Source organism: Curtobacterium sp. MCSS17_005 (assembly GCF_003234225.2).
Lineage (GTDB): Bacteria > Actinomycetota > Actinomycetes > Actinomycetales > Microbacteriaceae > Curtobacterium > Curtobacterium flaccumfaciens.
In genome coordinates this window covers 1-57671 of sequence record NZ_CP126258.1, presented here as the reverse complement: position 1 = coordinate 57671, position 57671 = coordinate 1, and the positions used below count along the sequence as shown (strand labels likewise).

The following is a 57671-nucleotide window of genomic DNA, read 5'->3' as shown; positions in this document are numbered from 1 at the left end:
GCACGACGGCTTCGTCGTCCGGCGCACCCTCGATCGCCTCGCCGGTCAGCTGCACGCCGCCGGCACCCTCGACGAGTTCCCACCCCTCGGGCAGGACGGCAGCCGCACCGACGCCGAGCATCCCGCCCGACCCGAGCAGCGCCCGGACGTCCTCCCAGTCCTGCGCGGTGGGCTGCGCGGGGATCCCCGTCCACACCGACACGTCGGTCTTGTAGCGGACGACGTCGCCGCGCCGCTCGGCGAACCGCGCGTGGTGGCTGTTCAGCGCGGCCATCGCGGGCGCGTCGAGCACCCGCGTCGGGGTCCCGTCGTCGGCGATCGTCAGGTCGAGCGTCCGGAACGCCTCGCCGCGGGCATCACCGCCACGGAACCCGAGGTCCTCGATCCGCCGACGATCGCCGTCCGCCCACCCGACGGTGTCCGCGACGACCCCGGAGGCGTAGTGGTTCGTTGCACGGTGGACGACCAGCTCGACGTCCGCTGCCGAGGCCACGAGGACCTCTCCGGGTCGGGGCAGCGCGGTCGAGGTCGGCGCAGTCATCGTCATCCCACCATTCTCCGCCCGCGGCGAGCGCCGCCGACGCATCGTTGCACCCGGTGACGCCGTGCCGCGGCTCGCACGGTGCGAGGGGGCCCACGGCCCGTGCGAGGTTCCGTACTCGGTGCGGGGGCACGTGCACCGCACGGAGTACGGAACCTCGCACCAGACCGAGCGCCCGCCCCGCCCCGCCTCACCCCACCCGCGACGCCACGAACTCCACCATCCGCCGCACGAGCAGCGCCTGCGACGCCGCCCGCCGGTACTCGTGCCCCTCACCCTCGAGCTCCAGGTACTCCACGTCGTGCGCCCGCTCCCGCAGCGCCGCGACGACCTGGTGCGCCTCACCGATCGGCACGTTCGTGTCGAGCTCACCGTGCACGACGAGCAACGGCGCCGTGACGTCGTCGATCGCCCGCATCGGTGACAGGGCCGCGAGCAGCGCTTCGTCCTCGACGGGGTGCCCGTACTTCGTCGCGGCAGCGGCCGCGATCCACGGTTCGGTGTCCCGGTAGAAGGTCGCGAAGTCGCTCATCCCGCACACCGCGACCCCGGCCGCGAACACGTCGGGCGTGAACGCCAACGACGCGAGCGTCGCGTACCCGCCGTACGAGCGCCCCTCGACGGCGACGCGGGAGCGATCGGCGTACCCGTTGGTCACCAGGAACCGCGCGCAGTCGACGACGTCGGCGAGCGCGTTCCACCGCAGCGCCAGGTCGTCGGCGTGCACGAACTCGTGGCCGTACCCGGAGGACCCGCGGATGTTCGGCGCGAACACGGTCACCCCGGCGGCGGCGAGCGCCTGGTGCTGCGGCGAGAACGTGGGTCGTTCCTGCGACTCCGGTCCGCCGTGCAGGTGGACGAGCGCTGCGCGGCCGGGAGGCACGGCACCAGCACCAGGGTCGGCGTCCGCCCCCGACGCGGTCGGCTCCACGGCCCGGTACAGCCACCCGGTCAGCTCCAGTCCGTCGCGGGCGGCGAACCGCTCGAGCGTCGGCTCGACCAGCTGCACGTCCGGCAGCACCGGCACGTCGGTGACCCGGCTCCAGGTCAGCGCGTTCGTGTCGAGCCGCCACAGTTCGCGCGGCCGGGTCGGTCCCTCGACGGCGAGCAGCACGCTCCGGCCGTCACGGCTGAGCACGGGATCGGTGACGACGTACCCGGGCAGGTCCGGCACGGGGGTGCGCGAGGCGTCGTGCGTGTTGATGAGGTCGAGTTCGCTGCGACCGTCGACGTTCCAGACGAGCAGCAGGGTGCGGCCGGCGTCGTCGGCGTCCAGGTACTCGAGCTCGGCGTCGTCCCGCTCGACGATCCGCCGGGGTGTGCCGCGCCAGCCGTGCGGGCCGACCGGCTGCGCGACGAGTCCGCGGCGGGGCAGTCCGGCCTCGGTGGCGACGTAGGCGACGAGCGGACTGGTCTCGCTCGCGGGCGAGGGTCGCAGGAACGCGATCTCGGCGGACCCGTCCGGGTCGTCGGCGAACAGGGCGTGGCTCTCGTCGGTCAGCCGGTCGACCACGACGACCAACTCGTGGCCGCGCTGGCCGTCCCGGAGCACGACGAGCCGTTCCTCCACCGACAGGTCGAGGACGTGGATGAGTTCCCCCACGGCCAGGTCGTCGCGGTCACCGGACACCGGGTCGACCAGGTACGCACGGGCCGGCTGCTCGGGCTCGGTCGAGGGCAGCGTGATGACGACCCGGTGGCCGCTCCGGCTCCACGGTCCGAGTTCGGCGTGCTGGTACCGCGAGCCGGCGATCTGCGCGGCGTCGGAGCCGTCCGGCCGCACCACCCAGACCTGTTGCTTCACGCCGCCGTCGGTCGCGATGGCGACGGCGAGCCACTCCCCGTCGGACGACCACGACACCCGGATCACGGGGTCGTCGGAGAGCGCGATCCGCACCGGTTCCGGCAGCTCGCCGTCGACGACGACGTCCTGCACGAAGACCTCGGGGGTGCCGTGCCGGTCGCTCACGAACGCCACGCGCCGGGCGTTCCGGGTCATGGTCGGTCCCCACGACCCCCAGGCGGCGGTGAGCCGCGCACCCAGGTCGGCTGCGGCCCTGGTGGTGACCGACGGCTCGACGGTGGCCGACGACGCGACGCCCTGCGCGCCTCCAGTCCGGACGGAACCCACGGTCACCGCACCCCCTGCTGCTGCAGCCACATCTCGATCAGGCCGAGCTGCCAGAGCGCGTTCGCGCCGATCGCGGTCCTGGTGCTGTTCGGGTCCTGCAGCATCCGCTCGACGGTGGCGGGGTCGAAGAGCCCGCGCTCCCGCGCCTCGGGTGCGTGCAGCGCGTCGCGGACGCGCTCCAGGTACGGGCCCTCGAGCTGCCGGATCGCGGGGACCGGGAACGAGCCCTTGCTGCGGTCGATGACGGCGTCGGGCACGATCCCGCGCGAGGCGCGCTTCATCACGCCCTTGCCGCCGTCGGTGAGCTTCATCGACGGCGGGATCGCGGCGGCGAGCTCGACGAACTCGTGGTCCAGGAACGGCACGCGGGCCTCGAGCCCCCACGCCATCGTCATGTTGTCGACCCGCTTCACCGGGTCGTCGACGAGCATGATCGTGGTGTCGCTGCGGAGCGCAGCATCCACGCTCGTCTCCGCGCCCGGCCGTGCGAACTGACGGTCCACGAAGGCCGACGGGGTGTCGTCGTCGCTCTTCCAACGCTCCCCGAGCAGGTCCTGCAGCGCCGGCCAGCGACGGTCCATGAACACGGAGCGGTAGGCCTCGGCGGCCTGGTCGCGCGGCACGTCGGCGAGCGGCGGGTACCAGTCGTACCCGGCGAGCACCTCGTCGGCGCCCTGGCCGGACTGCACCACCTTGACGTGCTGCGAGACCTCCTGCGACAGCAGGTAGAAGGCGACGCAGTCGTGGCTGACCATCGGCTCGCTCATCGCGGCGACCGCACCGTCGATGCCGTCGAGCAGGCGCGACGAGGGGATGTGGATGCGGTGGTGGTCGGTGCCGAAGTGCTTCGCGACCTGGTCGGAGTACTCGAACTCGTCGCCGGACTCACCGCCCGCTGCCTCGAACCCGATGCTGAACGTGGCGAGGTCCTGCTGCCCGGCCTCGGCGAGCAGCCCGACCACGAGCGAGGAGTCGATCCCGCCGGAGAGCAGCACCCCGACCGGGACGTCGGCCACCATCCGGCGCTCGACGGCGGTGCGGAGCGAGCCGATGAACGCCTGCTCCCAGTCCCGCTCGGACCAGTCGGACTTGGCTGGGTCGCGCTCGAAGCGGGGCTCCCAGTAGACGGTGTCGTGTGTGGTGCCGTCCGGGTCGATCACCCGGACGGTCGCGGGCGGGAGCTTGCCGACGCCGGCCAGGATCGTGCGGGGTGCGGGGACGATCGAGTGGAAGCTCATGTACGAGGCGAAGGCGACGGGGTCGATGGACGTGTCGACGTCCGACCCCCCGTCTGTCCCGCCGTCTCCGGCCAGGATCGCCGGCAGGGAGCTCGCGAACCGGAGGCCGCCCGGGACGGGTGCGACGTAGAGCGGCTTGATGCCGAGCCGGTCCCGCGCCAGCACCAGCCGGCCGCTGCCGTGCTCCCAGATGGCGATGGCGAACATCCCGATCAGGTGGTCGACGAACGCGGTGCCCCACTCGGCGTACGCCAGGGCGATGACCTCGGTGTCCGACGTCGACGCGAACCGGTGCCCCTTGCCGTGCAGCTCGTCGCGGAGCTGCCGGTAGTTGTAGACCATCCCGTTGTAGGCGATCGTCAGCCCGGCCTCGGCCAGCACCATCGGCTGCGCGCCCGCGGTGGACAGGTCGACGATGGACAGCCGTCGGTGCCCGAGCGCGACCGGGCCGCGAGCCCACAGGCCGTCGCCGTCCGGGCCGCGGTGCGTCATGCAGCCGGTCATCCGGGCGACCGCCCCGACGTCCGGCGCTCGGCCGTCGAACCGGATCTCGCCCGCGAGTCCACACATCAGCGCTCTCCCTCGGTGTCCGCCACATCGGAGTCCGTGTCCGCCGGGGCGGGGTCGGTGTCCGCCGGGGCGTTCCCGACGATCCACGTGTCCTTCGCGCCGCCGCCCTGCGATGAGTTGACGACCATGCTGCCCTCGGGCGCGACGCGCGTCAGGGCGACGTCGGCCAGGTGCACGTCGTCCGGTCCCGTCCCCGTCGCGTACACGAAGGCCCGCAGGTCCACGTGCCGCGGGTCGAGTCCGGCCGGTCCGATCGTCGGGTGCGAGGACAGCTGCACCACCTCCTGCCCCACCCACCCGGCGGGGTCCGCGGCGATCTCGCGCCGTCGCTCGGCCACCTCGGGGGCGCTCGCGCTCGGTCCGATCAGGACCCCGCGGCCGCCCTCACCGTCGACCGGCTTCGTGACGAGTTCCCCGACGCGGTCCAGGACCGACAGCCGTTCGACCTCGATGCTCGTGCGGTACGTCGGCACCGATGCCAGCAGGGGTTTCTCGTCCAGGTAGTACCAGATCAGGTCCGGCACGGTGACGTACATCGCCTTGTCGTCGACCAGCGCGTTGCCCGGCGCGTTCGCCAGGTAGACCCGTCCCTCCTCCGCCGCGTCGAGGATCCGCGCACCGAGGTCCGGAGCGTGCTCCGCCGTCAGCGCACTGACGTCGCGGTCGATCCGCAGGTACAGCCCGTCGAGCACGTCGCCCGTCGTCGCGTCGACCACGCGTCCGTCACGGACGTCCAGGTCCGACCCGGACAGGAGGCGCATCCCGGCCCCGTCGGCCAGCCTGCGGTGCTCGAACCACGCGCCGGCGGCGGGGCCGTCGCTGACCAGTGCGATCACGGGATCGGTCGCGCCCGTCACCGCAGTGGTGTTCGCGCAGAGGGTCCGGCGCAGCCGGTCGGTCACGCCGTGCGGGTCGCGCAGGTGCGCCGGCCGCGGGGCGTCCGGCACGACGTCGTCCATCAGCTCGCGCAGGGCGATGCCGTACGCGACACCCGAGGGCGAGCGGACGTTGTCCTCGAGCACCCGCCAGCCGCCGAACTCGTTGCGCACCAGGTCGAACCCGAGCACCGGCGCACGGACGGCGGTCGCCGGCAGCCGGGTGGCGTCCGGGTCCCAGCCCTTCGCGCCGACGAAGTGGTCCGCGTCCAGCACGCCGTCGGCCACGATCCGCCGGTCGCCGTACGCGTCACGCAGGAACAGCTCGATCGCGCGGGCACGCTGCCCCAGACCACGCTCGAGCTGTGACCACTCGTACGCGCTGATCGTCCGGGGAACCAGATCGCAGCCGAACTCCTGCGCGCCGCCGTCCACCACGAAGCCGACGTGGTGCTCGCGGGTCCAGACGTCGCGGGCGGTGCAGCGGTCGATCGCGGTCTCGGCGTCCCAGCCGGTGAAGAAGGCCGCCAGGTCACGGAACGCCGGACGGGGTCGCGCCCCGGGACCGACCGCCTCGTCGCCGGCACGGACGCGGTACCCGGCGATCGGGACCACCGGGTCCTCGTCGCGTCCGGACGGGAGCCCCGCGGTGTCCTCCACCACCAGGGCGACGACGTCGTCCATCTCCCCGCGCTCGGCGTAGGCGGTGCGTTGCCGGTCGGTGGAGTTGCCGCGGGCCAGAGTCGCGTCGAGGAGCTCCGTCACCGTGCCCCAGTCGCCGAGCTCCTCGAGCTCCGGACGCAGCCGGGACACGAGCTGGCGCACCGCGACCTCGGCGGGCAGCCGTTCGGGGTGCTGTCCGAGACCGACGAGCTCGCCGCTCAACCCGGAGCGAGCGGCCTGCCACATCGCCGCACGGTGCAGGGGTTCGCTGCGCGGGTGCCACTCGGCGCCGGACACGACCGACTTCTCGGCCTTGCGCACCGCGGCGCGGAAGAGTCCGGCGATGAGCACGGCGTCGTCCACCACCGGGGTCGCGTCGCAGACCCGCAGCTCGAGCGTCGGCGCGTGCGACGACGGCCGCACGTCGAAGTAGGCCATCTTCTTGTCGGCGATCACGCCCGAGGCGATCAGGTCGTCGAGCACCCGGTCGTACTCGGCGGCGTCCTCCACCGGGCCGAAGCTGCCGGCCGACGGCCACCGCTGCCAGATGATGCTCCGGAACGAGGCGTACCCGGTGTCCTGCCCGTTCCAGAACGGACTCGACGCACTCAGGGCGAGCAGTACGGGGAGCACCGGCGCCACCCGCTGGGCGATCAGCACCGCCAGGTCGCGGTCGCTCACCCCGACGTGCACCTGCAGGCCGCAGATGAGCTGTTCGTCGACGAGCATCCGGTACTGCTCCTGCATCCGGCCGTACCGGCCGCCGGAGCTCAGCTCGAAGTCGGCGTACTCCGACCTCGGCGCGGTGCCGACGGCCGCGATCGTGACGCCGGCCGGGGCGATCGCGGCACTGAGCTCACTGCGCAGGTCGACGATCACCCGCCGCAGGTCGTCGAGGGTCCGCACCACCGGGGTGTTCGTCTCGATCGTCGTGCGCTGCAGCTCCGCGCCGAAGCGGTCGGTGGGCAGTTTGGGCAGAAGGCGCGGGGCCTTCGCGGAAAGTCGGCCGGACTCGAGGTCGATGAGGTGCAGCTCTTCCTCGGCGCCGAGCGTCAGCTCTGCACTCATGGCTGGAACCTACGCGCGGCGGCTGTGGCGCGCACCGCGGCACACCGCCCGACTCGTGCCCGTAACACGCACGTCAATCGAGCGTCACCCCCACTGAACTCCCGCACGCACCGTGCGACCCGCGCCACCCCGTGCGAGGTTCCACGCACCGTGCGCCACTACAGGCACGCACCCTGCGGTCAACCTCGCACCAGCCCCGCACCTCGCACCGTGCGACCCGCGCCAACCCCGCACCAGCCCGCCAACGCCGCACCGTGCGGTGGACGCCCCGCACAGGCGGACGGGAGGCACGGCGCCAGCCCGCCACGCGCCTCCCGTCCGCACCGTGCGCACCTATTCACCCGTGCGAGCTTCCAAGCACCGTGCCCGGTTACAAGCGCGCACCACGCGCGCAACCCCGCACCAGCCCACGAAAGCCACACCGTGCTGCGGACGCACCACCCGCAGTCGGGAGGCGCGACACCAGCCCGCCACGCGCCTCCCGTCCGCACCGTGCGCACCTATTCACCCCGTGCGAGCTTCCAAGCACCGTGCCCGGTTACAAGCGCGCACCACGCGCGCAACCCCGCACCAGCCGACGCACCCGACACCGTGCCTGTGCCAGCCCGCGCACCCCGCACCAGCGCGCGGAGCCCTACCCCCGCGTCCGGGCCAACCGCCGGTTCAGCGCCCCGTTCAGCAGCGCGACGAGCAGCCCCACCGCGAACACGAGCGTCCCGAAGCACAGCACCTGCGGCGGCATCCCGGCCTTCGCGGCGCCGTAGACGAACAGCGGGAAGGTCACCGCGGGCCCGGCGACGAACGAGGTGATCACGTAGTCGTCGATCGACATGGCGAGCGCCAGCAGCCCGGCGGCGAGCATGCCCGGCGCCAGCAGCGGCAGGGTGACGAGCCGGAAGGCCTGGAACGGTGTCGCCCCGAGGTCACCCGCGGCCTCTTCGAGTGCACGCGAGGTCCCCGCGATCCGGGCCCGCAGCACGACCACCACGTAGGCGACGTCGAACGCCACGTGCGTGATGAGCACGGTCAGGAACCCGGTGCCGAGCCCCACCGACAGGAAGAACGAGAGCGACGCGGAACCGACGACGATCGACGGCGCAGCGATGTCGGCGAACACGACGGTGTTCACGACACCGCGACCCGGGAACCGGTACCGCTCCAGCGCCAACGCGAGGGGCAGCCCGATCGCGACGGAGATGATCGCGGCGAGGAACGCGACGAGCACCGAGGTGACGAACGCGGCCCCGAGCCCGGACACGTTCACCAGGTTCGCGTACCAGTAGGTCGTGAAACCGTTCCAGGCGAACGACAGCCGGTTGGTGGGGGCGTCGTTGAACGAGTACACGATCATGTAGACGATCGGCACCAGGGTGATCGCGATCGTCACCCAGTACACGATCGCGAGCCAGGGCCCACGCCGGTTCACCCCGTGGCGACGCGGACGGCCGGCGACGGAACCGGTCACGGGCGAGGCCGGAGCGGCGGCGGAACGGGACGGTGCGACGGCGGTCATACGAGGTCCTCGAGGTCGTCGGTGCCGGAGACGCGGGCGTAGATGAAGAGGATGATGCCGAGCACGACCATGAGCACGGTCGACAGGGCTGCGGCGACGTTGTACTGCTGGTTGCCGGAGTAGGCGTCCTGGATCGCCTGACCGATCGTGTACGTGTTCGTGCCGCCGAGCAGTGCCGAGTTCACCGGGTCGCCGACGCTGTCGATGAAGACGAGCAGGACCCCGGCGAAGATGCCCGAGCGGGACAGCGGGAGCGTGGTGTGCCAGAACGCCCGGAACTTGCCGGCGTAGAGGTCGTTCGCGGCCTCGCCGAGTCGTGGGTCGATGCGCTCGAGGGCGGCGTAGATCGGCAGGACCATGAAGGCCAGGTCGTTGTAGGCGTCGCCGAAGATCACCGCGCCGCCGGTGCCGAGGATGTGGAAGTCCTTGCCGGCCAGCCCGAGCGCCTGCAGCGTCGTGACGACCGGCCCCTGTGACGCGAGCACGAACGCCCACATGTCGGTCCGGATGATGAACGACACCAGGAAGCTGATGAACACGAGCATGAGCAGCGGGTTCTTCCACCGCGGGGAGACCCGGAACGCGATGAAGTACGCCACCGGGTACCCGACGACGATGCAGGCGATCGTGGCGGCGGCGCCGTACCAGAGCGACCGGAGCAGGAACGTCAGGTATGGCACCTGCGGGTCGACGAACAGCGAGGAGTAGATCCCGAAGTTCCAGGTGAACGTGTAGCCGTCGTCCGGGTTGCCGGTCATGAGCGAGACGATCAGCCCGGACACCAGCGGGATGACGAAGAACACGCAGAGGTACGCGGTGCCGACGAGCGCCAGGAAGAACGGCGTGCTCCGACGGCGTCCCCGCCGCGCCGGCGCGGAACCGGCGGAACCACCGGGACCGAGCCCCGGCGCCACCCCGACCGCGCTCACGACTGCACCACCGCGTTGAAGATGCCGTTCCACTCCGAGTACTCGTCGTAGTTCTCGAACACCCGGAACTCGTGCGACTGCTCCAGCACGTCCGCAGAGGGGAACACGAGCGGGCTGTCCGCCACGGTGGCGTCGTCGAGTTCGTCCCGCACGTAGTCCTCGGCCGCGGGCACCGGGCAGACGTAGTTGACCCAGTCCTCGACGATCCCGGCGACCTTCGGCGTGTAGTAGAAGTTCATCCACTCGAGCGCCGACACCGGGTTCTCGGCCTGCCGTGGGATGAGCATGTTGTCGTGCCAGGTCATCTGCCCCTCTTCCGGCGTGACGAACTCCAGGTCGGGGAACCCGGACTGCTGCGCCTGGAAGACGTCGCCCGACCACGCCTGGGTGATCCAGGTGTCGCCGTTCTCCAACCGGTTGATGTAGCTCTGGTCGTAGAAGCCGGTGACGCTCGGCCGCAGTTCGCGCAGCCAGGCCTGTGCCTTCCGCCAGTCGGCGGGCGTCGAGGTCTCCGGGTCGATGCCGAGCGCGAGCAGTCCGAGCGACCCGAGTTCGGTGTTGTCGCTCATCAGTCCGATGCGGCCCTTGAACGCCGGGTCCTGCAGGTCCTTGAGCGAGGTGATCTTCCGCCCGGTGTACTTCGGGTTGTAGGCGAGCCCGGTGAACCCGGTCTGCCACACGACGGAGTGCTTGTTGCCCGGGTCGTAGATGGGGTCCTTCACGGAGTCCGAGGCGTTCGCGGCGAAGTTCGGCAGCCGCGAGTGGTCGAGCTCGCACACGAACCCGTTCTTGATCATCTGGGTCAGCTCGAACCCGTTCGTCATGACGACGAGGTCGTACCCGGTCGCACCGTGCGCCCGCAGGATCGGTGAGACGGTCGCGTAGAAGGTCGCGTTGTCCTGGATCACCGCCTGGTAGTCGACCGCGATGCCCGTCTCTTTCTTGAACAGCGCCAGGGACTCGGACTTGCCGTGGTCGGAGTCGATGTACAGCGGCCAGTTCGCGAAGTTCAGGGTGCCGGTCGCCTTCGCGTCCTTCCAGAACGCCGCCCAGTCGACGGTGTCCTCGGCGCCGGCGGCGGCGGAGCCCTTGATGCTGCAACCGGTGAGCAGGGCGGCCAGCGCCGCGGCCCCGCCGCCGGCCAGCAGGCCGCGTCGGCTGACGCGAGCCGACGTCAGCCCGCGCAGCAGGTCCGGACCGGGCACCGCGCCGGTCACGCGAGCGATCCTGCCGTGGCGGGGACGGCCTGGAGGCCCGGGTCGTCCTGGGTGGTGACGGTCGCGTCGGACGCGGGGTGCGCCTCCAGGCCGAACCCGTGGTCGACGCCCCACGTGAGCCAGACCTCGGTGCCGGTCGCGATCCGCGGCCCGCCCTTCGAGTTCTGCGCGAACACCGAGACGCGCCCGGCGCCCGGTACGTCGACCAGGTACTGGGTGCTCACGCCGGAGAACGAGACGTCCACGACCCGACCGGGGCCGAGGATGTTCCGTCCGGCCTCGGGGGTCGGTTCGGCGGTACGGATCTTGAGCTTCTCGGGACGGACGCCGACGACGACGCGACCGGTCGTGGCGACGGCTCGGTCGGCCGGCACCGCGATCGAACCGGCCGCGGTTGCGACGACGAGCAGGCCGGCATCGGTGCCGCGCACCTCGCCCTCGAGCAGGTTCGACTGGCCGAGGAAGTTCGCGACGAAGGCCGTGCGCGGCAGCTCGTACAGGTCCTGCGGACTGCCCATCTGCTCGATCCGACCGCCGTTCATGACGGCGACCGTGTCGGCCATCGTCATCGCCTCTTCCTGGTCGTGGGTGACGTGCAGGAACGTGAGCCCGACCTCGGCCTGGATCGTCTTCAGCTCGAGCTGCATCTGGTGGCGGAGCTTCAGGTCGAGGGCGCCGAGGGGCTCGTCGAGCAGCAGCAGGGCCGGCCGGTTCACGATCGCGCGGGCCAGGGCGACGCGCTGCTGCATGCCTCCGGAGAGCTGGGCGGGACGCTTCGACGCCGACCCCTCGAGCTCGACGAGTCGCAGCGCCTCCTTGGCCTTCGTCATCGGGTCCGGGATCCGGCGGCGCTTCAGCCCGAACGCGACGTTGTCGAGCACGCTCATGTGCGGGAACAGCGCGTAGTTCTGGAACACCGTGTTGACGGGCCGCTGGTACGGCTTCGTGTCGGTGACGTCCTGACCGCCGATGGTGATGGTGCCGCTCGTGGGTTCCTCGAGCCCGGCGACGAGCCGCAGGGTCGTCGTCTTGCCGCAGCCCGACGGACCGAGCAACGCGAAGAACGAGCCGGCGGGCACCGTCAGGTCGAGGCTGTCCACCGCGGTGTGGCCGGGGAAGGACTTCGTGATCTGGTCGAGCCGGAGATCGGCTCCCGATTCGGCGAACGTTCCGGTCATTGCCATGGTGCCTCCAGGGGGTGGTCGGCCTCAGCCGATGTAGGACATGACGTGCTTGATGCGGGTGTAGTCGTCGAAGCCGTACTGGGACAGGTCCTTGCCGTACCCGCTGTGCTTGAACCCGCCGTGCGGCATCTCGGCGACGATCGGGATGTGCGTGTTGATCCACACGCAGCCGAAGTCCAGGTCGCGGGCGAAGCGCATCGCCCGCGCGTGGTCGGTCGTCCACACCGAACTCGCCAGGCCGTACTCGACGCCGTTCGCCCACGTCAGGGCCTGCTGTTCCGTCGAGAACCGCTGCACGGTCTGCACCGGGCCGAAGATCTCCTGCTGCACGGCACGGTCGTCCTGGCGCAGGCCGGCGACGATCGTGGCCTCGTGGAAGTACCCGCGGTCACCCTGTCGTGCGCCGCCGAGCTCGATCGTCGCGTGGTCGGGCAGCGTGTCCAGGAACGACTGCACGTGCGCGAGCTGGTTCGCGTTGTTGACGGGGCCGTAGTGACCGTCCGACCCGGTTCTCGCGTTGACGCGTGCCTCTGCTGCGAGCGCTGCGACGAACTCGTCGTGGATGCCCTGTTGCACGAGCAGCCGGGTGGCGGCGGTGCAGTCCTGTCCGGCGTTGAAGAACCCGGCGGCGACGATCCCGGCCACCGCCGAGGGGATGTCGGCGTCGTCGAACACGATCACGGGTGCCTTGCCGCCGAGCTCCAGGTGGGTGCGCTTGAGGTCCCCGGCGGCGGCACGGGCGACTTCCATGCCGGCACGGACGGACCCGGTGATGGAGACGAGCTGCGGGGTGGGGTGGTCGATCATCGCGGCGCCGGTGGTGCGGTCCCCCACGACGACGTTCAGGACCCCCGGCGGCAGGAACTCGGCGGCGACCTCGGCGAGCAGCAGGGTCGACAGGGGTGTCGTGTCGCTCGGCTTGAGCACGGTGGTGTTCCCCGCGGCGAGCGCCGGCGCGAACTTCCACACCGCCATGTTGAGCGGGTAGTTCCACGGGGTGACCTGGGCGACGACACCGATGGGTTCACGCCGGACGAACGAGGTGTGGTCGGCCAGGTACTCGCCGGCGCTCCGGCCCTCGAGGTTCCTGGCGGCCCCGGCGAAGAAACGGATCTGGTCGACGGAGAGCAGGATCTCGTCCTCGACCAGGGTGGCGCGGGGCTTCCCGGTGTCGAGCGACTCGAGGTCGGCGAACTCCGACGCCCGCTGCTCCATCGCGTCGGCGATCCGGAACAGGGCGAGCTGCCGTTCGCCGGGGGTGGTGCGGCGCCAGGACTCGAACGCGGTAGAGGCCGCACCGAAGGCGGCGTCGACGTCGGCGGGGGTGGACACCGGGGACGTGCCGTAGACGTGCTCGTCAGTCGGGTCGACCAGGTGGAACGTGGTGTCGGCGGTCGACTCGACCGAGGCACCCCCGACGAAGTTCCGCAGGACCCGGGTGTCGGTGTCCGCCGTCGCCGTGCTCTGTGCGTCCAGCATGGCGGTGATACTGACACGGATTCCGGCGGCGCGGAAGAAGGATCCGGAGGTTGTGGAGAACCGTAACAACGGAAATCGTCGCGAAACACGGTGTTCACAACGGAATCCCTTGCGCACCCCGAACCTCGCTGCCATGCTGTCCGGCATGGCGGCAGCACCACGACGTCCGGGACCGATCGACGACACCTCGAAGCGGATCATCGAACAACTCCAGGCGGACGGGCGCCGCCCGTACGGCGAGATCGGCAAGGCCGTCGGTCTCAGTGAAGCGGCGGTCCGGCAGCGTGTGCAGAAGCTGACCGAGACCGGCGTCATGCAGATCGTCGCGGTCACCGACCCGATGCAACTGGGCTTCCACCGCCAGGCGATGATCGGCATCCGGGTCAGCGGCGACACCCGAACCGTCGCCGATGCCCTGGAACAGCTGCCGGCGGTCGACTACCTCGTGATGACCGCCGGCAGCTTCGACCTGATGGTCGAGGTCGTGTGCGAGGACGACGACGACCTGATCGAACTGCTCAACGGCACCATCCGGGCCATCCCGGGCGTCGCCGGCACCGAGACCTTCGTCTACCTGCAACTCCGCAAACAGCTCTACGACTGGGGAACGCGATGACCATCTCCGAACAGGCCACAGGCCGGACCACGACGGGCCCGGCCCCCCGCCTCCACTCCTACGACCCGTTCGCACCGGTCGACGACGCCGACCTGCAGCGGAAGTCCCGGGACCACCTGTGGATGCACTTCGCCCGGCACGGCGCGAACCAGGCCGGTGCCGACGTGCCGATCATGGTGCGCGGCGAGGGCCACCACGTCTACGACAGCCACGGCAAGGAGTACATCGACGGGCTGTCCGGCCTGTTCGTCGTCGCTGCCGGGCACGGGCGGAAGCGCCTGGCCGAGATGGCCGCGAAGCAGGCGGAGACGCTGAGCTTCTTCCCGATCTGGTCGTACGCGCACCCCGCGGCGATCGAGCTCGCCGACCGGCTGGCCGAGCACGCCCCCGGTGACCTCAACAAGGTCTTCTACTCCACCGGCGGCGGCGAGGCGGTGGAGACCGCCTTCAAGCTCGCGAAGTACTACTGGAAGCTCCAGGGCAAGCCGATGAAGCACAAGGTGATCTCCCGTGCGGTCGCCTACCACGGCACCCCGCAGGGCGCCCTGGCGATCACCGGCATCCCGGCGATGAAGGAGATGTTCGAGCCCCTGACCCCCGGTGGCTTCCGGGTACCGAACACGAACTCGTACCGCGCCGAGGAGATGGGCTTCCCCGGCGGCACCGAGGAGCAGTTCGGCTTCTGGGCGGCGGAGCGCATCCGCGAGATGATCGAGTTCGAGGGCCCCGACACCGTCGCCGCGGTGTTCCTTGAGCCGGTGCAGAACTCCGGCGGCTGCTTCACCCCGCCGCCCGGGTACTTCCAGCGGGTGCGCGAGATCTGCGACGAGTACGACGTGCTGCTCGTCTCGGACGAGGTCATCTGCGCCTTCGGCCGTATCGGCACGATGTTCGCCTGCGACACCTACGGTTTCGTGCCGGACATGATCACGTGCGCCAAGGCGATGACCTCCGGGTACTCCCCGATCGGCGCGACGATCATCAGCGATCGCCTGTTCGAGCCGTTCTCCAAGGGGGACACGACCTTCTACCACGGCTACACGTTCGGGGGGCACCCGGTGTCGGCCGCCGTCGCGATGGAGAACCTCGACATCTTCGAGGAAGAAGGGCTGCTCGCCAACGTGCAGCAGAACGCCCCGCTCTTCCGCGCCGAGCTCGACACCCTGCTCGACCTGCCGATCGTCGGGGACGTCCGCGGTGACGGCTACTTCTACGGCATCGAGCTCGTCAAGGACAAGGCCACCAAGACGACCTTCGACGACGACGAGTCCGAGCGGCTGCTGCGCGGGTTCCTGTCGAAGGCACTCTTCGACGCGGGGCTGTACTGCCGTGCGGACGACCGCGGTGACCCCGTCGTGCAGCTCGCACCGCCGCTGACGATCGGGCAGCCGGAGTTCCGCGAGATGACGTCGATCCTGCGCAGTGTCCTGTCCGAGGCCTGGACGAAGATCTGACCGTGAGCGGCTACCGGGGCGTCTCGTTCTGGCTCGACCAGCTCGCGTCCACCGGACGCGACGACCTGACGCCCCGGCCGCCGCTCGACGGCGACACGACGGCCGACGTCGCGATCGTGGGTGGTGGACTGACGGGTCTCTGGACCGCGTGGTACCTGCACCAGGCCGATCCGGGCCTCCAGATCGTCGTCCTGGAACGCGAGATCGCCGGCTTCGGCGCGTCCGGTCGCAACGGCGGCTGGTGCTCGGCGCTGTTCCCGCGGTCCGCCTCTGCGATCGCCGAGGAGCACGGGCGGGACGCCGCCCTCGCGCTCCGCGCAGCGATGCGCGACACCGTCGACGAGGTCGGCCGCGCAGCGTCCGAAGCCGAGGTCGACTGCGACTACGTGAAGGGCGGGACCGTCCTCTACGCACGCTCCGCCGTGCAGGAACGCGCCGCCCACGACGAGGTCGCGTCCTCCGCGACATGGGGCGACGACATGACGTGGCGGGCCGCTCGACCGGGTGACGCCGCCGGATCGGCGGGGGTCGCGTGGACCCCGGACTGCGCGCGCGTGCAGCCCGCCGCGTTGGTGCGTGGCCTCGCGGCCGCCCTGGAGGCCCGTGGCGTCCGCATCGCGGAGCGCACGCCCGTCTCGTCCTGGGATCGCGGGCGTGTGGTCACGTCGCGCGGCACCGTCACGGCGGGCGCCGTGGTGATCGCGGTCGAGGGCTACGGTGCCCAGCTGGAGCAGACGAAGCGGCGGATCCTGCCGCTGTACTCGCTCATGATCGCGACGGCCCCGCTGCCGGCATCCGCGTGGGAACGCATCGGACTCGAGCACGGGCAGACGTTCTCCGACTACCGGCACCTGCTCGTGTACGGGCAGCGTACGGCCGACGACCGGCTGGCGTTCGGTGGCCGCGGAGCCCGCTACCACTGGGGGTCCGCGATCACGCCCGGGTACGACCGGGTGCCGCGGGTGTTCGAGCACCTGCGGAGGGCCCTGGTCGACCTGTTCCCCGTCGTCGCGGACGCCCCGGTCACCCACACGTGGGGCGGCCCGCTCGGGGTGCCGCGCGACTGGTGCGCCTCGGTGACCTGGGACGGACACGTCGGCAGCGCCGGCGGGTACGTCGGGGACGGCCTGTCGACGACGAACCTGGCCGGACGGACCCTCGCCGACCTCGTGCGCGGGGAGTCGACGGCACTGACCGCGCTGCCGTGGGTGAACCACCGATCGCCCGACTGGGAGCCCGAGCCACTGCGGTTCCTCGGCGCGAACGCGGGACTCGTCGCGACCGACCTGGCCGACCGCGAAGAAGCGCTGACCGGGCGGCCGAGTCTGGCGGCCCGGCTGATGGCACCGCTGACCGGAGGGCACTGATGGCTGCTGGTCTCGACGCCGACGTCGTGGTCGTCGGGGCGGGGGTCGCGGGACTCGCCGCCGCCCGGGCGCTCGCACTCGGCGGGCAGCGGGTCGTCGTGCTCGAGGCCCGCGACCGGATCGGCGGGCGCACCTGGACCGATTCGTCACTCGGGGTGCCGGTCGACCTCGGCGCCTCGTGGATCCACGGGGTCGACGGCAACCCGCTCTGGGCCCTGGCGTCGGCGTTCGGCATCGACACCGTGGAGTTCACGGTCGGCAGCTTCCAGTTCGACGGCCGACCGATCGCGTGGCACGACCCGTCCGGTGCCGCACTCTCCGCCGAGGACACATCGGCGTTCGTCGCGGACCTGCACACCGTCGACGCGGTCCTCGACGCCGTCGTCGCGCACGCTCCCCCGCCCTCGACCTACGCGGCCGCCGTCGACACCGTGATCCGCTCGCTGCGGTGGCAGGGCGACCGAGCAGCGCGCGTCCGCGAGTACACGGCCCACCGCTCCGAGGACCTCTGCGGTGCCCCCGTGACCGTCCTCGACGCGCACGGCCTCGACGAGGAGCACGTCCCCGGTGACGAGGTGGTGTTCCCCGGCGGCTACGCGCAGTACGCCCGCGCGCTGGCCGAGGGTCTCGACGTCCGGCTGTCGTCGGTCGTGCGGTCGGTGACCCAGGCCGGCGAATCCGTGACCGTGGGGCTCGCCGACGGCACCACCGTCGCCGCCCCGCAGGTGGTCGTCACCGTGCCGCTCGGGGTGCTGCAGGCCGGCGACGTGGTCTTCGACCCGCCCCTGTCCGCGCCGGTGACCGGAGCGCTCGACCGGCTCGGGATGGGCACCTACGACAAGGTGTTCCTGCGGTTCCCCACACGGTTCTGGGGCGACTCGTGGGTGGTCCGGCAGCAGGGGTCCGCCGGCGTCGACTGGCACTCCTGGTACGACATGTCCCGGGTGACCGGTGCGCCGGTGCTCGCCGCCCTGGTCGGTGGTGCCGGAGCACGTCGGCTCGAGACCCTGCCGGACGCCATGGTCGTCGACGAGGGGGTGGCAGCGCTGCGGAAGATGTTCGGCCCGTCCGTCCCCCAGCCCGAGGCGGTCCGGATCACCCGGTGGGCCGAGGACCCGTTCTCGCGGGGCTCGTACTCGTACCTGCACGTCGGGGCGTCACCCGACGACCACGACCTGCTCGGCACCCCGTCCGGCCGGGTGCAGCTCGCCGGCGAGGCCACGTGGAGCGACGACCCGGCGACGGTGCACGGTGCGCTGCTGTCCGGGCTGCGGGCGGCCGGGCGGCTGCTCGGCACCGAGGTCGAGCCGCTCTCGCTCGCGGACCCGCTCTCCACGGTGTCGGCCCGTGCGACACTCGCTCCGTGACCCCGACGAGGACCCGACCGAGACACGAACACCGGGCACCGGTCGCCGTCGCGGTCCTGGTGAACCTGGCGCTGAGCCTGTTCCTGCCCGACGAGGTGCTGTTCTTCCCGTCGTGGGTGGTGCCCGTCCTGGGCGTCCTGCTGCTCACGCCGCTCATCGTCTTCAACCCGCGGCGTCTGACGCGCGAGACCACCTGGTCCCGGTGGTTGTCGTTCACGTTGGCGGTCCTGCTCACCGTCGCCAGCCAGCTCACCGTCATCCGGACCATCACCGAGCTGCTCGGCGGCCACGCGGACGGTGCGGCCGTGCTGCTCACCGCACTGCAGGTGTGGGTGAGCACGATCATCGTGTTCGGGCTCGTCTACTGGGAGCTCGACCGCGGGGGTCCGGTGGCACGGCGGCGCCCCGAACTGTGGGCGACGGCCGAGGCGGACTTCCAGTTCCCCCAGGAGACCGACCCGAAGACCGCGGACTGGCGGCCGGTCTACCTCGACTACCTCTACGTGGTGATGACGAACATGATGGCGTTCAGCCCGACGGACACGATGCCGATGACCGTCCGGGCGAAGATGATCATGGCGTACCAGGCACTGAGTGGGTTCATCCTGCTGGCGCTGGTCATCTCGCGCGCGGTCAACATCATCAGCTGACCCACCCGACGGGCACCCCGCGCGAGATGCGCGGGGTGCCCTGGGGCTCAGCCCTTGCGCCACAGCTCGACCAGGAACCGGGCCACGGTCACGAGCAAGCTCGCGATCCCCAGCCACGGCACTGGACGGCCGCGACGCGGTTCGGTGTCGTTCGACATCGGACCACCTTCGTGTCAGCGCCGGCGGACACGAGAAGTGCAGGCCGAGGGATGCAACTCGCTCGACGAGCGCGTTACACTGGCTCCGAGTTTCAGGCTCGGGACCCAGTTCGTCCCTCGTTCTCCACTCGGAGGACAAATCGAAGCCCACCACTGTTGCTGCAGTGGTGGGCTTCTTCTCTGCCCGGGCCCACGTCCCGGCGACGACACGAACCCGGGACCAGCATGCTGATATCCGACGACCAAGCCGGGGTCTTGCTTCAATTGACCGCGTGATCAACAATGGCCGCATGGACGTCGTCACCGCACCCTCGCTCCCGTCGCCGCTGCACGTCGACACCAGCGCACCCCGCCGGTCCCTCCGCGTCGCCCTCGTGCAGGTGCGGTGGCTCCCCGACCCGGACGAGCACCTGGCCCAGCTCGCCGACGGCATCGCGACCGCCGCAGCGAACGGTGCCACCGCGGTGTTCCTGCCCGAACTCACGCTGCGCCGCTACCCGGGTGACACCCCGGCGAGCGGGACCCCGAAGGACCTCGCCGAGTCGCTGCAGGACGGTCCGACCATCACCTTCGCGCGTGCCCAGGCGATCGAGCACGGCGTGTTCGTGCACGCCTCGCTCTACGAGCGGCCGGACGACGACGACCAGCCCGACGACCCCCGCGGCTACAACACCGCCGTCCTCGTCGCTCCCGACGGCACCCTGGTCGGCCGGACCCGGAAGACCCACATCCCGATCAGCGCCGGCTACCACGAGGACACGTACTTCCGCCCGGGGACCGACGACGATGCCTTCCCCGTGTACGAGCCCGCCGGACTCGGCGCGCGTCTCGGGCTGCCGACGTGCTGGGACGAGTGGTTCCCCGAGGTGGCCCGGTCCTACGGCCTCGCCGGGTCCGAGGTGCTCGTGTACCCGACGGCGATCGGCTCCGAACCGACCTTCCCCGACTTCGACACCGCGCCGATCTGGCAGCGGGTGATCGTGGCGAACGGCATCACGGCCGGGCAGTTCATGGTCGTGCCGAACCGGTGCGGCGACGAGGGCGACATCACCTTCTACGGCTCGTCCTTCATCTCGGACCCGTTCGGCCGGGTGCTCGTCGAGGCGCCCCGTGACGCGAGCGTGGTGCTCGTCGCCGACCTCGACCTCGACGCCCGGACGGAGTGGCTCCGGCTGTTCCCCTTCTACCTGACCCGTCGCCCCGACCTGTACGTCGGGCTCGTCGACCCCGTCGACGAGCAACGCCACGCGTACGGCGCACGCGACGCGATCGACGCGGCCCTGGCCGTGGAACCGGCCACCGCCGGGCGCGGGGCGCGCGCATGACGTGGGTGATGCCTCCCGAGACGGCTCCGCAGGAACGCACCTGGATGGCGTTCCCGCGCCCCGGCCTGACGCTCGGCGACGACGCGGCGAGCGCCGAGGCCGCGCGGACGGCGTGGGCGACCACGGCCAACACGATCAGTGAGCACCAGCCGGTGACCGTCGTCGTGGACCCGGTCGCACGGTCCGATGCCGGTCGCCTGCTGTCGTCCGGCGTGGACGTGCTCGAGGCGCCGCTCGACGACTTCTGGATGCGCGACATCGGCCCGACGTTCGTCGTCGACGACGTGACCGGTGAGCTCGGCGCCGTGGACTGGGTCTTCAACGGCTGGGGCGCGAACCCGTGGTCGACCTGGACCCGTGACGCCGAGGTCGCCGCGACGGTCGCCCGTGCTGCGGGAGCCACGCGGATCCCGTCGTTGCTCGTCAACGAGGGCGGGGCGATCCACGTCGACGGCGCCGGCACCGTGCTCGTGACGGAGACGGTGCAGCTCGACCCGCGCCGGAACCCGTACGCCGACCGGGAGCGCGTCGAGCTGGAGCTGGCGCGCACGATCGGCGCCACCCGGGTGGTCTGGCTGCCCCGCGGTCTGACGCGCGACTACGACGGCTTCGGCACCCGGGGCCACGTCGACATGGTGGCGACCTTCGCCGACCCGGGCACGGTCCTGCTGCACGCCCAGCCGGATGCCGGCCACCCCGACCACCTGGTCATGCCCCAGATCCGGCGAGCGCTCGAGCAGGCGACCGACGCGACGATCATCGAGTTGCCGGCCCCCTCGACGCTGTCGGACGACGGTGGGCCGGTGGACTGGAACTACGTGAACCACGTCGTGGTGAACGGTGGGGTGATCGCCTGCGCCTTCGGCGACCCGGTCGCTGACGACCGCGCCAGGGGCATCCTCGCCGAGGTGTACCCGGGCCGACGGGTCCGCTCGATCGACGCGCGACAGGTGTTCGCGCGGGGTGGTGGCCTGCACTGCATCACGCAGCAGCAACCGGTGGCCTGAACCACTGCCGCGGTGTACAGCGGGTGCCGATCACCTGTACACCGCGGCCGGTCCGCCCACTGCCGACCCGTCGGTATGGTGCTCCGAACTGATCGGGCAACGCTGCCCGGCCCCGAAGAGCAGGGAAGTCACATGGCATCACCGATCGCGGTCACCGCGCCGGCAGCACCGGTGCGCGGCGGGTCGCTGAAGCGGAGCCTCGGGCTCTGGGCGATCGTCGGACTCGGCCTCGGCTACATGACCCCGACGGTCGTGTTCGACACCTTCGGCATCGTCTCCGAGCAGACCGACGGCGCGGTGCCGAGCGCGTACCTGATCGCCCTGGTCATCATGGCGCTCACCGCGATCAGCTACGGGAAGATGGTGCGCGTCTACCCCGCGGCCGGGTCGGCGTACACGTACGTCCGGGAGTCGATGCACCCGAACCTCGGCTTCATGGTCGGCTGGACGTCGCTGCTCGACTACCTGCTGCTGCCGATGGTGAACGCCCTGATCATCCGGCTCTACCTGGAGCAGGTGTTCCCGGGGCTGCCCCCGTGGGTGACCGTCGTCGTCTACTCGGTCTTCGTGACGACGGTGATCTGCCTGTCGATGCGCGGCACGTCGAACCTGAACATGGTGCTGCTCATCAGTGCGGTCCTGGCGATGATCGCGTTCGTGGTCTTCACCGTCATCGAGCTCTCCCAGGGCGCGGGTGCGGGCACGATCGTCAGCGCCGAACCCTTCGTCCACGACGGCGTGACGATGTCGGCCCTGCTCACCGGGGCGACGGTGGTGTGCTTCTCGTTCATCGGCTTCGACGCCGTGACGATGTACACGGAAGAGGCGAAGTCCATCCGCATCATGCCGAAGGCGATCATGCTGACCGTCCTACTCGGCGGCGCGATCTTCCTGGTCTCCGCCTACTTCGCCCAGCTCCGCTTCCCCACCAACGCACCGTTCGGCGAGTTCACCGACGACCCGCTCCCCCAGATCGGCCTGCTCGTCGGCGGTCCGGTGTTCCAGGCGGTCCTGGTGTCGGCCGGGTTCGTCGCCGCGCTCGCCTCGGGTCTCGCGTCGCACGCCAGCGTCGCCCGCATGCTCATGGTGATGGGCCGGAACAACGTGCTGCCGAAGCGGGTCTTCGGCTACGTGCACCCTCGCACGCACACCCCGGTGTTCAACGTCGTCTTCGTCGGCGCGGTCACCCTGCTGGCAATGAGCTTCTCGCTCGACACGATCGCGGCCTACATCAACTTCGGCGCACTCATCGCGTTCACCTTCGTCAACGCCACCGTGATCGTGCACTTCGCGATCCGGAACGGGCGTCGGCACACGGCGGGCGACCGCTGGCGCTACATCGTGCTGCCGGGGGTCGCGATGCTCCTGACCGGGGTGCTCTGGTCACAGCTCCATGCCGACGCCCTGATCGCAGGAGGAGTGTGGGCGGCGATCGGGTTCGTCTACCTGCTCGTCATCACCAAGGGCTTCCGGGTCGCACCGAAGGGCTTCGACGAGAACCAGCCCGTCACCGGTGTGAACAAGCAGCTGACCGACCAGGCCTGACCGGCCACCACGAGAGGACGCCATGTACGCCGTCACCGACCCCACCACGGGCACGACCCTCGAGACCTACCCGACCATCACGGACGCCGAGCTGCACGACGCCGTCGCAGCCGCCGACCGCACGCACACCGAGTGGTCACGGACGACGACGGTCGCCGACCGCGCAGCCCTGCTCCACCGGGTCGCGGACCTGTACCGTGAGCGGCACGCCGAACTCGCCGCCACGATCGTGCGCGAGATGGCGAAGCCGATCGACCAGGCCGAGGGCGAGGTCGACTTCTGCGCCGACATCTACGACTACTACGCGGATCACGCGTCGGAGTTCCTGGCGGACCAGCCGATCACCCTGGCGGACGGGTCCGAGGGGTCCGCGTTCATCCGCAAGGCCTCCATCGGCGTCGTGCTCGGCATCATGCCGTGGAACTTCCCCGCCTACCAGATCGCCCGGTTCGCCGGACCGAACCTGGTCATCGGCAACACCGTCCTGCTGAAGCACGCACCGCAGTGCCCGGAGTCCGCCCTGGCCATCGAGCGGATCTTCCACGACGCCGGCTTCCCGGCCGGGGCCTACACGAACGTGTTCGCGACGAACGACCAGGTCGCCGACGTCATCGCCGACCCGCGCGTGCAGGGTGTCTCGCTCACCGGTTCGGCGCGCGCCGGTGCCGCGGTCGCCGAGATCGCCGGCCGGAACCTGACGAAGGTGGTGCTCGAACTCGGCGGCTCCGACCCCTTCATCGTGCTGTCCACCGACGACCTGGACGCCGTCGTCGAGTCCGCCGTCACCACCCGGCTCGAGGGCAACGGCCAGGTCTGCAACGCTCCGAAGCGGTTCCTGGTGGTCGACGGCCTGTACGACGACTTCCTGACGAAGTTCACCGCGGCGATGTCGGCGGTCGAACCGACGGACCCGAGCGTGCCCGGTGCCGAACTCGGTCCGTTGTCGTCCCCGGCCGCGGCCGATCGGCTGCAGGAGCAGCTCGCTGCCGCCGTCGCGCAGGGTGCGACGGTCGTGACCGGCGGCGATCGCCAGGGCAACGCCTTCCTGCCGACGATCCTGACCGACGTCACGCCGGACAACGACGCCTACCGCGAGGAGTTCTTCGGCCCCGTCGCCGCCGTGTACCGCGTCGCCGACGAGGACGCGGCGATCGCGCTGGCCAACGACACCCCGTACGGCCTCGGCTCGTACCTGTTCACCACCGACGCCGACCAGGCACTCCGGGTCGCCGACCGGATCGAGGCCGGCATGGTCTACGTGAACATCGTCGGCGCGGACAGCCCGGAGCTGCCGTTCGGTGGCGTCAAGGGCAGCGGCTTCGGCCGCGAGCTCGGCCCCCTGGGGGCCGACGAGTTCGTGAACAAGAAGCTGATCCGCATCGGCTGACCGGCGCGGAGACGCCGGCGTCTCCGCCAGACGCCGCCGAATCCGCCGGCGTCTCGCCGACGGGACGGCGTCCGATTAAGACGCCGGTGTGTTGCAGCCGGACCCACGACGGACGGGAGGCGCGGTGCCAGCTGGCACCGCGCCTCCCGTCCGCTCGTCGGTCGCCGCTCCCACGTCGCCACCGGAAGACGCCGTCGTCACGCTTCGACGCCGCGGAACGCGCGAGACGCCGCCGGAGCCGGCGGCGTCTCGCTGACGTGGAGGCGTCGAGCGAACACGCCGGCGTCTCACGCCGCCGCGCCGCCGCACCACCGCGCCGCCGTGCGGTCGCCGCTACTGCTGCGGGTCGGCGGGCTCGCCGCCGGAGTCCGTGTCGCTGTCCTGCTGCGGGTCCTCCGTCGCGTCGCCCGTGGGCGACCCGTCCGGCAGGTCCTCGGTGTACTGCTCCTGGTCCTTCGTGGGGTCGCTGGACCCGTTCGCTGCGTCACTCATGGCCCGAACGGTACGCGCGAGCGCCTGGGTACGTCAGTACCTGGACAGGTCACTCAGCCGTGACCCACCGAGGTGGTTACCGCGTCGCAGCGGCCTGCGGAACGGCCACCAGGATCTCCTCGGCGACCTCGCGACCGATGCGCACGGCACCGTCGACGTGCTGGTAGCCCTGCCCGGCCAGGTCGCTCGACGCGAACCGGATCGGACCGACCGCGGCACGCTGGTCGGCGCCGTAGCGGACGAGCCCGCCCAGGTCGAAGCTCGCCGCGTAGGCGCCGCGCGTCCACTCCTCGGTGCCCCAGTCGCTCTCGTAGTAGACGACCGGGGACAGGGCCTCGTCGCCGTAGTAGTGCGCCAGCGAGGCGAGCACCCGGGCCCGGCGCTCCTCGGTCGACAGCGCGAAAAGGTCGTCGGCGTGCTGGTCGGAGACGAACCCGACCAGGGTCCCCTGCTCGGAACCGTGCGAGGTGTTGTCGTACGCCTCGTGCACGACCTCGTACGGGCTGAACGCGGTGCCGGACAGGCCCGCCGCACGCCAGAAGGGGCGGTCGTAGACGGCGTGCACCTTGATCACGAAGCCCATGGACAGGTGCTGGTGCAGCTGGTGCTGGCGTCGGGGCAGCGGCGGCTCGTACGAGATCCGTGAGTACAGGGGCGGCGGGACCGCGACGAGGGCCTGTCGGGCGAGCACCTCGATCCCGCCGTCGGCGAGGGCGACGACCCCGTCGTCGCTCCAGCGCAGCGTCCGGACCGGTGCGTTCAGGTGCACGTCGTCGCCGAGGCGCTCGGCGAGCCGCTCGGACACCTGCTGCATGCCGCCGACGACCCGCTTGTCCAGGATGAAGTCGGCGTCGACCAGGTTGGTGAAGCTGCCGGCGGACGCCGCCATCAGCAGGGCCTGCAGTGCCGAGAACGCGTGCGCGGGCTTCGTGAGCATCGCGCCGGCGATGAACAGCTCGACGTTGTCGGTCGCGACCCGGTCCGGGCTGAGGTCGTGCAGCCAGGCGCGGAACGAGACTTCGTCGAGGGCGGCCGCGTCCGGGGTCTCCCAGGGGCGCGCCGGGTCGACCTTCGCGACGTACTCGTCGACGACGGCGACGAGCCGTTCGATCTCGTTCGCCGTGGCCTCGGGCAGGGGGAAGATGTCGCCGGTGTACTCGGTCCGGGTGCCGTCGGCGTCGATGTAGACGCTGGAGCCCTCGCGGTACCGGTCGTACGTCTGCAGGCCGAGCTCGTCGAGGGTCTCGAGCAGTGCGGTCTGGTCGGGCGAGACCCACTGCCCGCCGATCTCCAGGGTCACCCCGTCGATGTCGTTCGTCCAGGTGCGGCCCCCCACGCGGTCGCGGGCCTCGAGCACGGCGACCCGCAGGCCGGCAGCGCGCAGGCGGTTCGCGGCGGTGAGACCGGCGACACCGGCTCCGATGACGACGACGTCCTTCTCGATCATCGAGCTGCTCCTTGTGCGGTCGTGGTGCTGTCGGTGTGCCGGAACGGGTCCGGGGTCAGCGTGTACATGGTCTCGAGGTACTCGGCGATGCCCTCGCCGCCGCCCTCGCGACCGAGGCCGGACTGCTTCACGCCGCCGAACGGTGCCGAGGCGTTCGACACGACCCCGGTGTTCAGCCCCAGCATGCCGGTCTCGAGCCGCTCCATCAGGCGCTGCCCCCGTGCCGGGTCCTCGGTGAACGCGTAGCCGACCAGACCGTACTCGGTGTCGTTCGCGGCGGCCACGGCCTCGTCCTCGGAGCTGAACGTGCGGATCGCGAGCACCGGCCCGAAGATCTCGTCGTCGAGGATCGCGCTGCCCGGCTGCACGTCGGTCAGGACGGTCGGCGCGTAGAACGTGCCGGGCCCGTCGACCGGGTGCCCGCCGGTCCGGACCGTCGCCCCGCGCTCGACCGCGTCGGTGACCAGGCGGTGGGCCTTGTCCACGGCGCGGGCGTCGATGAGCGGCCCGATGGCGACGCCGTCCTCGGTCCCCCGGCCGACCCGCATCGCGGCGACCCGTTCGGTGACCCGGCGGGTGAACTCGTCGGCGACGTCCTCGTGCACCAGGAACCGGTTCGCGGCGGTGCAGGCCTGGCCGGTGTTCCGGAACTTCGCGGCGAGCGCGCCCTCCACCGCCAGGTCGAGGTCGGCGTCGGCGAACACCAGGAACGGGGCGTTGCCCCCGAGCTCCATGCTCGTCCGGAGCACGTTCTGTGCCGCCTGGCCGAGCAGGGTGCGTCCGACCGGCGTGGAACCGGTGAACGACAGCTTCCGCAGGCGGGGGTCGGCGATCACGGGCGCGGAGACGTCGGCCGCGTGCGTGGTCGGGACGACGTTGACCACCCCGGCGGGCACGCCGGCCTCGACGAGCAGGTCGGCGAACAGCAGGGTGGTCAACGGCGTCAGTTCGGCCGGCTTCACGACGACGGTGCAGCCGGCGGCGAGCGCCGGCGCGATCTTCCGGGTCGCCATCGCCAACGGGAAGTTCCACGGCGTGATCAGGAACGCGGGCCCGACGGGCTTGTGCGCGACGGTGGCGCGGCCGGTCCCCTCGGGGTTGGTGCCGTACGAACCGCCGATCCGGACCGCTTCCTCGGAGAACCAGCGGAGGAACTCGCCGCCGTACGCGACCTCGCCGCGGGCCTCGGCCAGGGGCTTGCCCATCTCCAGCGTCATCAGGAGCGCGAACTCCTCGCGTCGCTCCTGCAGCAGGTCGAAGGCGCGGCGCAGCACCTCGGCGCGCTGCCGCGGGGGCGTGGTCGCCCAGCCGTGCCGTGCGGCGACGGCGGCGTCCAGCGCCTTCCGGCCGTCCTCGGGCGAGGCGTCGGCGATGTGCAGGAGTGTTTCGCCGGTGGCAGGGTCGACGACGGCGAAGGTCGCGTCGTCGGCCGCCGGCTGCCAGACACCGTCGACCAGGAGGCCCGTGGGGACGCGGTCGAGCACCGCCTGTTCGGCGGCTGGTCCGGTGGCGTCGGGGACGCTGGGCCAGGCAGTCGCGGGGATGGTCGCGCTCACGACGCGGCCAGCCCGTCGAGGACGACGGTCAGGCCGTCGCGGAGCAGGTCGTCGTCGATCGACAGCGGCGGCAGGAAGCGCACGACGTTGCCGTACGTGCCGGCCGTGAGGGCGATGACCCCGTGCTCGAGCGCGTACCGCACCACCCGTCCGGTGAGCCCGGGGTCGGGATCACCGGTGGCGGGGTCGACGAGCTCCATCGCGACCATCGCACCGCGGCCGCGGACGTCGCCGATGCGGGGGTCGTCCGCCTGGGCGCTGCGCAGGGCGTCGAGCAGGACCGTGCCGATCGCCCCGGCGCGCTCGACGAGTCCGTCGTGCTCGAAGGCGTCGATGGCCGCGAGTGCTGCGGCGCAGGCGATCGGGTTGCCGCCGTAGGTCCCGCCGAGGCCGCCGACGTGGGCGGAGTCCATGATCGCCGCGCGCCCGGTCACACCGGACAACGGGAGTCCGCCGGCCATGCCCTTCGCGGTCGTGACGACGTCGGGCACGATCCCCTCGTGCTCGCTGGCGAACATCGCGCCGGTGCGGGCGAACCCGGTCTGCACCTCGTCGGCGATGAACACGACGCCGTTGGCGGTGGCCCACTCGGACAGCGCGGTGAGGAACCCCGGTGCCGGGACGACGAAGCCGCCCTCGCCCTGGATCGGTTCGATCAGGACCGCGGCGGTGTTCTCGGCGCCGACCTGCTTCTCGATCTGGCTGATCGCACGCTTCGCCGCCTCGGGGCCCGACAGCCCGTCGTGGAACGGGTACGACATCGGGACGCGGTAGACCTCGGGTGCGAACGGCCCGAAGCCGTTCTTGTAGGGCTGGTTCTTCGCGGTCAGCGCCATCGTCAGGTTCGTGCGGCCGTGGTAGGCGTGGTCGAACACGACGACGGCCTGCCGACCGGTGTGCTTCCGGGCGATCTTGACGGCGTTCTCGACGGCCTCGGCCCCGGAGTTGAACAGCGCCGTCCGCTTCTCGTGGTCGCCGGGGGTCAGACGGTTGAGCGCCTCGGCCACGGCGACGTACCCGTCGTAGGCGGCGATGGTGAAGCACGTGTGCGTGAAGGCGGCGACCTGCTCGGTGACGGCGGCGACCACGCCGGGGTGGGCGTTGCCGACCGACGTCACGGCGATCCCGGACCCGAGATCGACGAACGAGTTGCCGTCGGCGTCGACCACGACGCCGCCACCGGCCGCGACGACCGCGATGGGCACGGCCACACCGACCCCGGCCGCGACGGCGCCGGCCTTCCGGGCGAGCAGCTCCTGCGATCGCGGACCCGGGACGGCGGTGACGAGCCGTCGTTCCTGGGGCAGCGACGGGCCGCCGGTGGTCGCTCGGGTCGCGGACGCTGCGGTGGAGGACATGCCGCGATGGTAGGAGCCACCACCGCACACTCGTACTGTCCGCGGCGTACATCGACCCCCGGGCGGATCGACCCGGTGGATAGGGTGACGGCATGCCCGCAACGCTGCGCTCCCTGCTGCACCGGGGTGGACTCCACCTGCGCCCGCTCACGGACGCGGACGAGCACGCCCTCGATGCCCCGCTGTCCTGGCTGCACAGCTCGGACCTCGAGGACCCGACGCCGTTCCTCGCCGAGGGACAGGGGCTGCTCACGACCGGCACGCAGTTCGGCGCCGAGGCAGAGGTGCGCGACGACGTCGCCGAGGCCTACGTCCGCCGGCTCGTGGACCGCGGTGTCGTGGCACTCGGGTTCGGCACCGAGGTCGTCCGCGCCGGCACCCCCGACGCCCTGGTCACCGCCTGCAGTCGGCACGGACTGCCGCTGTTCGAGGTGCCCTACGAGACGTCCTTCATCGCGGTCGCGCAGGCCAACGCCGAAGCGGTCGCGCGGGACGCCAACGCGCGCGGCGCCTGGGCCCTCGCCGCGCAGCGTGCCATCTCGCTCGCCGCGATGCGACCGGACGGACTCGGCGCGACCATCGCCGAGCTGTCCCGGCAGCTCGACGGGTGGGTCGGCCTGTTCGACGTCTCCGGGCGACTCGACCGCGGACACCCCGCCGACGCGCTGCCCGCTGCCGACCTCGACCTCCTGCGGACCGAGGCGCTGCGGCTGCTGCGCTCCGGGCAGCGGGCGAGCCTGCCGGTCGCCACGGACCGGGGCGTCGGGTACACGCTGCAGACGCTCGGCAGCGGCGGGCACCTGAGCGGCGTGCTGGCGATCGCGAACGGCGGAGCCCTCGACCGGGCCGGACGCGAGGTCGTCACGGCCGTGATCGCCCTGGCCGGCCTCGCCCTGCAGCAGAACCGCGAGCTCGCCCGTGCCCGGGGGCTCCTGCGGACCGGGCTCCTCACGATGCTGTCCGTCGGCGAACCCGAGGTGGTGCAGGCGACGTCCCGCGAGGTGTGGGGGCCGCTGCCCGCCGAACCCGTCCGGATCGCGGCCGTCGACGTCCCCGACCACGACCTCGACACCGTGGTGGACCTGCTCGAACTGTGGGTGCAGGACCGGCCGGGGCACCTGTTCTTCGCGGTCGACGACGCCGTGTTCCTCTGCGTGAACGCGGACGACACCGGGATCGTCGCCGAACTCGTCGACCGCTTCGACCTGCGCGCCGGCCTGTCCGACGGCGCCGCGTACCGGTCGTTCGGACGCGCCCGCACCGAGGCCGTGCAGGCACTCGACCGACGCCGGGAAGGACGCCCGGGCACCACCGAGTTCGGCGACCTCGCCCGAGAGGGGGTGCTCGCCCACCTCGCCCACGTCGACGTGGACGCCGGTGCGGTCGCCCGCGCCTTCCTCGCCCCGCTGCTCGACCACGACCGCACCGTCGGCACCGAGCTCACGGGCACCGTCCGGACCTGGCTGCAGGAGAACTGCGAGTACGACCGCACCGCACGGGTCCTCGGCATCCACCGGCACACCGCCCGCGCCCGGGTGGAGCACGCCGGTCGGCTCCTCGACCGTGACCTCTCCGTCTTCTCGACCCGGGCCGACCTCTGGGCAGCCTTCGTGGTCGAGGGCGGGTGACGCGCGGATACGGTGGGACGATGCCGTCGACACCGGCCCGCCGGCGCCTGAGCCCGGCCGAACGCGGAGCCCAGATCACGGCGGCCGCCGTCGAACTGGCGCGTGCCGAGGGCCTCGCGGCGGTGACGCTCCGCGGGGTCGCCGCCGTGATCGGGGTCGCACCCTCGCTCGTCGCCCACTACCGCCCGAGCATGGAGGACCTGGTCGGTGAGACGTTCCGCACCGTCGCGGTCGCCGAGGTCGCCGAGGTCCGCGCGATCGTCACCGCTGCGCCCGACCCCGTCTCCGGTCTCCGCACCCTGCTCGGCTGCATCGCCGACCCCGCCCGCGACGACGTCGCCACCCTGTGGGCCGACGCGTGGAGCATCGGCCGCACGAACGCGGCACTGGCGACCGCGGCACGGGACGTCATGGACGACTGGCAGCTCCTCGCCACCACGGTCGTCGTCGACGGGGTGCGCGCGGGGGTACTGCACACCGACGACCCGGACGGCGTCGGACGCCTGCTCTTCGCGCTCGTCGACGCCACCAACGGGTACGCCCTGGTCGACTACCTCGACCGCCCGATCCGCGAGGGCCTGGTCCGCACGACGATCGCACGAGCGGTGGGCCTGGACGGGTCAGCCCTGTCGGGGTGACACCCGCCGGAGCGCCACCCACTGCAGCAGCATGATCGTCTTGCCGTCGACGATCCGACCGTCCGCCACCATCGCGAGCGCCTCGTCGAGCTGCACCTCGAGCACCTCGATGTCCTCGCCCTCGTCCTCCACGCCGCCACCGGCCTCGACCCGGTCGGCCGGCGTGTACGCGCCGAGGGAGAAGTGGACCCGCTCGGTGACCGATCCGGGGCTCATGAACACGTCACCCAGGTACTCGATCGCACCGAGCCGGATGCCGAGCTCCTCGGCGGCCTCACGCCGGACCGCGGTCTCGGGGTCGTCCTCGTCGAGCAGTCCCGCCGCGGCCTCGATCAACATGCCGTCCGGGTGTCCGTTCACGTACGCCGGCCACCGGAACTGCCGCGTGAGCAGGACGGTGCCGCGCTCGGCGTCGAACGGCAGGACCGTCGCACCGTTCCCGCGGTCGTAGGTCTCGCGCTGCTGCCGGTCCCACCGACCGTCACGGCGCCGGACGTCGAGGGTCGTGCGGCGGAGCACGTGCCACCCGTTCGACACCACCTCGACGTCCTGCACGACGACGTCGGGGTTGCGGTCGAGGGCACGGCCCACGGCGTCGAGGCCCGTGCGACCACGGTCGTCGGGGACATCGACACCGGGACGGGGGACGGTCGTGCGTTCGTCGGTCACCCGGTCACCGTAGCGGGGCACCTCGGCAGGACCCCGTCCGCTCGGTACGCTCGACGTGCCGCACCAGGGAGCGGCAGAGGACGGTGCAGCATGACCAGGACGTTCATCCTCCGACGACCGGACCGACCGCAGGTGGTCACCGTGTCCTTCGTGCTGTGGCTGGTGTGGGTGGCAGCCTGCGTCGCGGCCACGGTGCTCCAGTTCTTCGCGACGGACGCGGCGGTCGGCCAGGCGCCGGTCCTCGCCGGGATCGTCGCCCTGGTGCTCTGGGCCCTGGTGACGTGGGCGGTGTTCCGGACGGCCGCTGGCTCCCGCGTCGCGCGCATCGTGCTCGTCGTCGTCGCGGCCTTCCGCGCGCTCCTGAGCGTCACCGGCGGCGAACTCGCGGTCCTGACGATCGCGCTGTCGGTCGTCGCCGCGGTCCTGCTGTTCCTGCCCAGCGCGCGCCCGTTCTTCGCCCCGCAGCCGGCCCGGAGAGCCGACCACGGGTTCGACGGAACCGGCGTGTCGGGGCCGAGCCGTGCCTCCAGGCCGGATGCCGACCACACGACGGACGCCGACCGGGGCTGAGGCCGGACGCGTCGACGGCCGTCCCCGGCCCGGCCCGAGAAACAGGAAAGGCCCCGGATTCCTCCGGGGCCTTTCCTGTCTTCGCCTGGTGCGCGAGGGGGGACTTGAACCCCCACGCCGTTTCCAGCACACGGACCTGAACCGTGCGCGTCTACCAATTCCGCCACTCGCGCCAGCCCCGAAACACTACCACGCACAGACGGGTGTCAACGCCAACCACTACCATGCAGTGGTTGACGACCGACGACACGGGAGACGCATGGGCCTGCTGGACAACTTCGAGCGAGGGTTGGAACGCGCCGTCAACGGCGCGTTCGCCAAGACCTTCCGCTCCGGGGTGCAGCCCGTCGAGATCTCGAGCGCCCTGCGGCGGGAGCTCGACACAAAGGCCGCGGTGGTCTCCCGTGAACGCATCCTCGTGCCGAACGAGTTCACCGTGCGCCTGGCGCCGCCCGACTTCACGCGCATGAACGACGTCGGTCGCCCGCTCATCGACGAACTGACCCAGATGGTGCACCAACACGCCGTCGCGCAGAACTACTCGTTCTCCGGCCCGGTCACCATCCGGCTCCAGCAGGACGGCACGCTCTCGACGGGCATCCTGCAGGTCGACTCCACCACCGTCCAGCGCGACGTGGCCTGGATCCCGGTGCTCGACATCGGCTCGCAGCGACACCGACTGCACCGCGGGCGCACGGTGATCGGGCGCGGCAGCGACGCGGACATCACCATCGCGGACACCGGGACGAGCCGGAAGCACGTCGAGGTGCTGTGGGACGGCAAGCACGCCCAGGCCACCGATCTCGGCTCCACGAACGGCTCGAAACTGAACGGTCAGCACTTCCAGCAGGCGATCGTCGAGCCGGACTCCACCATCGAGATCGGTCGTACCCGTATGGTGTTCCGGGTGATCCCGGAGAACGACGGAGGTGCTCGATGACCACAGGCCTGACCCTGCTCGTCCTGCGCTTCGCGTTCCTCGCGGTGCTCTGGCTGTTCGTCTTCGTGATCGTGTTCGCCCTGCGCAGCGATCTCTTCGGCCAGCGCGTCCGCACGATCCCGACCGATCCCAAGTCGGCGCCGTCCGGGCCCAGCACCCCCACCGTCCCCGCTGCGGCGACCCCCGGGCCCGCCTCGAGCGGTGCGTTCACCGACGTGATCGGGCAACCCGGTGGTGCGCAGCGTCCTGCCTCGCCTGCCGCGGCCCGACTGGTCATCACCGAGGGTGCGCGCGAGGGCATGGAGATGCCGCTGGGTGGCGGCCCCATCACGATCGGACGTTCGAGCGAGTCCAACGTCGTGATCCGTGACGACTACACCTCGACCAACCACGCCCGCCTCGACCTCCGCGCCGACGGCTGGCTCCTCACCGACCTCGAGTCCACGAACGGCACCTTCGTCAACGGTCAGAAGGTGAGCGCTCCCGTCCTCGTGGCAGAGGGCACGCCCATCACGATCGGGACGACGACGTTCGAGCTGCGGCGGTAACCCGGCATGACCGCTCGCACGCTGAGCGCTGCTGTGTCCCACGTGGGGCGCATCCGCGCGAACAACCAGGACTCCGGCTACGCCGGGGCGCACCTGTTCGCGGTGGCGGACGGCATGGGCGGCCACGCCGGCGGTGACGTCGCCTCCGCGATCGCGATCCGGCGCATCCGCGAGGTCGACCGCGAGTTCCCGTCGGCGCACGACGCCGAGTTCGCGCTGCAGTCGGCGCTCATCGCGGCGAACCAGCTGATCACCGAGACCGTGTTCGAGCACCAGGAGCTCACCGGCATGGGCACCACGGTGTCCGCGATGATCCGCGTCGGCGAGCAGATCGCCATCGCGCACATCGGCGACTCCCGCATCTACCGTCACCGCGACGGCGAGCTGCAGCAGATCACGTCGGACCACACCTTCGTCCAGCGGCTCGTCGACAGCGGTCGGATCACGCCGGAGGAAGCCGCGGTCCACCCGCGTCGCTCCGTGCTGATGCGCGTGCTCGGTGACGTCGACGCCGCACCCGAGGTCGACACGGCGATCATGGACATCCAGCCGGGCGACCGCTGGCTGCTCTGCTCCGACGGCCTGTCCTCGTACCTCGCCGAAGAGCGCATCCGTCACGCCCTGGCGTCGAACATGGACGCCAACCAGGTCACGCAGCGCCTGGTGAAGGAGACGCTCGACCACGGCGCCCCCGACAACGTCACCGTCGTGGTGATGGACGTCACGGACACCGAACCCGAAGACGACGACGACGCGGCCACCACCGTCGGCTCCGCCGCGGCACCGCTCACCTTCGAGGCGTCGACCGGCCGCAAGCCGATCCGCCTCCCCACGATCCTGCTGCACCCGCTCAAGGTCACCACCGCGCCCGAGGACTCGCACTTCGAGCCGGAGTCCGACCAGTTCTTCGCCGAACTCATCGCCGAGGACCGCCGACGCCGCATCCGTCGTCGGGTGTCCTGGACCGTCGCACTCGTGGTCGCGGTCGCCGTGCTCGTCGGCGCGGTGTTCGTCGGCTGGCGGATCACGCAGGACCACTACTACGTCGGCACCGACCGGGGCACCGTCGCGATCTACAAGGGCGTGCAGCAGTCGATCGGGCCGTTGGCGCTGTCGGACGTGTACGAGGACAGCGACATCACGGTCTCGTCGCTGCCGGACTACACCCGCGAGAACGTCCGCTCGACGATCAACGCGCAGTCGCTCTCCGACGCCCGTGACATCGTCGACCGTCTGCGCAAGGCCGCCGCGACCGGTGAGGACCAGGCCGGCACCGGCGGGGACGGCGATGCCAGCTCGTCGCCGTCGCCGTCGCCCTCGCCGACCCGTTCGTCCTCGCCGAGCCCCACGCGGAGCCCGCGATGAGCAACGCCACGGCCGCCCAGTCCTTCACGCAGGCGATCACGATCAAGCTCCGGGAGCCCGCCCGCGCGCGGAACCTCGAGCTCTTCCTGCTCGTCATCGCGTGCGGCATCTGCGCGGGTGCGATGGTGCTCGTGCAGCTCGGCACCAAGGGCCGCCTGTTCGACCAGTCGGTGCTCTGGGTCGGCGGCGGCATCCTCGGCCTCGCGCTGGTCATGCACGTGGTGCTGCGCGTCGTGGCGAAGAACGCCGACCCGTTCATCCTGCCGATCGCGCTCGTCCTGAACGGCATCGGCATCGCCGAGATCTACCGCATCGACGTCCACAACGGCCTGTCCGGCTGGGACGCCATCGGCGTGAAGCAGATCGTCTGGACGATGCTCGCGATGGTCCTGGCGATCATCACGCTCGTCGCCGTCCGGAACCACCGGTTCCTGCAGCGGTACCGCTACATCTTCATGGCGCTGACGATCGTCCTGCTGCTCCTGCCGATGCTGCCGGGGATCGGCACGAACATCGGTGGCGCGCGGGTCTGGATCAAGATCGGACCGTTCTCGTTCCAGCCCGGTGAGCTCGCGAAGATCACCATGGCGCTGTTCTTCGCCGGGTACCTCGTCACCGCCCGCGACTCGCTGTCGATCGTCGGCAAGAAGTTCCTCGGCATGACGTTCCCGCGTGCCCGTGACCTCGGCCCGATCCTGGTCATGTGGGGCGCCGCGATGGCCGTCCTCGTGTTCCAGCGCGACCTCGGCACCGCCCTGCTCTACTTCGGGCTGTTCCTCGTGATGATCTACGTCGCCACGGCACGCATCAGCTGGGTCGCGATCGGTCTCACGCTGTTCATCGGTGGAGCCCTCGTCGCGCAGAGCGTCCTGGAGTACGTCCGCGGCCGCTTCGAACAGTGGCTCGACCCGTTCAACCAAGAGGTCTTCAGCCGTGACACCCAGGCGAGCTACCAGCTCGTGCAGGGCCTGTTCGGCTTCGCGAACGGTGGGATCACCGGCACGGGGCTCGGCCAGGGACGGCCGTACATCACGCCGGTCGCCAACGCCGACTACATCGTCGCGTCGCTCGGTGAAGAGCTCGGCCTGATCGGCGTCTTCGCGATCCTCGCCCTCTTCATCGTGTTCGCCTCGCGTGGCATCCGCGTCGGGTTCATGGCGCAGGACGACTTCGGCAAGCTGCTCGGTGTCGGCTTCGGCTTCATCATCGCCCTGCAGGTGTTCGTCGTCGTCGGCGGCATCACCCGGATCATCCCGGTGACCGGTCTGACCACGCCGTTCATGGCCGCCGGTGGTTCCTCGCTCATCGCCAACTGGATCATCGCCGCGATGCTGCTGCGACTCACCGATTCCATCCCAGCCGAACAACGCGTCCAGCAGGGCGCGATCCCCGCCGCGAGCGGGCGGTCTGCGCGCGCGACCAGGAAGGAGCGTCGTCGATGAACCGACAGCTCCGCGGTGTCTCGACCGTCATCGTGCTCATGTTCGTCGCACTCTTCGTGTCGACGACGTCGATCCAGTTCTTCGCGGCCGACTCGTTGCGCGCCGACTCCCGGAACTCCCGAACCATCTTGGACAGTTACTCCACCAAGCGTGGCGCGATCCTCGTCGACGGCAGCCCGATCGCCGAGTCGACCCCGGTGGACGACCAGTACCAGTACCAGCGGAAGTACACGAACGGCGACCTGTACTCCGCGGTCACCGGGTACTTCACGATCGGGCAGGGCAACACCGGCATCGAGAGCGCGGAGAACACCGTGCTCTCGGGCAACTCGGACGCCTCGTTCTTCCAGAACCTCAACTCGATCCTCACCGGCCAGGACGTCCAGGGCGACAACGTCAACCTGACCATCGACCCGGACGTGCAGCAGGCCGCGTACGACGCGCTCGGCACCAACAGCGGCGCCGTCGTCGCGATCCAGCCGAAGACCGGCAAGATCCTCGCGATGGTGTCGAAGCCGAGCTACGACCCGAACTCGCTCACCTCGCACGACACGGCCGAGGTCAAGCGGCAGTACGACGCGCTGCTCGGGGCCGACACCGCCCCGCTCCAGAACCGTGCCATCGGCGGCGACCTGTACACCCCCGGATCGGTGTTCAAGCTCGTGGTGGCGTCGGCGGCACTCGAGGGTGGCAAGTACAACCTCGACTCCACGTTCCCGAACCCGTCGCGACTGCAGCTGCCGGGCACGAGCTCGTACATCAACAACGCCGAGGGCGGCACCTGCGGCGGCGGCGACAAGGTCAAGCTCCGCACGGCGATCCAGTACTCGTGCAACATCCCCTTCGCCGAACTCGGCCAGAAGCTCGGGTACGACGCGATCAAGAGCATGGCCGACAAGTACGGCTTCGGCGACGCGATCGAGATCCCGATGGCGGCGACCGCCAGCCAGTACCCCGACGTCGACTCGACGGCCCAGCTCATGCTGAGCGCCTTCGGCCAGGCGAGCGTGCGGGTCTCCCCACTGCAGATGGCGATGGTGTCGGCCGGCATCGCGAACGGCGGCAAGGTCATGCAGCCCTCGCTCGTCGACTCGATCACCACCAGCGACCTGAAGACGGTCGAGTCCTTCTCCCCGAAGCAGTACAGTGATCCGCTGTCGTCCTCCGAGTCCGCTGACCTCACCGAGGCCATGCAGAGCGTCGTGAGCGCGGGGACCGGTACCAATGCCAAGATCGACGGTGTCGACGTCGCCGGCAAGACCGGCACGGCCGAGGGTGGCACCGGCGATCCCTACACGCTCTGGTTCACGGGGTTCGCCCCCGCCAAGGACCCGGAGGTCGCCGTCGCGGTCGTCGTCGGCAACGGCGGCGGGCTCGGGCAGTCCGGAGTCGGCAACACGGTCGCGGCCCCGGTCGCGAAGAAAGTCATGGAGGCGGTGCTGAACAAATGAGACCCACCAGCGGACTCACCTTCGGTGGGCGGTACCAGCTCTCCTCCCGGGTCGCCATCGGCGGCATGGGCGAGGTGTGGCAGGCGACCGACCTCGTCATCGGCCGAACCGTCGCACTCAAGATCCTCAAGGACGAGTACCTCGGTGACCCCGGCTTCCTCGAGCGCTTCCGCGCCGAGGCCCGGCACGCCGCCCTCGTCAACCACGAGGGCATCGCCAACGTCTTCGACTACGGCGAGGAGGACGGCAGTGCCTACCTCGTGATGGAGCTCGTCCCCGGCGAGGCCCTGTCGACCATGATCGAGCGCGAGCACACGCTCCCGGTCGACAAGGTGCTCGACATCGTCGCGCAGACCGCGAACGCCCTGCAGGCCGCACACGCGGTCGGCCTGGTGCACCGCGACATCAAGCCCGGCAACCTGCTCATCACGCCCGACGGTCGCGTCAAGATCACCGACTTCGGCATCGCCCGAATCGCCGACCAGGTCCCGCTCACCGCGACCGGTCAGGTGATGGGGACGGTGCAGTACCTGTCGCCCGAGCAGGCGAGCGGTCACCCCGCCTCGCCGTCGACCGACATCTACTCGCTCGGCATCGTCGCGTACGAGGCCCTGGCGGGTCGTCGTCCGTTCACCGGTGAGTCGCAGGTCGCGATCGCGATGGCGCACATCAACGAGCAGCCGCCGCCGCTGCCCGGGGACATCCCCGAGCCGGTCTCGGCCCTGGTCATCTCGTGCATCGCGAAGAAGCCGGCCGACCGTCCCGCGACGGCCGCGAACCTCGCCCGCGCCGCACAGGCGCTGCGTCGTGGTGACGTCGCCGCGGCCACCGTGGCCGTCCCCGCGATCGCGCAGAACGGCACCGTCGCGTTCAACCCGCCCCAGGGCCAGGGCAACGACGCAGCGACCGCACTCATCGGCACCCAGGCCGGAGCGATGGCCGGCGGACCGGGCACCCCCCGCTCGCCCGTCTCCGACGAGCCCGAGGAACCGAAGAAGAAGCGCGCCTGGATCTGGTGGGTCGTCGGCATCATCGTCGTGCTCGCCATCGCCGCCGGCGCCGCGTACGCCCTGAACGCGAACAACGCCCCGGAACCCGAGCCCACGAAGTCCTCGAGCACGCCGAAGGCGACCCGCACGCCCACGCAGACCCCGTCCCCCGAGCCGACCGAGACCCGCGTCACGGTCTCGGCTGCGGACTACCAGGGGCAGAACGCCGAGCAGGTCGCGAACCAGCTCCGCGCCCGGGGCCTGCAGGCCGAGGTCGTCGCCGGGTCGAGCGCGACGTCGTCCGACCAGGTCGGCACCGTCGAGTCGCTCAGCCCCGAGGGCAGCCTGGCTCCCGGCACCCTCGTCACCGTCAAGGCGTTCGGCGACGTGCTGACCGCACCGGCGCCCGAGCGTGCCACCGGTGGGACCGTCAGCGAGTCCGGTCGCGTGACCTTCAGCTGGCCCGCGTACACGAGCTGCCCCGCCGGGTACTCGGACGTGAGCTACACGTACACGATCGACAACGGCACCGTCCCCTCGAACGGCAGCAGCTCCGGCTCCACCTCGGGCACCGCGGTGACCGTCGCCGGTGCTCAGTACGGCAAGGTGACCCTGTCGTACAAGGTGACCTGCAAGTCGCCGCAGTCCGATTCCTCGGTGGTCTCCGCGTCCTCCCCGGGCGCCCAGGTCGAGTGGACCGAGCCCACGGACCAGGAGACGACCAACCCGGACGACGGGATCAACCCCACCGAGACCCCGCAAGACGACCTGTGAACGACCCCCGGACGGGGACTGTCGACACCGTTCGGTAACGGTTCGGTCGACCCCTCCCTGACCAGCGTCTCACCAGGCGGTGCTGCCGTACACTAGCCCGGACGAACAGACGGAGGAGTACGTGCCAGAAGGTGTGACCGCGGGGATCACGCTCCTCGCCAATCGCTACGAGATCGGTGACGTCATCGGTCGGGGCGGCATGGCGACCGTGCACCTCGGCAACGACACCCGCCTCGGCCGCAAGGTCGCGGTGAAGCTCCTCAAGCCGAGCCTCGCCAACGACCCGGCCTTCCGCACGCGGTTCCGGCAGGAAGCCCAGGCCGCTGCACGCATGGCGCACCCCACCGTCGTCCGCGTGTACGACGCCGGCGAAGAGACGGTTTCCGAGCCGTCGGGTGCCGAGGTGCAGGTCCCCTTCATCGTCATGGAGTACGTCGAGGGCCGCCCGCTCTCCGACATCATCGCCGAGGGCGCCGTCGCCCCGGACGAAGCCGTGCGCATCACCGAGGGCATCCTCACCGCGCTCGAGTACTCGCACCGTGCCGGCGTGGTCCACCGCGACATCAAGCCCGCCAACGTCATGGTGACGCACAGTGGCCAGGTCAAGGTCATGGACTTCGGCATCGCCCGGGCCATCACCGACACCTCGGCGACGGTCGCGCAGACCACGTCGATCCTCGGTACCGCCTCGTACTTCTCACCGGAGCAGGCCCGCGGCGAGACCGTCGACGCCCGCACCGACCTCTACTCCACCGGCGTCGTGCTCTTCGAGCTCCTCACCGGTCGCGCACCGTTCCTCGGGGACACCCCGGTGGCGGTCGCCTACCAGCACGTCAGCGAACAGCCGGTCGCACCGTCGACGATCTCGCCCGACGTGTCCCCTGCCCTCGACGCCGTGACCCTCCACGCCCTGGTCAAGGACCGCACGCGCCGCTTCCAGAACGCGGCCGAGTTCCGCTCGGACCTCCAGCAGGCTGCAGCCGGCCGGGTGCCCGCGTCCACGAAGAAGCAGCAGCAGAACGCGGCGAACGACGCCTCGACCGTGCTCTTCGGCGTCGATCCCCGCACGACGACCAACGCCGCATCGGCGTTCCGCGAACTCGACGACGACACCGCCGAGCACCGACCGCAGCGCACGCAGAACCGTCCCCCGGTCGCGTGGATCTGGGTCGGGATCCTGCTCACCGTCGCGGTCATCGTCGCCGTGGTGTTCTTCGTCGCGAACCTGCAGCCCGGCAAGCCGCCGGTGTCGTCCTCGGTCAGCGTGCCGAACGTCGCGGGCTCGACCTACAGCGCCGCGGCCAGCGCACTCGACAAGAAGGACCTCAAGCCCGTCAAGGTCGAGGAGAACTCCGACAGTGTCGACAAGGGCACGGTCATCCGGACGGACCCCGGCTCCGGGGTGAACGTCGGGCGCAACCAGAACGTCAACGTCGTGGTCTCGCTCGGCCCGGAACGCGTTCCCGTGCCCGAGCTCAACGGGCAGTCGCAAGCGGCTGCGCAACAGGCCCTCGACGACGCCGGATTCCGTCTCGGCGCGATCTCGAGCGACTACTCGGCCGACGTCCCCGAGGGCACCGTGCTGAGCTCCGACCCCGAGTCGGGTTCCCTGCACACCAAGGGCATCGTGATCAACCTGACGATCTCCAACGGCAAGGTGCAGCTGCCCGACGTCACACAGCAGCAGTACTCGGCGGCGAAGGCCACCGTCGAGCAGCTCGGGCTCACCGTGAACCCGGCGCCGTCGTACTCGTGCACCGGCGGGCTCGTCACCCAGCAGGACACCCCTGCCGGCGACGTCGCCCAGGGCAGTGCCGTCACGCTCACCTACTGCGCACGCTCCGCGGCGCCGTCGAAGGCACCGACCTCGAACAACGACAGCGGCGGCACCAGCGGGAACGACGATCGCGGTGACGACCAGGGTGACGACGGCCGCTGAGCCGACCGTCTCCTGACGCAACCGTCCTGACGGACGGGTGACCGGCCTCCAGTCCGTCCTTCGTGCCCACAGTGCGTCCGCTTGTCGCCTCCGGTCGCCAGGCTGGTCCTGACGGCCTGGAGGCCCGGCGCACGCCCGCAACCGACCGCACGTCACGCAGACGGTCCGGTCCAGTGCCCGGGAGACGCCGTCGTGTCGGCACGACGCCCCGGAACGCACGAGACGCCGCCGGATCCGGCGGCGTCTCGATGACACGACGGCGTCTGCCGCCCCGGGCGTTCGTCAGGCGCGGTGCGTCGCGATGAGCGGCCCGAGGTCGGCGGCGCGTTCGGCGGCTCCGGACAGACCGGTGGTCTCGAGCCAGTTGCCGACCATGCGGTACCCGCCCTCGGTCAGGACCGACTCCGGGTGGAACTGCACGCCGAACACGGGGTGCGCGCGGTGCTGGACGCCCATGATGACCCCGCCCTCGGTCCGCGCGGTCACGGTGAGCTCGTCGGGCACGGTGCCGTCGACGATCGCGAGCGAGTGGTAGCGCGTGGCCGTGAAGGGGTGCGGGACGCCGGCGAAGAGCGGGCTGTCGTCGTGGTCGACCTCGGAGGTCTTGCCGTGCATGAGCTCCTCGGCGTGCGTGACCGTGGCGCCGAGTGCCTCAGCGATGGCCTGGTGCCCGAGGCAGACACCGAGCAACGGGGTCTCGGCAGCGATGGCCGCGTGCACCGTGGGGATCGAGACGCCGGCGGCCGCCGGTGTTCCCGGACCGGGCGACAGGAGCACGCCGTCGTACTCCGCGATGCGGTCGGCGATCTCGGACTCGGGGAAGGCATCGTTGCGTACGACGTCGGTCTCGGCGCCGAGCTGCTGCACGTACCCGTTGAGCGTGTAGACGAAGCTGTCGTAGTTGTCGACGACGAGGATCCTGGTCATGGCGGTTCACCGTACTCGTGGGGGATGTGTGCGGCGGTCCGCGGGCCGATCCACACACGTGGTCACGGTAGGATACCGGCCATGGCCAAGGACAAGGACCGCACCAAGCCCGCCCGGACGACCCGAGCTGACTCGGTCGACACCGCGGGGGACGCCCCGAACCCGGTGTGGTTCAAGCCGGTCATGTTCGGCTTCATGCTCATCGGTCTGGTGTGGGTGATCGTCTTCTACATCTCGAACGCCACGCTGCCGGTTCCGAGCCTCGGCTCGTGGAACATCGTCGTCGGCTTCGGCATCATGTTCGTCGGCTTCCTCATGACCACCCGCTGGCGCTGACCCTCAGCTCGCTGTTCTCCCGACGCCCGTCGCACCGCAAGGTGCGGCGGGCGTCGTCGTTCTCCACAAGCTCAAGCGCTCCTGGAACGCACATCCTCGAGGATCCCGCCGTTCTCCACACTTTTCCCCACCCTCCACACCGTCATCCACACCCCGACCCCGGAGTTATCCACAACCGATTCCACAGTGGGGATAATCACACTGGTGTAACTCACCGACTTCTCCACACCTGTGGATAAGTCGCAGCAGCGCTGTGGACAGCTGTGGATGAGCAGGACGCGGACAGCCCTGGGAACGACGAACGCCCCGCCGCAATGCGACGGGGCGTTCGGGGAGCGTTGTGGCGGTGTCAGCCGATCGTGACCGCGTACCCCACAGCGGTGAGCGCGATGCCGAGCACCGCCGCGCCGATGATCAGCGCGATCTGCAGCGGACGCTTCCGGATGTTGCGCGTCTGTGCGAAGACGAAACCCATCAGGAAGCCGCCGATGATCCCGCCCACGTGCGCCTGCCACGAGATGTTCGTCCCGGGCAGGAACCCGATGACCAGGTTCAGCCCGATGATGACGAGGAGTTGCACGGCATCGTTCCCCAGGCTGCGCTGCAGCACGAAGAACGCAGCGAAGAGGCCGAAGATTGCGCCGGACGCACCCACGACCCAGGTCCCCGGAGCGAGGAAGGTCACGAGCATCGACCCGAAGATGCCCGTGATGAAGTACAGCGCCAGGAACCGCCAGGCACCGAGCATGTTCTCGAGCATGCGACCGAAGATCCACAGCGCCCACATGTTGAACAGGATGTGGAAGATGCCCGAATGGACGAACAGAACGGTCACCACGCGCCACGGCTGCGTCGGGAGCAACAGAGAGTTGTAGGCGAGCAGGCTCGAGAAGAAGCCTCCGCTCACTTGATCGAGCAGCCAGATTGCGACCGTGACGGCCACGATGACGACCGTGGCCTTCTGGTCGAGCATGGCGAAGCGCCGCCGAGCGACCGTGAACCCGCTGGGGGCTCCGGACGCTCGGCGGTTCGCTGCGAACTGTGCGCGCTGTTCACGCACGCACTCCGGGCAGTGCACCCCGACCGCCGCCGGCGTCTGGCACTCCGGGCAGATCGTCCGCCCACAGCGCTGGCAGAGCACGAAGCTCTGCCGGTCCGGATGCCGGTAGCAGGTGTTGTTCGGGTTGTACGCCTGGTCGGTCACGTGCTGGTCAGACGCCTTCGACGTCGATGCTCTGGATGACGACGTCCTCGACGGGCTTGTCACGACCGTCGGTCGGAACGCCCTCGATCGCGTCGACGACCGCGCGGGACTCGTCGTCGGCGACCTCACCGAAGATGGTGTGCTTGCCCTGCAGCCACGGCGTCGCCACCGTGGTGATGAAGAACTGCGAGCCGTTGGTGCCGCGGCCGCCCTGGATGCCGGCGTTCGCCATGGCGAAGATGTAGGGGTTCTGGAACGTGAGCTCCGGGGAGATCTCGTCGTCGAAGCGGTACCCGGGGCCACCGATGCCCTGGCCGAGCGGGTCGCCGCCCTGGATCATGAAGTCCTTGATGATGCGGTGGAAGATCACGCCGTCGTAGAGCTTGTCGGTCGAGACCTTGCCCGTGCCGGGGTGGGTCCACTCCTGCTGGCCCGTGGCGAGGTCGACGAAGTTCTTGACGGTCTTCGGTGCGTGGTTGCCGAACAGGTTGACGCGGATGTCGCCCTTGTTGGTGTGGATCGTTGCGACAGCGGTGTGCAGAGACATGTTCCGATTCTCGCATGTACTCCTGACCGCGGACGGATTGCACAGCTGTGGTTCCGTGACCTGTCAGGCAGTGTGGTGGCAGGATGGGGTCACGCCGATCCGATGGAGGTACCAGATGACGACGATCGAGATCCCGCGAAAGCGTCGGAAGCAGATCAAGAAGCTCAAGGGCCAGACCGCCTCGCTCCTCGGCGAGCAGCGCAAGGTCCTCGAGCACGCGAACGCGATCCTGGCTGAGGCCCGGTCGAACGCCGCGGACGCAGCTCGCAAGGACATCGCACCCCGCGTGCAGAACGCGATCGACAACGGGATCCGTCCCGCGTTCGCCACCGGCGTGCACGCTGCCACCTCGGCAGCGCAGAGCGCTTCGCACAAGTTCCAGTCCGAGGTGGTCCCCGGACTCGTCTCGACTGCTGGCTCGGTGCTGAGCGTGACCGACCTCGCGAAGGACCCCCGGGTCAAGAAGATCGTGAAGAACGCGCAGAAGAAGAGCAAGAGCGCGAAGAAGGCTGCCGCGAAGTACGTCCCGTCGCAGCAGAAGAAGGGTCTCGGCTTCGGCGGAGTCGCCCTCATCATCGTCGGCGTCGTCGCCGTCGCCGGTGCTGCGTACGCCGCGTACCAGACGCTCCGCGCCGACGACGACCTCTGGGTCGCCGACGACGCTGACACGGCGGAGAAGCCCGCCGCCTGACCTCCCGGTTCGTACGAAGGGCCCCGGCTGCTGCCGGGGCCCTTCGTCGTTCCCGGGCACGCGCTGAACCGGCGCACCGCGTGCCATGAACGCACCCACCCACCGACCTGGAGGCCCGCACCGACCTGGCACCGCGCCTCCCGTCCGCCACGCGCTCACGCGACGCGCCCCGGGGACGCCGCCGAGAGGTCACAACCTGTCGTCCGGAGGACGCGCAGACGACAGTTCCAGCCACCTCGGCGAACCGCACGCGGCATGTCGTGACCACTCGAGAAGATGCCGGCCGCACGGCGAGTGGAGGGCCCAGCCATCGCGGAGCGGCGCGTCGCCGAAGGCGCGCAGAAAAACACGACGACCGAGCCGCCCGCGACGATCGCGCCGCAGGGGCGGCGGCGCGCATGGGCACAGAACGAAGCCCCTGGGCAGACGACGGAGTCGGCAACCAGGGGCTGATGCGAGTGGAGCCTGGGAGAATCGAACTCCCGACATCCTGCTTGCAAAGCAGGCGCTCTACCAACTGAGCTAAGGCCCCGAATGCCACCGAGGTGATCGGCGACGGGATGGAATTGTCGTGGTGTTCCGAAGAACTGGTGGGGCTACAAGGACTTGAACCTTGGACCTCTTCGTTATCAGCGAAGCGCTCTAACCGCCTGAGCTATAGCCCCTCAGACCGGATGAAAGCCTACCGTACGATCCCGCCGGAACGAAATCGAGCAGTGGGCTCATCCGGCCCGGGTGTGTCAGTTGTTCGTGAAGCCCACGAGCAGACCGCCCGTGATCCGAACACTGAGGTTGTAGAGCACGCTCACGATGGCGCCGAGCACGGTGCCGACGACCACGTTGAGGATGCCCACGACGATGGAGAACCCGAGGACCTGGCCCAGCGAGAACTGGTCCATGATCGAGTAACTGTTCTGCCCTGTGACGTCCTTCAACAGGGCGTCGACCTGGGTGAACACACCCGTCTGGTTGAGGATGACCCACACCAGTGCCGTGGCGACCACGATCACGATGCTGCCGGCCAGGGCGATGAGGAAGCTCAGCTTCACCATCGACCAGAAGTCGACGTAGACCAGTCGCAACCGCACCTGGCGGGTGCCGACGGGTCGCTTCGCCTTCTTCTGGAGCTTCTCGGCGACACTACTCATTGCTTGACTGGTCCTCTCCGGCCTCGTCTGCGACGGGCTCGGTGTCGATGGGATCAGTGGAATCCGGGGCCGCTTCGGCTGGGCTGACCGTCTCCACCGGGCCCGCGGGCTCGATCTCGGCGTCGTCCTGGTCGTCCAGGTTCCGCTCGGTGTTCCGGGCCACCGCGATGATCCGGTCGTTCTCCGCGAACCTCGCGAAGACGACGCCCATCGTGTCACGGCCCTTGGCAGGGACCTCGGCCACGGCAGACCTTACCACCTTGCCCGATTGCAGCACGACGAGCACCTCGTCGTCCTCGCCGACGATGAGAGCGCCCACGAGATCGCCTCGGTCGAGCGCCAACTTGGCCACCTTGATGCCCAGACCACCACGGCCCTGCACCCGGTACTGGTCGACCGCGGTGCGCTTGGCGTAGCCACCCTCGGTCATCACCCAGACGAAGCCGTCGTCGGAGACGACCCGGGCCGCGAGCAGCGAGTCGCCGTCGCGGAAGGACATGCCCTTCACGCCGGAGGTCGAGCGACCCATCGGACGCAGGGTGTCGTTCGTCGCCGTGAACCGGAGCGACATGCCCTGGCGGGACACCAGGAGCAGGTCGTCATGCTCGTCGACGAGCAGCGCCTGCCGGAGCTTGTCACCGTCGCGCAGGTTGATCGCGATGATGCCGCCGGTGCGGTTCGTGTCGTACTCGGTGAGCGCGGTCTTCTTGACCAGACCGTGCTCGGTCGCGAGGACGAGGTACTGCGCCACCTCGTAGTCGCGGATGTCGAGCACCTGCTGGATCTGCTCGTCGGGCTGCATCGCGAGCAGGTTCGCGACGTGCTGGCCCTTCGCGTCGCGGCCGGCCTCCTGCAGCTCGTACGCCTTGGCGCGGTAGACCCGGCCCTGGTCGGTGAGGAACAGGAGCCAGTGGTGCGTCGTCGTGACGAAGAAGTGCTCGACGATGTCGTCGGCGCGGAGCTGGGCCCCACGGACACCTCGGCCGCCGCGGTGCTGCGAGCGGTACTGGTCGCTGCGCGTGCGCTTGACGTAGCCACCGCGGGTGATGGTGACGACCATCTCCTCTTCGGGGATCAGGTCTTCCATCGACATGTCGCCGTCGTAGCCGAACATGATCTCGGTACGGCGGTCGTCGCCGAAGCGGTCGACGATCTCGCTCAGCTCGTCGCGGATGATCGAGCGCTGACGGCTCTCCGACCCGAGGATGTCCTGGAAGTCGGCGATCTTGCGCTCGAGCTCTTCGGCCTCGTCGTGGATCTTCTGACGCTCGAGGGCCGCGAGACGACGGAGCTGCAGCTCGAGGATCGCGCGCGCCTGGATCTCGTCCACGGACAGCAGGTCCATCAGGCCGGTGCGGGCCTCTTCGACGTCGGGCGAGCGACGGATGAGCGCGATGACCTCGTCGAGGGCGTCGAGCGCGGCCAGGTAGCCGCGCAGGATGTGGGCGCGCTTCTCGGCCTCGCGCAGACGGAACTGCGTGCGGCGGACGATGACGTCGACCTGGTGGGCGACCCACGCCGAGATGAAGCCGTCGAGCGGCAGGGTGCGGGGCACTCCGTCGACGATCGCGAGCATGTTCGCGCCGAAGTTCTCCTGCAGCTGGGTGTGCTTGTACAGGTTGTTCAGGACGACCTTGGCGACGGCGTCGCGCTTCAGCACGATCACCAGGCGCTGCCCGGTGCGGCCGGAGGTCTCGTCACGGATGTCGGCGACACCGGCGAGCTTGCCGTCCTTGACGAGCTCGGCGATCTTGATCGCCAGGTTGTCGGGGTTGACCTGGTACGGCAGCTCGGTGACGACGAGGCAGGTGCGACCCTGGATCTCCTCCACCGAGACGACGGCACGCATGGTGATCGAGCCACGGCCGGTGCGGTAGGCGTCCTGGATGCCCTTGGTGCCGAGCACCTGCGCACCCGTCGGGAAGTCCGGGCCCTTGATGCGCTGCATGAGCGCGGCGAGCAGCTCTTCGCGGGTGGCGTCGGGGTTGTCGAGCGCCCACTTGGCACCCTCGGCGACCTCGCGCAGGTTGTGCGGCGGGATGTTCGTGGCCATGCCGACCGCGATGCCGACCGAGCCGTTGACGAGCAGGTTCGGGAACCGGGCCGGCAGGATCGCCGGCTCCTGCGTGCGGCCGTCGTAGTTGTCCTGGAAGTCGACGGTGTCCTCGTCGATGTCGCGGACCATCTCGAGCGCGAGCGGCGCCATCTTCGTCTCGGTGTACCGCGGGGCGGCGGCGCCGTCGTTGCCCGGCGAACCGAAGTTGCCCTGGCCGAGCGCGAGCGGGTACCGGAGCGACCACGGCTGCACCAGGCGGACGAGGGCGTCGTAGATCGCCGAGTCACCGTGCGGGTGGAACTGGCCCATGACGTCACCGACGACGCGGGAGCACTTCGAGAACGCACGGTCCGGGCGGTAGCCGCCGTCGAACATCGCGTAGATCACACGGCGGTGCACCGGCTTGAGGCCGTCGCGGACCTCCGGCAGGGCACGACCGACGATGACCGACATCGCGTAGTCGAGGTACGAGCGCTGCATCTCGAGCTGCAGGTCGACCTGCGAGATGCGGTCACCGGAGACGACGATGTCCCCGCTGTCGCCGTGGACGATCTCGGGCTGCTCGTCGGCGCCGTTCTCGTTGTCGTCAGCCATGTGGCTTCGTTCCCTTTCTGGACAGCCTGGAGGCTGTGGTTCCGTTGGTCGCGCCGGGCGCGACCACAGGTGGTCAGGACTGGTCGACGCGGCTCACGCCGCGCCTCCTGGCCGTTAGATGTCGAGGAAGCGGACGTCCTTGGCGTTCTGCTGGATGAACTGGCGGCGTGCGTCGACGTCCTCACCCATCAGCGTCGAGAAGACGCTGTCCACCGCAGCCGCGTCCTCCAGCGTCACCTGCAGGAGCGTGCGAGTGTCCGGGTTCATCGTGGTGTCCCAGAGTTCCTTGTAGTCCATCTCGCCGAGGCCCTTGTAGCGCTGGATCCCGTTGTCCTTCGGGATGCGCTTGCCGGCTGCGAGGCCCGCCTGCATCAGGGCGTCGCGCTCCCGGTCGCTGAAGACGTACTCGTGCGCCGAGTTCGACCACTTCAGGCGGTACAGCGGCGGCTGCGCGAGGTACACGTAGCCGTGCTCGATGAGCGGACGCATGTAGCGGAACAGCAGCGTGAGCAGCAGCGTGGTGATGTGCTGGCCGTCGACGTCGGCATCGGCCATCAGCACGATCTTGTGGTACCGGGCCTTGTCCGGGTCGAAGTCCTCACCGATGCCGGCACCGAACGCCGTGATCATCGACTGGATCTCCTGGTTGGCGAGCGCGCGGTCGAGTCGGGCCTTCTCGACGTTCAGGATCTTGCCGCGCAGGGGCAGGATCGCCTGCGTCATCGGGTTGCGGCCCTGCACGGCGGAACCGCCGGCAGAGTCACCCTCGACCATGAAGATCTCCGACACGGTCGGATCCTTCGACTGGCAGTCCTTGAGCTTGCCGGGCATGCCACCCGACTCGAGCAGCCCCTTGCGGCGGGTGGTCTCGCGCGCCTTGCGGGCAGCGAGCCGCGCCTGCGACGCCTGGATCGCCTTGCGGACGACGTCGCGTGCCTGCGTCGGGTTGCTCTCGAACCAGTGGGTCAGCTCGGTGCCGACGACGCGCTGCACGAACGACTTCGCCTCGGTGTTGCCGAGCTTGGTCTTCGTCTGCCCCTCGAACTGCGGCTCGCCGAGCTTCACGGAGATGACGGCCGTCAGCCCTTCGCGGATGTCGTCACCCGTGAGGTTGTCGTCCTTCTCCTTGATGATCTTCGTCTCGCGCGCGTAGCGGTTGACGAGGGTCGTCAGCGCTGCACGGAAGCCCTCTTCGTGGGTGCCGCCCTCGTGCGTGTTGATCGTGTTCGCGAAGGTGTGGACGCTCTCCTGGTACGAGGTGTTCCACTGCATCGCGACCTCGAGCGCGATCTTGCGCTCCGGGTCCTCGGACTCGAAGCCGATGACGTCCGGGTGGACGAGGTCGGCCTTCTTCTGCGCGTTGATGTACTCGACGTAGTCGGCGAGACCACGCTCGTACATGAAGGTGTCGTTGCGGGCCTCTTCCCCTTCTTCCGGGGCGCGCTCATCGCGGAGGTTGATCCGCAGGCCCTTGTTCAGGAAGGCCATCTGCTGGAACCGGGTGCGCAGGGTCTCGTAGTCGAACACGACGGACTCGAAGATCTCGGCGTTCGGCCAGAACGTGATCGTCGTGCCGGTCTCGTCGGTCTCTTCGTCCTTGGAGACGGGCGCGACGGGGACACCGTCGGTGTAGCTCTGGCGCCAGACGTGGCCCTGGCGACGGACCTCGACGTCGAGCTCGGAGCTCAGCGCGTTCACGACGGACGAACCGACGCCGTGCAGACCGCCGGAGACAGCGTAGCCGCCACCGCCGAACTTGCCGCCGGCGTGCAGGACGGTGAGGACGACCTGCAGGGTCGAGACCCCCTCGGCCGCGTGGACGTCGACCGGGATGCCACGGCCGTTGTCGACGACGCGGACGCCACCGTCTTCACGGATGCTCACGTCGATGGTGTCGCAGTACCCGGCGAGGGCTTCGTCGACGGAGTTGTCCACGATCTCCTGGACCAGGTGGTGCAGGCCGCGAGGGCCGGTCGAACCGATGTACATACCGGGGCGCTTGCGGACGGCCTCGAGCCCCTCGAGCACCTGAATCTGGTCTGCGCCGTAGGACGGTTCGCTCTGCGGGGTCTCCACGCCGAGCGGGTTCTGCCGGTCGTCTTCAGATTCTGCTGCCATGTCGAGCGTGCTCCTGCCTGCGCGCGGAACGCCCGCGCACTGCACCTCCCAGTCTACCGCAGAGCCCCCTCTTTCGAGGGCTCATCTGCCCCTCAGACGGGCTTTTCTGGCACTCCAGGATGATTTCGTCGCCTCAACCGTAGGTGTCGCGAGGACCGCGCCCCTGGACCGTCCTGGGGCCGCGTTTCCACGTGGGGGCGTCCGGGCCCGAAACCCTGATCGACTCGACCCCGGCTTCGGGGTGCCGTTCCGCGATGGTCGTCGTGACCGTCGCACGCATCAGTCGGAGCTGGGTCGCCCAGGCCGTCGAGTCGCACCGGATGACGAGTGCGCCGTCCTCGATGGTGACCGGTCGGGAGTGCTTCGCCAGCTCCTCGCCGACGACGCTCGGCCAGTCCACGAAGAGCTCGGAGCGAGCGAGGGGTTCGGTCCAACCGAGTTCCTGGGCGAGCGAACCGACGATGTCCGCGAGGCCCTTCGGCTCGCGGCCGCGCCCGTACGGCACGGTGTCGGCGTCGAACTCGCGGGCGCGGCGGCGGCGGGCATCGGTGCCGCGCTTGGACGGGTCGCCGAACACCGCGCGCAGGTGGCGGTACACCTGCGAGGGTTCGGTGGGCTTGCGGGGCTTCGGCATCAGGCTTCGGCTTCGGCGGGGGTGGAGTCGGGGGCGTCGGTCGGGTCCGCCTTGCCGTCGGCGTCCGTCGCTTCAGTCGGCCCGGTCGCGTCGGTCGGCTCGGTCGGCTCGGTCGCGTCGGTCGCGTCCGTCGCCGGACTGGAGGCCCGGGTTGCGTCCGCCTCGTCGGTCACGATCGTGCCCGCCTCGATCCGCACGGTGTGCGCCGCCAGCTTCGGGGGCACGTCGTTGAACACCGCGGCCGTGATGAGCACCTGCTCGTAGTCGGCGACGGCGTTCGCCAGTCGTTCCCGACGCGATTCGTCGAGCTCGGCGAAGACGTCGTCGAGGATGATGATCGGGTCGCCCAGGTTCGACTCCGCGCGCAGGATCGAGGCGCTCGCGAGCTGGACGGCCAGAGCGAAGGACCAGGATTCGCCGTGACTGGCGTACCCGCGGGCCGGTAACCCGTTGAGCCGGAACAACACGTCGTCCCGGTGCGGCCCCACGAGGGTGAGCCCGCGGTCGAGTTCGTCCCGGCGACGGCGCTCGAGTGCGGCCGCGAAGGCCTCGGCCGCCGACGCGACCGTGACGGGCTCGTCGGGGGTCCCGAGCACGGGGTCGGTGGCCACCGCGGACTCGGGGTCGCCACCGCGGATCGACAGGACGCCGGTGATCGAGGCGTCGTGGTGTTCGCCGGCGACGGTCGCGTAGGCCTCTGCCACGAAGGGTGCGAGCCGCCGGGTCAGGTGGTCACGCGCCGCGACGATCTCGGCGCCGAGTCCGACGAGCCGGTCGTCCCAGACGTCGAGCGTCGACAGGGCGTTCGCCTTCGCGCCGGTGGCACGGGCAGACTTCAGCAGGGTGTTCCGCTGGCGGAGCGTGCGGTCGTAGTCGGCGAGCACACCCTGCATCCGCGGTGCGATCTGGCCGAGCAGCTCGTCGAGCATCCGGCGTCGCCCGGCCGGCTCGCCCCGCACGAGGGCGAGGTCCTCCGGGGCGAAGAGCACACTCGTGCAGTAGCGCGGCAGCTCCCGCGGCTTGATCGCCGACCGGTTCACCTGCGCACGGTTCGCACCGGTGCGGTTGATCTGCACCTCGGCGAGGATGCTGCGGTCCTCGTGCGCGAGCCGTGCCCGGACGATCGCGGCATCGCACCCCTGACGGACGAGGGCAGCGTCGGTGGGGACGCGGTGCGAGCCGAGGGTGGAGAGGTACCCGATCGCCTCGACCAGGTTGGTCTTGCCCTGTCCGTTGCGCCCGACGAACAGGTTCGGCCCGCGTGCGAGGTCGACGTCCGCCTCCCGGTAGTTCCGGAAGTCGGTCAGTTGGAGATGGTCGACGTGCACGCGGGCCGAGTCCGGGTTCCCCCGGGAAGTCCTAGGACTTCTTGACGGCGTGACCGCCGAACTGGTTGCGGAGCGCCGCGACGGCCTTCATCGTCGGCGAGGCGCTGCCCTGGCGGGAGACGAAGCGCGCGAAGATCGACGCCGAGATCGTCGGCATCGGAACAGCGTGCTCGATGGCCTCTTCGACGGTCCAACGGCCCTCGCCGGAGTCCTCGACGTAGCCCTCGATCGCGTCGAGCTTCGGGTCCTCGTTCAGCGCGAGCACCATCAGGTCGAGCAGCCAGGAACGGACGACCGTCCCGCGCTGCCAACCGGCGAACACGGCGGGGACGTCGTTGATGATGTCCTTGGCCTCGAGGAGCTCGTAGCCCTCGCCGTACGCCTGCATGATCGCGTACTCGATGCCGTTGTGGACCATCTTCGCGTAGTGGCCGGCGCCGATCGGGCCGGCGTGCGAGAAGCCCTCTTCGCGGGGGCCCTCGGGGCGGAGCGCATCGAAGACGGGCATCGCGAACTCGACGTCCGCGGCGTCACCGCCGACCATGAGGCCGTAGCCGTTGTCCTTGCCCCAGACGCCGCCGGAGACGCCGACGTCCATGTAGCGGATGCCGCGCGCACCGAGCTGCTCGGCGTGCTTGGTGTCGTCCAGCCACTTCGAGTTGCCACCGTCGATGACCAGGTCGCCCTCGCCGAGGACACTGGCCAGGTCGGTGATCACGTCGTCGGTGATCTTGCCGTGCGGGACCATGACCCACACGAGACGCTTGCCCTCCGGGAGGGCAGCGGCGAGGGCGCCGAGGTCGGCGACATCCGAGACGGCGGGGTTCGCGTCGTACCCGGTGACCTCGATACCTGCGTTGCGGAGACGGGCACGCATGTTGTTGCCCATGCGACCGAGGCCGACAAGACCGATGTGCATGATTTCCTCTTCTGTTCGTCGTCGCGCTGATGCTGCCGGTGGTGTGCGCCAGCGCAGGTTGCCTGTTGCGCCTATCGCAGCAGCAGGTTCGGCTGCAGCAGGTACCGGTATCCATCGGTCGCTGCGGCCTCTTGCGAAGTCTGGCCGGTGATCAGCACCGGGCCCGGCTTGTTGGGGTTCTCCGTCTTGGTGAAGGAGATGCGGACGAACTCGGAGTGCACCGCGTTCAGCCCGTCCAGGAGGAAGGCAGGCTTCAACGAGACCACCGTTTCCTCGCCGGTCAACAACGCACTGATCGACTCTGACGCCTGCGCTTGTTCGGATCCGATCGCCTCGAGCGTGAGCCCGTCGACCGTGAAGGAGAACCGGAGTGCCGCTTCGCGCTCCAGGACGAGGGAGACCCGTCGGACCGCCTCGACGAGCTCCGCGGTGTTGATCACCGCATGGTCGTTGACGGTCTCGGGGAAGAGTCGGCGGACCGGCGGGTAGTTGCCCTTGATGAGCAACGACGTCACGGTCTTGTCGTCGGCGTGGAACGCGATGAGCTCGCGGTCGGAGTTGCCGCTGATCGACACCGACACCGTGGACGCCGAACCGAACGTGCGGCCGACCTCCTGCAGGGTGCGGGCCGGGACCAGTGCGTGCAGGGGGTCCGAGCCGACTCGGCCGGAGTCCCACGCGATGGTGCGGACGGCGACGCGGTATCGGTCGGTCGCGATGAGGGAGAGGTCGTTGTCGCCGACCTCGAGCTGCACGCCCGTGATGACGGGGGTGACGTCGTCGCGGCTGGCGGCGACTGCGACCTGGGACACCGCTTCGGAGAACGCGTCGCCGGGGATCACACCGGTCTGCGGGCCGATCTCCGGCAGCGTCGGGTACTCCTCAACCGGCATGGACAGCAGCGTGAAGTGCGCCGATCCGCAGGAGACGGAGATCTTGGCGTCCTCGGTGGTGAACGACACGGGGGCGTTCGGCAGCCGGCTCGCGATGTCGTTCAGCAGTCGACCGGAGACCAGGACCGTGCCCGGTTCGTCGATCTGGGCCGAGATGGACGTCTGCGCCGACACCTCGTAGTCGAACGACGAGAGCGTCAGACGATCTCCGTCGGCGTGGATCAGCACGCCCGAGAGGATCGGGAGGGTCGTGCGCTGCGGGAGGAGCTTCACTGCGAAGGAGACGGCTTCGGAGAAGACGTCCCGGTTGACCTCGAACTTCACAGCTGGAACCCCTGTCGATCGGCTTGGACTGTCCGGCCGCCCCATTCTGGCACAGGCGGACCGGGGCGGGATTTCTTGTCATCCCGCCGTCCACAAGGTTGTCCCGCGGAGATTGATCGTTAACCAGGAGTAATGGTGTTAACGCCTGTACACACTGTGGATAACCCTGTGCATCCCGCTCCGCAGTAGGGAACTACACGGTTGTGACTTGTGAGCGGTGTGTGAGCGTTAACGGGATGAATGAAACTCATCTATCCACTTCCATCCCCAGTCTCCACAGGTGACCCCCCACCTGTGTACAACCGGGCGGCGTGTCCTCCACAGTTATCCACAGGCTATCCACACTGTGAGAACTCCGGCCCGTGGAACCGTCTCAGATGGTGGATGCGGCCGGGAACGGGCCGATCTCAGCGGTAGCGGCGGTCCTGCTTGATGCGGCTGGTGAGCTCGGTGACCTGGTTGTAGATCGACCGACGCTCCTTCATCAGCTCGGTGATCTTCTTGTTCGCGTACATCACCGTGGTGTGGTCGCGGTTGCCGAACAGCTGCCCGATCTTGGGCAGGGACAGGCTCGTCAGCTCGCGGCACAGGTACATCGCGATCTGTCGTGCCGTGGCGATCGCCTGGGAGCGGGACGACCCGTACAGGTCGTCGACGGAGAGCTTGAAGTACTCCGCGGTGTGGTTGATGATGTCCGTCGGCGCGACGACGTTGTCCTCGTCGAGGGTGATCAGGTCCTTGAGGACCGTCTGCACCAGGGCCATGTCCACGGCCGTCCGGTTGAGGCTCGCGAACGCGGTGACCCGGATCAGGGTTCCCTCGAGCTCGCGGATGTTGCTCGACACCTTCGACGCCATGAACTCGAGGATGTCGTCGGGCACCTGCAGGTGGTCGGACTGTGCCTTCTTGCGGAGGATCGCGATGCGCGTCTCGAGCTCGGGCGCCTGCACGTCGGTGATCAGGCCCCACTCGAAGCGCGACCGCATCCGGTCCTCGAACCCGGTCAGGTGCTTCGGCGCGACGTCGGACGTGATGACGACCTGCTTGTTGTGGTCGTGCAGGGTGTTGAACGTGTGGAAGAAGGCCTCCTGCGTGGAGTCCTTGCCCTGCAGGAACTGGATGTCGTCGATCAGCAGGATGTCGATGTCGCGGTACCGCTGCTGGAACTGGTTCGACCGGTTGTTCGCGATCGAGTTGATGAAGTCGTTGGTGAACTCCTCGCTCGACACGTACCGGACGCGGATCCCCGGGTAGAGGCTCTCGGCGTAGTGCCCGATGGCGTGGAGCAGGTGGGTCTTGCCCAGCCCGGAGTCCCCGTAGATGAAGAGCGGGTTGTAGGCCTTGGCCGGTGCTTCGGCCACGGCGACCGCTGCCGCGTGTGCGAACCGGTTCGACGAGCCGATGACGAAGTTGTCGAAGTTGTACTTCGGGTTGAGTCGCGACTCGGGCCGACCGCTGGTGCCGGGAGAGTCGATCTGGCTCGGGACGAACGGCGCCTCGATGTACTGGCGCGGAGCGGCACTCTGCTCAACGGCTTCCTGCACGGGCTCGGCGTACTCGGGGACGTTCGGGTCCACCCGCGGTTCCGAAGCCATGTCCGGGTTGACGGTGATGGCGAAGTTCGCGACCGAGTCGTCACCGATGCGACCGACCGCCTCGGTGATCGGGATCCTGATGCGCTGTTCGAGCATGCCCCGGGTCAGGTCGTTCGGCACCTCGAGGTACAGGGTGCCGGCGAGCACGCCCTTCGGCTCGACCAGGTTCAGGAACCCGTGGAGCTGCGGCGTGATGCGGGGGTCCTCGGCGAGGAGTCCGAGTACGGATGACCAGAGGTCCTCGACGGGGTCGGCCGGCATCGTCAT

Annotated in this window: 46 protein-coding genes and 3 tRNA genes (1 of these 49 running past the window's edge); 21 read left to right on the top strand and 28 right to left on the bottom strand. The window is 70.0% G+C overall.

The window, feature by feature from the left end:
- From DEJ20_RS00245 to DEJ20_RS00205, 9 genes are all read right to left on the bottom strand, one after another.
- Window positions 1–547, bottom strand: the 5' portion of a protein-coding gene (locus DEJ20_RS00245) for a GNAT family N-acetyltransferase (RefSeq protein WP_258377080.1). The gene continues 371 nt to the left of window position 1, outside the view; only the first 547 of its 918 coding nucleotides appear in the window; it begins with the start codon at window positions 545–547; the stop codon falls past the left edge of the window.
- A 184-nt stretch (window positions 548–731) separates the two neighbouring features.
- Entirely contained in the window at window positions 732–2678 is a 1947-nt protein-coding gene (locus tag DEJ20_RS00240) for a S9 family peptidase (RefSeq protein WP_111234474.1), read from the bottom strand.
- Entirely contained in the window at window positions 2675–4480 is a 1806-nt protein-coding gene (locus DEJ20_RS00235; RefSeq protein ID WP_111234475.1) for an N-acetylglutaminylglutamine amidotransferase, read from the bottom strand. The genes DEJ20_RS00240 and DEJ20_RS00235 overlap by 4 nt, the downstream gene beginning before the upstream one ends.
- On the bottom strand, window positions 4480–7086 hold the full coding sequence (locus DEJ20_RS00230) for a carboxylate--amine ligase/circularly permuted type 2 ATP-grasp protein (RefSeq protein ID WP_258377081.1): 2607 nt from the start codon (window positions 7084–7086) through the stop codon (window positions 4480–4482). The genes DEJ20_RS00235 and DEJ20_RS00230 overlap by 1 nt, the downstream gene beginning before the upstream one ends.
- Window positions 7087–7720: 634 nt before the next feature.
- Window positions 7721–8599, bottom strand: a complete 879-nt coding sequence (locus DEJ20_RS00225; protein WP_027466954.1) for an ABC transporter permease — start codon at window positions 8597–8599, stop codon at window positions 7721–7723.
- Window positions 8596–9528 carry an ABC transporter permease gene (locus tag DEJ20_RS00220; protein ID WP_111234476.1) on the bottom strand — a complete coding sequence of 311 codons (933 nt, stop codon included), beginning with the start codon at window positions 9526–9528 and terminating at the stop codon, window positions 8596–8598. The genes DEJ20_RS00225 and DEJ20_RS00220 overlap by 4 nt, the downstream gene beginning before the upstream one ends.
- Window positions 9525–10745, bottom strand: coding sequence for an ABC transporter substrate-binding protein (locus tag DEJ20_RS00215; protein ID WP_204166168.1), 1221 nt, complete (start codon window positions 10743–10745; stop codon window positions 9525–9527). The genes DEJ20_RS00220 and DEJ20_RS00215 overlap by 4 nt, the downstream gene beginning before the upstream one ends.
- The gene (locus DEJ20_RS00210) at window positions 10742–11923 is read right to left on the bottom strand and encodes an ABC transporter ATP-binding protein (protein WP_372443727.1); all 1182 of its coding nucleotides are present in this window, start codon (window positions 11921–11923) and stop codon (window positions 10742–10744) included. Before DEJ20_RS00210 ends, DEJ20_RS00215 begins: the two co-directional genes overlap by 4 nt.
- A 30-nt stretch (window positions 11924–11953) precedes the next feature.
- The gene (locus DEJ20_RS00205) at window positions 11954–13408 is read right to left on the bottom strand and encodes a gamma-aminobutyraldehyde dehydrogenase (RefSeq protein WP_111234478.1); all 1455 of its coding nucleotides are present in this window, start codon (window positions 13406–13408) and stop codon (window positions 11954–11956) included.
- 133 nt (window positions 13409–13541) lie between these two features.
- Between DEJ20_RS00205 and DEJ20_RS00200 the strand changes: the two genes are divergently transcribed.
- The 9 genes from DEJ20_RS00200 (at window position 13542) to DEJ20_RS00160 (ending at window position 24284) form a co-directional block, all read left to right on the top strand.
- Window positions 13542–14024, top strand: coding sequence for an Lrp/AsnC family transcriptional regulator (locus DEJ20_RS00200; RefSeq protein ID WP_035809531.1), 483 nt, complete (start codon window positions 13542–13544; stop codon window positions 14022–14024).
- Window positions 14021–15478: an aspartate aminotransferase family protein gene (locus DEJ20_RS00195; protein ID WP_111234479.1), complete on the top strand. Its 1458-nt coding sequence runs from the start codon at window positions 14021–14023 to the stop codon at window positions 15476–15478. Before DEJ20_RS00200 ends, DEJ20_RS00195 begins: the two co-directional genes overlap by 4 nt.
- Window positions 15479–15480: 2 nt before the next feature.
- Window positions 15481–16845 (top strand): NAD(P)/FAD-dependent oxidoreductase, encoded by a 1365-nt coding sequence (locus DEJ20_RS00190; RefSeq protein ID WP_111234480.1) that lies wholly within the window; start codon window positions 15481–15483, stop codon window positions 16843–16845.
- The gene (locus DEJ20_RS00185; RefSeq protein ID WP_111234481.1) at window positions 16845–18212 is read left to right on the top strand and encodes a flavin monoamine oxidase family protein; all 1368 of its coding nucleotides are present in this window, start codon (window positions 16845–16847) and stop codon (window positions 18210–18212) included. The genes DEJ20_RS00190 and DEJ20_RS00185 overlap by 1 nt, the downstream gene beginning before the upstream one ends.
- Window positions 18209–18862 (top strand): DUF1345 domain-containing protein, encoded by a 654-nt coding sequence (locus DEJ20_RS00180; RefSeq protein WP_111234482.1) that lies wholly within the window; start codon window positions 18209–18211, stop codon window positions 18860–18862. The genes DEJ20_RS00185 and DEJ20_RS00180 overlap by 4 nt, the downstream gene beginning before the upstream one ends.
- A gap of 448 nt (window positions 18863–19310) precedes the next feature.
- Window positions 19311–20345 (top strand): nitrilase-related carbon-nitrogen hydrolase, encoded by a 1035-nt coding sequence (locus DEJ20_RS00175; RefSeq protein WP_111234483.1) that lies wholly within the window; start codon window positions 19311–19313, stop codon window positions 20343–20345.
- Window positions 20342–21352 (top strand): agmatine deiminase family protein, encoded by a 1011-nt coding sequence (locus tag DEJ20_RS00170; RefSeq protein ID WP_111234484.1) that lies wholly within the window; start codon window positions 20342–20344, stop codon window positions 21350–21352. Before DEJ20_RS00175 ends, DEJ20_RS00170 begins: the two co-directional genes overlap by 4 nt.
- A gap of 132 nt (window positions 21353–21484) precedes the next feature.
- Complete coding sequence (locus tag DEJ20_RS00165) at window positions 21485–22897, top strand: APC family permease (protein WP_111234485.1); 1413 nt, start codon at window positions 21485–21487, stop codon at window positions 22895–22897.
- A gap of 22 nt (window positions 22898–22919) precedes the next feature.
- The gene (locus DEJ20_RS00160) at window positions 22920–24284 is read left to right on the top strand and encodes an NAD-dependent succinate-semialdehyde dehydrogenase (RefSeq protein ID WP_111234486.1); all 1365 of its coding nucleotides are present in this window, start codon (window positions 22920–22922) and stop codon (window positions 24282–24284) included.
- Between the two features lie 333 nt (window positions 24285–24617).
- On the opposite strand, the gene DEJ20_RS00155 is transcribed toward DEJ20_RS00160, so the two are convergent.
- From DEJ20_RS00155 to gabT, 4 genes are all read right to left on the bottom strand, one after another.
- On the bottom strand, window positions 24618–24776 hold the full coding sequence (locus tag DEJ20_RS00155; protein ID WP_155896911.1) for a hypothetical protein: 159 nt from the start codon (window positions 24774–24776) through the stop codon (window positions 24618–24620).
- Window positions 24777–24852: 76 nt separating this feature from the next.
- On the bottom strand, window positions 24853–26223 hold the full coding sequence (locus DEJ20_RS00150) for a flavin monoamine oxidase family protein (protein ID WP_111234487.1): 1371 nt from the start codon (window positions 26221–26223) through the stop codon (window positions 24853–24855).
- Window positions 26220–27707 carry an NAD-dependent succinate-semialdehyde dehydrogenase gene (locus DEJ20_RS00145; RefSeq protein ID WP_111234705.1) on the bottom strand — a complete coding sequence of 496 codons (1488 nt, stop codon included), beginning with the start codon at window positions 27705–27707 and terminating at the stop codon, window positions 26220–26222. Before DEJ20_RS00145 ends, DEJ20_RS00150 begins: the two co-directional genes overlap by 4 nt.
- Window positions 27708–27775: 68 nt before the next feature.
- Window positions 27776–29137: a 4-aminobutyrate--2-oxoglutarate transaminase gene (gene gabT, locus DEJ20_RS00140; RefSeq protein WP_111234488.1), complete on the bottom strand. Its 1362-nt coding sequence runs from the start codon at window positions 29135–29137 to the stop codon at window positions 27776–27778.
- 92 nt (window positions 29138–29229) lie between these two features.
- Between gabT and DEJ20_RS00135 the strand changes: the two genes are divergently transcribed.
- Complete coding sequence (locus DEJ20_RS00135) at window positions 29230–30765, top strand: PucR family transcriptional regulator (protein WP_111234489.1); 1536 nt, start codon at window positions 29230–29232, stop codon at window positions 30763–30765.
- 20 nt (window positions 30766–30785) lie between these two features.
- Window positions 30786–31403: a TetR/AcrR family transcriptional regulator gene (locus DEJ20_RS00130; RefSeq protein WP_111234490.1), complete on the top strand. Its 618-nt coding sequence runs from the start codon at window positions 30786–30788 to the stop codon at window positions 31401–31403.
- Here the strand turns inward: DEJ20_RS00130 and DEJ20_RS00125 are convergent.
- Complete coding sequence (locus tag DEJ20_RS00125) at window positions 31386–32072, bottom strand: NUDIX domain-containing protein (protein WP_111234706.1); 687 nt, start codon at window positions 32070–32072, stop codon at window positions 31386–31388. The genes DEJ20_RS00130 and DEJ20_RS00125 overlap by 18 nt on opposite strands.
- Window positions 32073–32162: 90 nt before the next feature.
- Between DEJ20_RS00125 and DEJ20_RS00120 the strand changes: the two genes are divergently transcribed.
- Window positions 32163–32642 carry a hypothetical protein gene (locus tag DEJ20_RS00120; RefSeq protein ID WP_111234491.1) on the top strand — a complete coding sequence of 160 codons (480 nt, stop codon included), beginning with the start codon at window positions 32163–32165 and terminating at the stop codon, window positions 32640–32642.
- Window positions 32643–32728: 86 nt separating this feature from the next.
- Here DEJ20_RS00120 and DEJ20_RS00115 read toward each other — a convergent pair.
- A tRNA-Leu gene (locus DEJ20_RS00115) sits at window positions 32729–32815 on the bottom strand.
- An 86-nt stretch (window positions 32816–32901) separates the two neighbouring features.
- Here DEJ20_RS00115 and DEJ20_RS00110 point away from each other — a divergent pair.
- The 7 genes from DEJ20_RS00110 to pknB all read left to right on the top strand — a co-directional run bounded on the left by DEJ20_RS00110 (window position 32902) and on the right by pknB (window position 42090).
- Window positions 32902–33582, top strand: a complete 681-nt coding sequence (locus DEJ20_RS00110) for an FHA domain-containing protein (RefSeq protein WP_110863674.1) — start codon at window positions 32902–32904, stop codon at window positions 33580–33582.
- Window positions 33579–34130, top strand: a complete 552-nt coding sequence (locus tag DEJ20_RS00105; protein ID WP_111234492.1) for an FHA domain-containing protein FhaB/FipA — start codon at window positions 33579–33581, stop codon at window positions 34128–34130. Before DEJ20_RS00110 ends, DEJ20_RS00105 begins: the two co-directional genes overlap by 4 nt.
- A gap of 6 nt (window positions 34131–34136) precedes the next feature.
- Window positions 34137–35495 carry a Stp1/IreP family PP2C-type Ser/Thr phosphatase gene (locus tag DEJ20_RS00100; RefSeq protein ID WP_111234493.1) on the top strand — a complete coding sequence of 453 codons (1359 nt, stop codon included), beginning with the start codon at window positions 34137–34139 and terminating at the stop codon, window positions 35493–35495.
- On the top strand, window positions 35492–36937 hold the full coding sequence (locus DEJ20_RS00095; RefSeq protein WP_071404142.1) for an FtsW/RodA/SpoVE family cell cycle protein: 1446 nt from the start codon (window positions 35492–35494) through the stop codon (window positions 36935–36937). The genes DEJ20_RS00100 and DEJ20_RS00095 overlap by 4 nt, the downstream gene beginning before the upstream one ends.
- Complete coding sequence (locus DEJ20_RS00090; protein WP_110863675.1) at window positions 36934–38388, top strand: peptidoglycan D,D-transpeptidase FtsI family protein; 1455 nt, start codon at window positions 36934–36936, stop codon at window positions 38386–38388. Before DEJ20_RS00095 ends, DEJ20_RS00090 begins: the two co-directional genes overlap by 4 nt.
- A complete protein-coding gene (locus tag DEJ20_RS00085) occupies window positions 38385–40151 on the top strand; it encodes a serine/threonine-protein kinase (RefSeq protein WP_111234494.1) in 1767 nt (588 codons plus the stop codon). The genes DEJ20_RS00090 and DEJ20_RS00085 overlap by 4 nt, the downstream gene beginning before the upstream one ends.
- A gap of 121 nt (window positions 40152–40272) precedes the next feature.
- Window positions 40273–42090: a Stk1 family PASTA domain-containing Ser/Thr kinase gene (pknB, locus tag DEJ20_RS00080; protein WP_258377082.1), complete on the top strand. Its 1818-nt coding sequence runs from the start codon at window positions 40273–40275 to the stop codon at window positions 42088–42090.
- Between the two features lie 282 nt (window positions 42091–42372).
- Here pknB and DEJ20_RS00075 read toward each other — a convergent pair whose 3' ends face one another.
- Complete coding sequence (locus tag DEJ20_RS00075) at window positions 42373–43017, bottom strand: anthranilate synthase component II (protein ID WP_111234496.1); 645 nt, start codon at window positions 43015–43017, stop codon at window positions 42373–42375.
- A gap of 81 nt (window positions 43018–43098) precedes the next feature.
- Between DEJ20_RS00075 and DEJ20_RS00070 the strand changes: the two genes are divergently transcribed.
- On the top strand, window positions 43099–43353 hold the full coding sequence (locus tag DEJ20_RS00070) for a cell division protein CrgA (protein ID WP_071404137.1): 255 nt from the start codon (window positions 43099–43101) through the stop codon (window positions 43351–43353).
- Between the two features lie 349 nt (window positions 43354–43702).
- Here DEJ20_RS00070 and DEJ20_RS00065 read toward each other — a convergent pair whose 3' ends face one another.
- Window positions 43703–44557 (bottom strand): rhomboid family intramembrane serine protease, encoded by an 855-nt coding sequence (locus tag DEJ20_RS00065; protein ID WP_111234497.1) that lies wholly within the window; start codon window positions 44555–44557, stop codon window positions 43703–43705.
- 7 nt (window positions 44558–44564) lie between these two features.
- Complete coding sequence (locus tag DEJ20_RS00060) at window positions 44565–45104, bottom strand: peptidylprolyl isomerase (protein ID WP_027466924.1); 540 nt, start codon at window positions 45102–45104, stop codon at window positions 44565–44567.
- Window positions 45105–45219: 115 nt separating this feature from the next.
- Between DEJ20_RS00060 and DEJ20_RS00055 the strand changes: the two genes are divergently transcribed.
- On the top strand, window positions 45220–45795 hold the full coding sequence (locus DEJ20_RS00055; protein ID WP_051597033.1) for a hypothetical protein: 576 nt from the start codon (window positions 45220–45222) through the stop codon (window positions 45793–45795).
- Between the two features lie 459 nt (window positions 45796–46254).
- Here the strand turns inward: DEJ20_RS00055 and DEJ20_RS00050 are convergent.
- The 10 genes from DEJ20_RS00050 to dnaA form a co-directional block, all read right to left on the bottom strand.
- Window positions 46255–46327, bottom strand: a tRNA-Ala gene (locus tag DEJ20_RS00050).
- Window positions 46328–46383: 56 nt separating this feature from the next.
- A tRNA-Ile gene (locus DEJ20_RS00045) sits at window positions 46384–46460 on the bottom strand.
- A 75-nt stretch (window positions 46461–46535) separates the two neighbouring features.
- Window positions 46536–46943, bottom strand: a complete 408-nt coding sequence (locus tag DEJ20_RS00040; RefSeq protein ID WP_027466922.1) for a DUF3566 domain-containing protein — start codon at window positions 46941–46943, stop codon at window positions 46536–46538.
- Window positions 46936–49593: a DNA gyrase subunit A gene (gene gyrA, locus DEJ20_RS00035; RefSeq protein ID WP_071404135.1), complete on the bottom strand. Its 2658-nt coding sequence runs from the start codon at window positions 49591–49593 to the stop codon at window positions 46936–46938. Before gyrA ends, DEJ20_RS00040 begins: the two co-directional genes overlap by 8 nt.
- Before the next feature lie 114 nt (window positions 49594–49707).
- On the bottom strand, window positions 49708–51711 hold the full coding sequence (gene gyrB, locus DEJ20_RS00030) for a DNA topoisomerase (ATP-hydrolyzing) subunit B (protein ID WP_181431456.1): 2004 nt from the start codon (window positions 51709–51711) through the stop codon (window positions 49708–49710).
- 133 nt (window positions 51712–51844) lie between these two features.
- Window positions 51845–52345 (bottom strand): DciA family protein, encoded by a 501-nt coding sequence (locus DEJ20_RS00025; RefSeq protein ID WP_027466919.1) that lies wholly within the window; start codon window positions 52343–52345, stop codon window positions 51845–51847.
- Complete coding sequence (gene recF, locus DEJ20_RS00020) at window positions 52345–53673, bottom strand: DNA replication/repair protein RecF (protein WP_111234498.1); 1329 nt, start codon at window positions 53671–53673, stop codon at window positions 52345–52347. The genes DEJ20_RS00025 and recF overlap by 1 nt, the downstream gene beginning before the upstream one ends.
- A gap of 31 nt (window positions 53674–53704) precedes the next feature.
- On the bottom strand, window positions 53705–54592 hold the full coding sequence (gnd, locus tag DEJ20_RS00015) for a phosphogluconate dehydrogenase (NAD(+)-dependent, decarboxylating) (RefSeq protein WP_111234499.1): 888 nt from the start codon (window positions 54590–54592) through the stop codon (window positions 53705–53707).
- A 71-nt stretch (window positions 54593–54663) separates the two neighbouring features.
- Complete coding sequence (dnaN, locus tag DEJ20_RS00010; protein WP_027466916.1) at window positions 54664–55809, bottom strand: DNA polymerase III subunit beta; 1146 nt, start codon at window positions 55807–55809, stop codon at window positions 54664–54666.
- 407 nt (window positions 55810–56216) lie between these two features.
- Window positions 56217–57671: a chromosomal replication initiator protein DnaA gene (dnaA, locus tag DEJ20_RS00005; RefSeq protein WP_071404155.1), complete on the bottom strand. Its 1455-nt coding sequence runs from the start codon at window positions 57669–57671 to the stop codon at window positions 56217–56219.

Bases quoted from the DNA above. Each gene is read 5' to 3' on its own strand.
- DEJ20_RS00235 (WP_111234475.1), bottom strand. From the start codon at position 4,480: ATGTGTGGACTCGCGGGCGAGATCCGGTTCGACGGCCGAGCGCCGGAC.
- DEJ20_RS00230 (WP_258377081.1), bottom strand. From the start codon at position 7,086: ATGAGTGCAGAGCTGACGCTCGGCGCCGAGGAAGAGCTGCACCTCATC.
- DEJ20_RS00225 (WP_027466954.1), bottom strand. From the start codon at position 8,599: ATGACCGCCGTCGCACCGTCCCGTTCCGCCGCCGCTCCGGCCTCGCCC.
- DEJ20_RS00210 (WP_372443727.1), bottom strand. From the start codon at position 11,923: ATGACCGGAACGTTCGCCGAATCGGGAGCCGATCTCCGGCTCGACCAG.
- DEJ20_RS00205 (WP_111234478.1), bottom strand. From the start codon at position 13,408: ATGCTGGACGCACAGAGCACGGCGACGGCGGACACCGACACCCGGGTC.
- DEJ20_RS00200 (WP_035809531.1), top strand. From the start codon at position 13,542: ATGCTGTCCGGCATGGCGGCAGCACCACGACGTCCGGGACCGATCGAC.
- DEJ20_RS00195 (WP_111234479.1), top strand. From the start codon at position 14,021: ATGACCATCTCCGAACAGGCCACAGGCCGGACCACGACGGGCCCGGCC.
- DEJ20_RS00185 (WP_111234481.1), top strand. From the start codon at position 16,845: ATGGCTGCTGGTCTCGACGCCGACGTCGTGGTCGTCGGGGCGGGGGTC.
- DEJ20_RS00175 (WP_111234483.1), top strand. From the start codon at position 19,311: ATGGACGTCGTCACCGCACCCTCGCTCCCGTCGCCGCTGCACGTCGAC.
- DEJ20_RS00170 (WP_111234484.1), top strand. From the start codon at position 20,342: ATGACGTGGGTGATGCCTCCCGAGACGGCTCCGCAGGAACGCACCTGG.
- DEJ20_RS00165 (WP_111234485.1), top strand. From the start codon at position 21,485: ATGGCATCACCGATCGCGGTCACCGCGCCGGCAGCACCGGTGCGCGGC.
- DEJ20_RS00160 (WP_111234486.1), top strand. From the start codon at position 22,920: ATGTACGCCGTCACCGACCCCACCACGGGCACGACCCTCGAGACCTAC.
- DEJ20_RS00155 (WP_155896911.1), bottom strand. From the start codon at position 24,776: ATGAGTGACGCAGCGAACGGGTCCAGCGACCCCACGAAGGACCAGGAG.
- DEJ20_RS00150 (WP_111234487.1), bottom strand. From the start codon at position 26,223: ATGATCGAGAAGGACGTCGTCGTCATCGGAGCCGGTGTCGCCGGTCTC.
- gabT (WP_111234488.1), bottom strand. From the start codon at position 29,137: ATGTCCTCCACCGCAGCGTCCGCGACCCGAGCGACCACCGGCGGCCCG.
- DEJ20_RS00135 (WP_111234489.1), top strand. From the start codon at position 29,230: ATGCCCGCAACGCTGCGCTCCCTGCTGCACCGGGGTGGACTCCACCTG.
- DEJ20_RS00130 (WP_111234490.1), top strand. From the start codon at position 30,786: ATGCCGTCGACACCGGCCCGCCGGCGCCTGAGCCCGGCCGAACGCGGA.
- DEJ20_RS00120 (WP_111234491.1), top strand. From the start codon at position 32,163: ATGACCAGGACGTTCATCCTCCGACGACCGGACCGACCGCAGGTGGTC.
- DEJ20_RS00110 (WP_110863674.1), top strand. From the start codon at position 32,902: ATGGGCCTGCTGGACAACTTCGAGCGAGGGTTGGAACGCGCCGTCAAC.
- DEJ20_RS00105 (WP_111234492.1), top strand. From the start codon at position 33,579: ATGACCACAGGCCTGACCCTGCTCGTCCTGCGCTTCGCGTTCCTCGCG.
- DEJ20_RS00100 (WP_111234493.1), top strand. From the start codon at position 34,137: ATGACCGCTCGCACGCTGAGCGCTGCTGTGTCCCACGTGGGGCGCATC.
- DEJ20_RS00095 (WP_071404142.1), top strand. From the start codon at position 35,492: ATGAGCAACGCCACGGCCGCCCAGTCCTTCACGCAGGCGATCACGATC.
- DEJ20_RS00090 (WP_110863675.1), top strand. From the start codon at position 36,934: ATGAACCGACAGCTCCGCGGTGTCTCGACCGTCATCGTGCTCATGTTC.
- DEJ20_RS00085 (WP_111234494.1), top strand. From the start codon at position 38,385: ATGAGACCCACCAGCGGACTCACCTTCGGTGGGCGGTACCAGCTCTCC.
- DEJ20_RS00075 (WP_111234496.1), bottom strand. From the start codon at position 43,017: ATGACCAGGATCCTCGTCGTCGACAACTACGACAGCTTCGTCTACACG.
- DEJ20_RS00070 (WP_071404137.1), top strand. From the start codon at position 43,099: ATGGCCAAGGACAAGGACCGCACCAAGCCCGCCCGGACGACCCGAGCT.
- DEJ20_RS00060 (WP_027466924.1), bottom strand. From the start codon at position 45,104: ATGTCTCTGCACACCGCTGTCGCAACGATCCACACCAACAAGGGCGAC.
- DEJ20_RS00055 (WP_051597033.1), top strand. From the start codon at position 45,220: ATGACGACGATCGAGATCCCGCGAAAGCGTCGGAAGCAGATCAAGAAG.
- DEJ20_RS00040 (WP_027466922.1), bottom strand. From the start codon at position 46,943: ATGAGTAGTGTCGCCGAGAAGCTCCAGAAGAAGGCGAAGCGACCCGTC.
- gyrA (WP_071404135.1), bottom strand. From the start codon at position 49,593: ATGGCTGACGACAACGAGAACGGCGCCGACGAGCAGCCCGAGATCGTC.
- gyrB (WP_181431456.1), bottom strand. From the start codon at position 51,711: ATGGCAGCAGAATCTGAAGACGACCGGCAGAACCCGCTCGGCGTGGAG.
- DEJ20_RS00025 (WP_027466919.1), bottom strand. From the start codon at position 52,345: ATGCCGAAGCCCCGCAAGCCCACCGAACCCTCGCAGGTGTACCGCCAC.
- gnd (WP_111234499.1), bottom strand. From the start codon at position 54,592: ATGCACATCGGTCTTGTCGGCCTCGGTCGCATGGGCAACAACATGCGT.
- dnaA (WP_071404155.1), bottom strand. From the start codon at position 57,671: ATGACGATGCCGGCCGACCCCGTCGAGGACCTCTGGTCATCCGTACTC.